Origin of the sequence: Pseudomonas sp. LAIL14HWK12:I1 (assembly GCF_003202095.1) — a bacterium.
Lineage (GTDB): Bacteria > Pseudomonadota > Gammaproteobacteria > Pseudomonadales > Pseudomonadaceae > Aquipseudomonas > Aquipseudomonas monteilii.
In genome coordinates this window covers 115,344-172,502 of the sequence record NZ_QJKG01000011.1, presented here as the reverse complement: position 1 = coordinate 172,502, position 57,159 = coordinate 115,344, and the positions used below count along the sequence as shown (strand labels likewise).

Annotated in this window: 51 protein-coding genes and 1 pseudogene (2 of these 52 running past the window's edge); 32 read left to right on the top strand and 20 right to left on the bottom strand. The window is 63.1% G+C overall.

From position 1 onward, the window contains the following. From D906_RS23575 to D906_RS23565, 3 genes are all read left to right on the top strand, one after another. Positions 1-120, top strand: partial view of an LLM class flavin-dependent oxidoreductase gene (locus tag D906_RS23575; RefSeq protein WP_025752544.1) — the final stretch only. Its footprint begins 1,272 nt before the window's first position; the window shows 120 of its 1,392 coding nt (coding positions 1,273-1,392); its start codon lies beyond the left edge, outside the window; it ends in the stop codon at positions 118-120. A gap of 106 nt (positions 121-226) precedes the next feature. Beyond that, complete coding sequence (locus D906_RS23570; protein WP_013972924.1) at positions 227-1,063, top strand: bifunctional allantoicase/(S)-ureidoglycine aminohydrolase; 837 nt, start codon at positions 227-229, stop codon at positions 1,061-1,063. A gap of 89 nt (positions 1,064-1,152) precedes the next feature. Continuing rightward, positions 1,153-1,752 (top strand): START domain-containing protein, encoded by a 600-nt coding sequence (locus D906_RS23565; protein ID WP_019096309.1) that lies wholly within the window; start codon positions 1,153-1,155, stop codon positions 1,750-1,752. A 445-nt stretch (positions 1,753-2,197) separates the two neighbouring features. Here D906_RS23565 and D906_RS23560 read toward each other — a convergent pair whose 3' ends face one another. Next, complete coding sequence (locus D906_RS23560) at positions 2,198-2,620, bottom strand: Lrp/AsnC family transcriptional regulator (RefSeq protein WP_025752550.1); 423 nt, start codon at positions 2,618-2,620, stop codon at positions 2,198-2,200. 184 nt (positions 2,621-2,804) lie between these two features. Between D906_RS23560 and D906_RS23555 the strand changes: the two genes are divergently transcribed. After that, the gene (locus tag D906_RS23555; protein ID WP_019096311.1) at positions 2,805-3,857 is read left to right on the top strand and encodes an ornithine cyclodeaminase; all 1,053 of its coding nucleotides are present in this window, start codon (positions 2,805-2,807) and stop codon (positions 3,855-3,857) included. A gap of 244 nt (positions 3,858-4,101) precedes the next feature. Here the strand turns inward: D906_RS23555 and D906_RS23545 are convergent, their stop codons facing one another. The 3 genes from D906_RS23545 to pobA all read right to left on the bottom strand — a co-directional run bounded on the left by D906_RS23545 (position 4,102) and on the right by pobA (position 8,067). Further along, positions 4,102-4,983: a LysR substrate-binding domain-containing protein gene (locus D906_RS23545; protein WP_025752552.1), complete on the bottom strand. Its 882-nt coding sequence runs from the start codon at positions 4,981-4,983 to the stop codon at positions 4,102-4,104. Positions 4,984-5,027: 44 nt separating this feature from the next. Then, positions 5,028-6,818, bottom strand: coding sequence for a gamma-glutamyltransferase (ggt, locus tag D906_RS23540; RefSeq protein WP_027614939.1), 1,791 nt, complete (start codon positions 6,816-6,818; stop codon positions 5,028-5,030). A 61-nt stretch (positions 6,819-6,879) separates the two neighbouring features. Continuing rightward, positions 6,880-8,067, bottom strand: a complete 1,188-nt coding sequence (gene pobA / locus D906_RS23535; RefSeq protein WP_027614940.1) for a 4-hydroxybenzoate 3-monooxygenase — start codon at positions 8,065-8,067, stop codon at positions 6,880-6,882. A 172-nt stretch (positions 8,068-8,239) separates the two neighbouring features. On the opposite strand from pobA, the gene D906_RS23530 reads away from it, so the two are divergent. The 7 genes from D906_RS23530 to D906_RS23500 all read left to right on the top strand — a co-directional run bounded on the left by D906_RS23530 (position 8,240) and on the right by D906_RS23500 (position 16,558). Next, positions 8,240-9,118, top strand: coding sequence for a helix-turn-helix domain-containing protein (locus tag D906_RS23530; RefSeq protein WP_016713902.1), 879 nt, complete (start codon positions 8,240-8,242; stop codon positions 9,116-9,118). 72 nt (positions 9,119-9,190) lie between these two features. After that, positions 9,191-9,589 (top strand): MerR family DNA-binding transcriptional regulator, encoded by a 399-nt coding sequence (locus D906_RS23525; protein ID WP_019099730.1) that lies wholly within the window; start codon positions 9,191-9,193, stop codon positions 9,587-9,589. A 19-nt stretch (positions 9,590-9,608) separates the two neighbouring features. Beyond that, complete coding sequence (locus D906_RS23520) at positions 9,609-10,508, top strand: hydroxymethylglutaryl-CoA lyase (RefSeq protein WP_025752559.1); 900 nt, start codon at positions 9,609-9,611, stop codon at positions 10,506-10,508. Positions 10,509-11,144: 636 nt separating this feature from the next. Continuing rightward, positions 11,145-11,384: a DUF3203 family protein gene (locus tag D906_RS23515; protein ID WP_016713899.1), complete on the top strand. Its 240-nt coding sequence runs from the start codon at positions 11,145-11,147 to the stop codon at positions 11,382-11,384. A 121-nt stretch (positions 11,385-11,505) separates the two neighbouring features. Continuing rightward, positions 11,506-12,909 (top strand): cytochrome c oxidase accessory protein CcoG, encoded by a 1,404-nt coding sequence (gene ccoG / locus D906_RS23510; protein ID WP_019099732.1) that lies wholly within the window; start codon positions 11,506-11,508, stop codon positions 12,907-12,909. A gap of 50 nt (positions 12,910-12,959) precedes the next feature. Beyond that, entirely contained in the window at positions 12,960-14,369 is a 1,410-nt protein-coding gene (mapR, locus tag D906_RS23505; protein ID WP_025752563.1) for a GntR family transcriptional regulator MpaR, read from the top strand. A 122-nt stretch (positions 14,370-14,491) separates the two neighbouring features. Continuing rightward, complete coding sequence (locus D906_RS23500; RefSeq protein ID WP_025752564.1) at positions 14,492-16,558, top strand: PAS domain-containing sensor histidine kinase; 2,067 nt, start codon at positions 14,492-14,494, stop codon at positions 16,556-16,558. A 9-nt stretch (positions 16,559-16,567) separates the two neighbouring features. Here D906_RS23500 and D906_RS23495 read toward each other — a convergent pair whose 3' ends face one another. Then, complete coding sequence (locus tag D906_RS23495) at positions 16,568-17,314, bottom strand: SDR family oxidoreductase (protein ID WP_019099734.1); 747 nt, start codon at positions 17,312-17,314, stop codon at positions 16,568-16,570. 118 nt (positions 17,315-17,432) lie between these two features. Beyond that, complete coding sequence (locus tag D906_RS23490; RefSeq protein ID WP_016713894.1) at positions 17,433-18,350, bottom strand: LysR substrate-binding domain-containing protein; 918 nt, start codon at positions 18,348-18,350, stop codon at positions 17,433-17,435. 194 nt (positions 18,351-18,544) lie between these two features. Here D906_RS23490 and D906_RS23485 point away from each other — a divergent pair, with 194 nt between their 5' ends. The 4 genes from D906_RS23485 to D906_RS23470 all read left to right on the top strand — a co-directional run bounded on the left by D906_RS23485 (position 18,545) and on the right by D906_RS23470 (position 22,564). Further along, positions 18,545-19,294, top strand: a complete 750-nt coding sequence (locus D906_RS23485; protein ID WP_016713893.1) for an SDR family NAD(P)-dependent oxidoreductase — start codon at positions 18,545-18,547, stop codon at positions 19,292-19,294. Between the two features lie 99 nt (positions 19,295-19,393). Further along, complete coding sequence (locus D906_RS23480) at positions 19,394-20,692, top strand: MFS transporter (RefSeq protein WP_016713892.1); 1,299 nt, start codon at positions 19,394-19,396, stop codon at positions 20,690-20,692. Between the two features lie 19 nt (positions 20,693-20,711). Then, a complete protein-coding gene (locus tag D906_RS23475; RefSeq protein ID WP_016713891.1) occupies positions 20,712-21,560 on the top strand; it encodes a transketolase in 849 nt (282 codons plus the stop codon). Next, positions 21,557-22,564, top strand: coding sequence for a transketolase family protein (locus tag D906_RS23470; RefSeq protein WP_016713890.1), 1,008 nt, complete (start codon positions 21,557-21,559; stop codon positions 22,562-22,564). Before D906_RS23475 ends, D906_RS23470 begins: the two co-directional genes overlap by 4 nt. Before the next feature lie 64 nt (positions 22,565-22,628). Here D906_RS23470 and D906_RS23465 read toward each other — a convergent pair whose 3' ends face one another. The 5 genes from D906_RS23465 to D906_RS23445 form a co-directional block, all read right to left on the bottom strand. Beyond that, a complete protein-coding gene (locus tag D906_RS23465; protein ID WP_016713889.1) occupies positions 22,629-24,164 on the bottom strand; it encodes a DHA2 family efflux MFS transporter permease subunit in 1,536 nt (511 codons plus the stop codon). Beyond that, a complete protein-coding gene (locus D906_RS23460) occupies positions 24,161-25,354 on the bottom strand; it encodes an HlyD family efflux transporter periplasmic adaptor subunit (protein WP_025752571.1) in 1,194 nt (397 codons plus the stop codon). Before D906_RS23460 ends, D906_RS23465 begins: the two co-directional genes overlap by 4 nt. A gap of 30 nt (positions 25,355-25,384) precedes the next feature. Next, entirely contained in the window at positions 25,385-25,858 is a 474-nt protein-coding gene (locus tag D906_RS23455; RefSeq protein WP_016713887.1) for a MarR family winged helix-turn-helix transcriptional regulator, read from the bottom strand. Between the two features lie 133 nt (positions 25,859-25,991). After that, complete coding sequence (locus D906_RS23450) at positions 25,992-26,621, bottom strand: response regulator transcription factor (protein ID WP_019096661.1); 630 nt, start codon at positions 26,619-26,621, stop codon at positions 25,992-25,994. Positions 26,622-26,634: 13 nt separating this feature from the next. Further along, on the bottom strand, positions 26,635-28,041 hold the full coding sequence (locus D906_RS23445; protein WP_019096662.1) for a sensor histidine kinase: 1,407 nt from the start codon (positions 28,039-28,041) through the stop codon (positions 26,635-26,637). 195 nt (positions 28,042-28,236) lie between these two features. Here D906_RS23445 and D906_RS23440 point away from each other — a divergent pair, with 195 nt between their 5' ends. The 3 genes from D906_RS23440 (at position 28,237) to D906_RS23430 (ending at position 32,925) form a co-directional block, all read left to right on the top strand. Further along, positions 28,237-29,859, top strand: a complete 1,623-nt coding sequence (locus D906_RS23440; protein ID WP_019096663.1) for an acyl-CoA synthetase — start codon at positions 28,237-28,239, stop codon at positions 29,857-29,859. A gap of 72 nt (positions 29,860-29,931) precedes the next feature. Beyond that, entirely contained in the window at positions 29,932-31,701 is a 1,770-nt protein-coding gene (locus D906_RS23435) for an acyl-CoA dehydrogenase C-terminal domain-containing protein (protein ID WP_027614941.1), read from the top strand. 216 nt (positions 31,702-31,917) lie between these two features. After that, the gene (locus tag D906_RS23430; RefSeq protein ID WP_025752573.1) at positions 31,918-32,925 is read left to right on the top strand and encodes a FecR family protein; all 1,008 of its coding nucleotides are present in this window, start codon (positions 31,918-31,920) and stop codon (positions 32,923-32,925) included. Positions 32,926-32,938: 13 nt separating this feature from the next. On the opposite strand, the gene D906_RS23425 is transcribed toward D906_RS23430, so the two are convergent. After that, on the bottom strand, positions 32,939-34,258 hold the full coding sequence (locus D906_RS23425; protein WP_016713881.1) for a Na+/H+ antiporter family protein: 1,320 nt from the start codon (positions 34,256-34,258) through the stop codon (positions 32,939-32,941). Between the two features lie 224 nt (positions 34,259-34,482). On the opposite strand from D906_RS23425, the pseudogene D906_RS27145 reads away from it, so the two are divergent. The 8 genes and pseudogenes from D906_RS27145 to D906_RS23385 form a co-directional block, all read left to right on the top strand. Further along, positions 34,483-35,769: pseudogene (locus D906_RS27145) on the top strand (HAMP domain-containing protein); the annotation flags it as partial. Positions 35,770-35,871: 102 nt separating this feature from the next. Further along, positions 35,872-36,627, top strand: coding sequence for a methyl-accepting chemotaxis protein (locus tag D906_RS27140; RefSeq protein ID WP_371104846.1), 756 nt, complete (start codon positions 35,872-35,874; stop codon positions 36,625-36,627). A 95-nt stretch (positions 36,628-36,722) separates the two neighbouring features. Beyond that, the gene (locus tag D906_RS23410) at positions 36,723-37,739 is read left to right on the top strand and encodes an ABC transporter substrate-binding protein (RefSeq protein WP_027614943.1); all 1,017 of its coding nucleotides are present in this window, start codon (positions 36,723-36,725) and stop codon (positions 37,737-37,739) included. Beyond that, complete coding sequence (locus tag D906_RS23405; RefSeq protein ID WP_019096668.1) at positions 37,736-38,584, top strand: proline/glycine betaine ABC transporter permease; 849 nt, start codon at positions 37,736-37,738, stop codon at positions 38,582-38,584. The genes D906_RS23410 and D906_RS23405 overlap by 4 nt, the downstream gene beginning before the upstream one ends. Before the next feature lie 70 nt (positions 38,585-38,654). Continuing rightward, a complete protein-coding gene (locus D906_RS23400) occupies positions 38,655-39,518 on the top strand; it encodes a LysR family transcriptional regulator (RefSeq protein WP_016713877.1) in 864 nt (287 codons plus the stop codon). Between the two features lie 124 nt (positions 39,519-39,642). Then, positions 39,643-40,560 (top strand): AEC family transporter, encoded by a 918-nt coding sequence (locus D906_RS23395; protein ID WP_019096669.1) that lies wholly within the window; start codon positions 39,643-39,645, stop codon positions 40,558-40,560. Between the two features lie 33 nt (positions 40,561-40,593). Beyond that, a complete protein-coding gene (locus D906_RS23390) occupies positions 40,594-41,205 on the top strand; it encodes a cell wall hydrolase (protein WP_019096670.1) in 612 nt (203 codons plus the stop codon). Positions 41,206-41,500: 295 nt separating this feature from the next. Then, positions 41,501-42,352 carry a CAP domain-containing protein gene (locus D906_RS23385; RefSeq protein WP_025752580.1) on the top strand — a complete coding sequence of 284 codons (852 nt, stop codon included), beginning with the start codon at positions 41,501-41,503 and terminating at the stop codon, positions 42,350-42,352. 28 nt (positions 42,353-42,380) lie between these two features. Here D906_RS23385 and D906_RS23380 read toward each other — a convergent pair whose 3' ends face one another. Continuing rightward, positions 42,381-43,355, bottom strand: a complete 975-nt coding sequence (locus D906_RS23380) for a GlxA family transcriptional regulator (RefSeq protein WP_019098099.1) — start codon at positions 43,353-43,355, stop codon at positions 42,381-42,383. Positions 43,356-43,460: 105 nt separating this feature from the next. On the opposite strand from D906_RS23380, the gene D906_RS23375 reads away from it, so the two are divergent. Continuing rightward, positions 43,461-44,072, top strand: coding sequence for a LysE family translocator (locus D906_RS23375; protein ID WP_016713873.1), 612 nt, complete (start codon positions 43,461-43,463; stop codon positions 44,070-44,072). 9 nt (positions 44,073-44,081) lie between these two features. On the opposite strand, the gene D906_RS23370 is transcribed toward D906_RS23375, so the two are convergent. Both D906_RS23370 and D906_RS23365 read right to left on the bottom strand, forming a co-directional pair. Continuing rightward, positions 44,082-45,281: an MFS transporter gene (locus D906_RS23370; protein WP_016713872.1), complete on the bottom strand. Its 1,200-nt coding sequence runs from the start codon at positions 45,279-45,281 to the stop codon at positions 44,082-44,084. 111 nt (positions 45,282-45,392) lie between these two features. Continuing rightward, on the bottom strand, positions 45,393-46,292 hold the full coding sequence (locus D906_RS23365) for a LysR family transcriptional regulator (protein WP_025752583.1): 900 nt from the start codon (positions 46,290-46,292) through the stop codon (positions 45,393-45,395). A gap of 117 nt (positions 46,293-46,409) precedes the next feature. On the opposite strand from D906_RS23365, the gene D906_RS23360 reads away from it, so the two are divergent. The 3 genes from D906_RS23360 to D906_RS23350 all read left to right on the top strand — a co-directional run bounded on the left by D906_RS23360 (position 46,410) and on the right by D906_RS23350 (position 50,791). Then, positions 46,410-46,760, top strand: coding sequence for a cupin domain-containing protein (locus D906_RS23360; RefSeq protein WP_019098375.1), 351 nt, complete (start codon positions 46,410-46,412; stop codon positions 46,758-46,760). Positions 46,761-46,979: 219 nt separating this feature from the next. After that, positions 46,980-49,397, top strand: a complete 2,418-nt coding sequence (locus tag D906_RS23355) for a glucose/quinate/shikimate family membrane-bound PQQ-dependent dehydrogenase (protein ID WP_027608914.1) — start codon at positions 46,980-46,982, stop codon at positions 49,395-49,397. A gap of 125 nt (positions 49,398-49,522) precedes the next feature. Continuing rightward, entirely contained in the window at positions 49,523-50,791 is a 1,269-nt protein-coding gene (locus D906_RS23350; protein WP_016713868.1) for a carbohydrate porin, read from the top strand. Between the two features lie 33 nt (positions 50,792-50,824). Here D906_RS23350 and argE read toward each other — a convergent pair whose 3' ends face one another. Beyond that, on the bottom strand, positions 50,825-51,985 hold the full coding sequence (gene argE / locus D906_RS23345) for an acetylornithine deacetylase (protein WP_019098374.1): 1,161 nt from the start codon (positions 51,983-51,985) through the stop codon (positions 50,825-50,827). Further along, a complete protein-coding gene (locus tag D906_RS23340) occupies positions 51,978-52,655 on the bottom strand; it encodes a DUF1028 domain-containing protein (protein WP_016713866.1) in 678 nt (225 codons plus the stop codon). Before D906_RS23340 ends, argE begins: the two co-directional genes overlap by 8 nt. 339 nt (positions 52,656-52,994) lie before the next feature. Here D906_RS23340 and D906_RS23335 point away from each other — a divergent pair, with 339 nt between their 5' ends. Further along, entirely contained in the window at positions 52,995-54,323 is a 1,329-nt protein-coding gene (locus D906_RS23335) for an NAD(P)/FAD-dependent oxidoreductase (RefSeq protein WP_019098372.1), read from the top strand. Beyond that, positions 54,323-54,739 (top strand): RidA family protein, encoded by a 417-nt coding sequence (locus tag D906_RS23330; protein ID WP_016713864.1) that lies wholly within the window; start codon positions 54,323-54,325, stop codon positions 54,737-54,739. Before D906_RS23335 ends, D906_RS23330 begins: the two co-directional genes overlap by 1 nt. On the opposite strand, the gene D906_RS23325 is transcribed toward D906_RS23330, so the two are convergent. The 3 genes in view from D906_RS23325 to D906_RS23315 are tightly spaced (each overlapping or abutting the next) and all read right to left on the bottom strand, a layout consistent with a single transcriptional unit that may run on beyond the window. Next, the gene (locus D906_RS23325; RefSeq protein ID WP_027608912.1) at positions 54,730-55,557 is read right to left on the bottom strand and encodes a sugar phosphate isomerase/epimerase; all 828 of its coding nucleotides are present in this window, start codon (positions 55,555-55,557) and stop codon (positions 54,730-54,732) included. The genes D906_RS23330 and D906_RS23325 overlap by 10 nt on opposite strands. Continuing rightward, positions 55,554-56,294 (bottom strand): SDR family NAD(P)-dependent oxidoreductase, encoded by a 741-nt coding sequence (locus D906_RS23320; RefSeq protein WP_016713862.1) that lies wholly within the window; start codon positions 56,292-56,294, stop codon positions 55,554-55,556. Before D906_RS23320 ends, D906_RS23325 begins: the two co-directional genes overlap by 4 nt. Further along, positions 56,291-57,159, bottom strand: partial view of an MFS transporter gene (locus tag D906_RS23315; protein ID WP_019098369.1) — the 3' portion only. Its footprint extends 481 nt past the window's final position; only the last 869 of its 1,350 coding nucleotides appear in the window; the start codon falls outside the window, past its right edge; its stop codon occupies positions 56,291-56,293. The genes D906_RS23320 and D906_RS23315 overlap by 4 nt, the downstream gene beginning before the upstream one ends.

The following is a 57,159-nucleotide window of genomic DNA, read 5'->3' as shown; positions in this document are numbered from 1 at the left end:
CGCTACACCGAGGGCACCCTGCGCCACAAGCTGTTCGGCCAAGGCGACCAGTTGCCGGCACAGCACATTGGGCGTCAGGTTGACATTCAGCGATCAAATACCGGGTATTCCAACATTTAATTTGTGGATGCCACGCGCTCGACCCTATTCTGTCGCCACATCCCCTGCGCCGCACCGGCCGGTGCGGTTCACGGCATGGGGAGAGAACAACAAGTCGAGACCGTCCATGTCGAACCATTCGTACTTCGCCCCCCACGGTGGGCACCCGGCTCAAACCGAGCTGCTGACTGACCGTGCCATGTTCACCGAAGCCTATGCCGTTATCCCTAAAGGCGTGATGCGTGACATCGTCACCAGCCACCTGCCGTTCTGGGACAAGATGCGCATGTGGGTCATTGCCCGCCCACTGACCGGTTTTGCCGAGACCTTCTCCCAGTACATCGTCGAAGTGGCCCCGGAAGGCGGCAGCGAGCGCCCAGAGCTGGACCCGAACGCCGAAGCCGTGGTGTTTATCGTCGAAGGCGAGCTGGACATCACCGTCGAAGGCAAGCATCACACCTTGGTACCGGGCGGCTACGCCTTCCTGGCCCCGGGCGCCGAGTGGAGCCTGCGCAACAACAGCAAGTCCAACGTCACCTTCCACTGGCTGCGCAAGCACTACCAGAAGGTTGAAGGCCTGGACGTACCTGAGTCGTTCGTTACCCACCGCGACAACGCCACCGTCATCGAAATGCCGGGCACCGAAGGCCGCTGGGTCACCACCCGCTTCGTCGACATGGCCGACATGCGCCACGACATGCACGTGAACATCGTCACCTTCCAGCCGGGCGGCGTCATCCCGTTCGCGGAAACCCACGTGATGGAACACGGCCTGTACGTGCTGGAAGGCAAGGCAGTGTACCGCCTGAACCAGGACTGGGTCGAAGTGGAAGCCGGCGACTTCATGTGGCTGCGCGCCTTCTGCCCGCAAGCCTGCTACGCCGGCGGCCCAGGCAAGTTCAGCTACCTGCTGTACAAGGACGTGAACCGTCATGTGCATTTGACGCTGAACCCTAAGCGCTAAGCTCAGGCTGATGCTCTAAGCCCGCCAATCTGGCGGGCTTTCTGTTTGCCGCGCATACTGAAACACCCATCCCCCGCACGGTACCGGCCATGCCCCGCTGCCTGCTGCTTACCCTCCTGTTGCTCTGCACCCCTGCCCTGGCCGCCGATGCCTGGACCCTCGCCTACGACCGCGAGGGCATCCGCGTGTACCTCAGTGGCGTGCCCGACTCGCCCTACCAGCAGTTTCGTGGTGTGAGCACCATGAAAGCCAGCGTGCGCACGCTCACCGACCTGCAGGAGAACCTGCGGGTGGCCTGCAAGTGGCTGTATGCCTGTGACCAGATGCGCCTGCTGGATGTGGACGGTGCCAATACCTGGGTGTACCTGACCACCAACCTGCCCTGGCCGACCATGCCACGGGACATTGTGTTGAAGGTGAGCAGCGAACGCCTGGATGACGGTACGCTTTTGCGGCACCTGAGCGCTGAGCCCGACAGGATTCCCAAGGTTGACGGGTTGATCCGTGTGCAGCGCCTGAGTGGTGAGTGGCGAATGAAACCGTTGGGTGATCGGTTGACCGAAGTGACGTACCAGTTGCAAGCCGACCCGGCCGGAGATGTGCCGGGCTGGCTTGCCAATCGGTTCGTGGTGGATGCGCCGTTGGTGACGTTGCGTACGTTGCGGGCTGTTGCCGAGCGCCAGCCCTGAGATGTCACCGAGCCTGAGCGAGCCCTTGTAGGAGCGCGTTAACGCTTGAGCACTCGGCCCTCTTCCGGCGCAGTGCTTTACGCGTTGCACGTTTGATGCATCGTCAACCTCTTATTCTTTTTTTCTGTAAAACTTCCACGCCCCACAGCGCACCAACAAGTGGGTGCCAAGGTGCAGGTTTCATGTCATTTAAATGATGAGAGCGCAGGCAGTAACAAAAAATCAAACTAACGCCCGATGCAACTTCGCAGCGGACTTTCTTAGTGTTTGAACGCACCTTCAGAACGTGCGCCTGAAACCGTCCCGCGAAAGCCATTTCATTCTGCCAGCGGCCCAGGTCAAGCGGAACGCTACAGAATGCACACCGGCAAAGGGATTTTTTGCAGAGTGAAAAGCTTGGGTGACAGTTTGCGCAATGCGCCTGTCAAAAGGCCTGACCCAGCGGTCACATCTTGTAGGTCGAGAGCAGGATGCTGGTCTCGGTATTCTCGATGTGCGGGATTGACCGAATGGTGTTGAGCGCCCGGTCGAAGGCTTCGAGGGTGTCGGCGCGCAGCTCTGCCATCAGGTCCCAGCGGCCATTGGTGGTATGGATGGCCACCACGTTGGGATGCCCGCGCAGCGCGTGCTTGACCTCTGCAGCGTGGTGGCCACTGATGCCGATGCTGGTGATTGCCCGCACGCCCTGCTCCAGCGCGTCGGAGCGCAGGCGTACTGTGTAGCCAATGATCACGCCCTGCTCTTCGAGCCGGGTAATGCGGTTTTGCACGGTTGCCCTGGCCACCTTGAGCTTCTTCGCCAGGGTCAACACAGGGGTACGTGAATTGTCCCGCAACAGCGCAATCAGTTCCCGATCGATCGTATCCATAACGCCTGCCAATAATCAGATTGCTACTTGGGGATGGCAGATTGTCTAGAAAGCTGATGAAACTGGCAACCTGCATTCTTCCGATTGACGCAACCTTTCATCAAAATGTTCATGCCACTCCAACAATCTTAAGCGTGCCGCCTGCCGTGACCAGGGCGACCGCGCAATAACAAGGTGCAAGAGCATGACGTATTTCATTGATGTTCCAACCATGTCGGACTTGGTACATGACATTGGCGTAGCGCCGTTCATAGGCGAACTGGCTGAGGCCATCCGCGAAGACTTCAAACGCTGGCAGGAGTTTGACAAGTCTGCGCGTGTTGCCAGCCATTCGGAAGTGGGTGTTATCGAATTGATGCCAGTTGCCGACAACAGCCGCTATGCCTTCAAATACGTTAACGGCCACCCGGCCAATACTGCCCGTGACCTGCATACGGTAATGGCCTTCGGCGTGCTGGCCGATGTCGACACCGGCTACCCGGTGTTGCTGTCCGAACTGACCATCGCCACCGCCTTGCGCACCGCCGCCACCTCGTTGATGGCCGCGCAGGCCCTGGCTCGGCCGAACGCGCGCAAGATGGCGCTGATCGGCAACGGCGCACAAAGCGAATTCCAGGCGCTGGCCTTCCATAAGCACCTGGGCATCGAAGAAATCGTTGCGTACGACACCGACCCGCTGGCCACCGCCAAGCTGATTGCCAACCTCAAGGAATACAGCGGCCTCACGATCCGCCGGGCCGGCTCGGTAGCCGAAGCCGTGAAAGGCGCGGATATCATCACCACTGTTACCGCCGACAAGGCCTACGCGACCATTATCACCCCCGACATGCTCGAACCCGGCATGCACCTGAATGCCGTGGGTGGCGACTGCCCGGGCAAGACCGAGCTGCACGCTGATGTACTGCGCAAGGCCCGCGTGTTCGTCGAGTACGAACCACAAACCCGTGTTGAAGGCGACATCCAGCAACTGCCGGCGGACTTCCCTGTCGTCGACCTGTGGCGTGTACTGCGCGGCGAAACCGAGGGGCGCCAGAGTGACAGCCAGGTCACCGTATTCGATTCGGTGGGCTTCGCCCTGGAGGATTACACCGTACTACGGTACGTACTACAGCAAGCTGAAAAACGCGGCATGGGCTCGAAGATCGACCTGGTGCCGTGGGTGGAAGACGACCCGAAAGACCTGTTCAGCCACACCCGTGGCCGCGCCGGCAAAAACCGCATCCGACGCGTTGCCTAACCCAGACTCGGTATTCCCCAACAACGGGTTCTCCACCCACCCGGGGGGGGCACATCGTGATTTACTCAGCAGATCTGTCAGTTTGCCGGTAACGCCATCGAGCTGGCCGGGCGTGACGGGCGTATTGTGGCGCTATCACGCAAGGCCGTCGACAGGATGATCGCGGGCATTCACCTGTCGCCGAGAATGGCTGCGGCCTGACCACTGACGCGGTCGGTGTAGGAGCGCCATGTCGTCAGACACGCTATATCCCACCGCCCGCCAGCAGTTGCGTCATCACCTCGGCCAACGCCTTGACCATCACATCCGCCGTCGGCCGATGCACGATGACGATTTCATAACTGTCGACCTCCGGCAGCCCCTGCCCCAACCCCAGCACCCGATGCTCGCCAGTGGCCGCCCTTGGCGGTAGCAGGCTGACGCCCATGCCATCGGCCACTGCCGCCTGGATACCACTGAGACTGGAACTGGTGAAACTGATGCGCCAGCGCCGCCCCATGCCTTCGATGGCGTTGATCATGTCCTCGCGGTACAGCCCACGCGGCGGGAAGGTCACCAAAGGGATCGGGTCCAGCTCGAAGGCGGGGGTGCGCGCACTGTCGATCCATTGCAGGCGCTCGGGCCAGCAGGCCACGCCCTCGCGGGTGTTGCGCCGCTGCTTGAGCAACACCAGGTCGAGCTCACCGTTGTCGTAGGCCTGGCTGAGGTCGCGGCACAGACCACTGGTCACTTCCAGCTTCACCTGCGGGTGCAGGCGGCTGAAGGCCGACAGCGCATTGGTGGTGCGCCCGCCAACGAAGTCCTCGGGCACACCAAGGCGCACGGTGGTGCCCACCATCGCCCCGGCCAGGGCTTCGAGCATCTGGTCGTTCAAGGCCAGCATGTGCCGGGCGTAGCCGAGCAAGGTTTGTCCGGCATCGGTGGGCAGCACATCGCGGTTGCCCCGCACCAGCAAACGGTGGCCGACCATGTCTTCCAGGCGGCGTACCTTCTGGCTGATGGTCGACTGTGTCGAGTGCAGGCGAGCGGCAGCGGTGGTGAAGCTGCCGCAATCGGCCACCACCACAATGGCGCGTAGCAGGTCGAGGTCGAACAGCGCCCTATTCGATTTCACGCTAATGGACATCTGGGTATTCAACTACTGAATGGCAAGACTGCGTTCTATCACGGCTAGTCGCCAAGGGCCACACCTTCACGCCGTGGGTCAGCCCCGCCCGACCAACCCTCGCCACTGCGCTGGATGATCTGCATACCGCTGGTCATGGTCATGGGCGTTACCTCGTGCCCCCAGGCTGCCAACTGCCGGATCAGCGCCGGGCTGCTCAGCCCCGCTTCCACCTCGGTGCCAGCATTGCGGCTGCCAAAGTTGGGCAAGCCTGCGGCCTGTTGCGGATCGAGCTGCCAATCCAGCAAGCCAACCAACGCCTTGTTCACATAGCCGATGATCTGCGAGCCGCCCGGTGACCCCAGGCTGGCCACCAGATCGCCCGATGCTCGCGAGAACACCAGCGTTGGTGCCATGGCCGACAGCGGCCGCTTGCCCGGCTGTACCCGGTTGGCCACGGGTTTGCCGTGCTCCTGCGCAATGAACGAGAAGTCAGTGAGGTGGTTGTTGAGCAGGAAGCCCTTGACCATCAGGTGCGAGCCGAACGCCGCCTCCACCGAGGTGGTCATGGCCAGGGCCTGGCCGCTGTCATCCACCGCGCTGAGGTGCGAGGTGGAAATGCGCAATGGCGAGCGATCCGGGGCCAGGGCCAAGTCGGCGCCCTGGGGTTGGCCCGGGCGAGCCCGCTTCATGCTGTGTTCGCCAATCTGCGCTGCACGGCTGGCCAGGTAGTTGGCGTCGGTAAGCGCCTTGACCGGGACCGGCACGTAATCGCTGTCGGCCAGGTACTGTGCGCGGTCGGCATAGGCCAAACGCTCAGCCTCGGCGATCAGGTGCACGGCCAGCGGTGATGCCTCCAGGCCAGCCGGGGATGCATTCGCAAGCGGGCGCAACACTGCCAGATCGCGCTGCGGCGTGGCGCGTTGTACGGCTTCGAGAATGCCCAGGGTCTGCAACACCGTCACCCCGCCCGAGGACGGCGGCGGCATGCCGCAGATGCGCCAGACCTTATAGGAGCCGCACACGGGCTCGCGCTCTTTCGCCTGGTACTGCTGCAAGTCCTGCAACGAGAGGTAACCGGCATTGGCATGGCTGCGCACCGTGGCCACGATGGCTTCGGCAATCTCGCCGGTATAGAACGCGTCAGGGCCTTGCGCGGCAATCTGATCGAAGGCCTGCGCAAGCTCGGGGTTGCGCAGGATCGCTCCCACCGCCAGCGGCCTGCCCTGCTCATCCAAGAAGTAGCGGGCCATGGACGGTGACCGGGCAATGAACGGGTCAGCGGACAACAAGGTGTGAAGGCGCTCGGACACCGGGAAACCGTTGCGTGCCAGCGCGATGGCCGGCGCGAACAGATCGCGCCAGGGCAGCTTGCCGTGCTGATCGTGTGCCAGTTTCAAAGCACGCAGAACACCCGGCACGCCCACCGAGCGCCCGCCAATCTGCGCCGCCCTGAATGGCATCGGTGTGCCGTCGGCTTGCAGGAACAACGTTTGCGTCACAGCCGCCGGTGCGGCCTCGCGGCCATCGAACGCCTGCACGCGCTTCCCGTCCCAATAGAGGATGAATGCCCCGCCGCCAATACCGCTGGATTGCGGCTCGACCAAGGTCAGCACCATCTGCATCGCAATGGCCGCATCGATGGCGCTGCCACCGGCACGCAACATTGCCCGCCCCGCTTCGCTGGCCAACGGGTTGGCTGCAGCAACCATATGGCGGCTGGCCTGCACGGGCTGCAAGCCTGTGCGGTAGCCAGAGGCCAGCTCGGGAGGTGCGGGCAGCACCTGGTCGGCACAGGCCAGGCCACTGGCGGCTACCAGGCAAAGGGCGCTGATCAGGGGTGGAAAGAAGTACATCGGCATGCTTCCTGCGAACTTCAAAAGCCCCGAAGATACCCTGTCGTACCCCTGAAAAAAACTAAGCCACTTCCTCGAACGGCAAGCCCACGTAGTTCTCGGCAATGTTCACCAGCCCGGCTGGCGACGTCAGGAAGTACTCGCGGTCGGCCTCTTGCATCTTCTGGTCCCAGGCGTCTTTGTGGCTGCCGAAGTCGTGCAACAACTGGGTCATGAACCAGCTGAAGCGCTCGCCTTTCCACACCCGGCGCAGGGCCAGCGGGGAGTATTGCTGCAGCAGGTCGGTGCGCCCTTCGCGGTAAACCTTGACCAGAATGCGATACAGGTAATTCACGTCCGACGCTGCCAGGTTCAGGCCCTTGGCACCGGTAGGCGGGACGATGTGCGCCGCGTCACCTACCAGGAACAGGTGACCATACTGCATCGGTTCTACCACCAGGCTGCGCAGCGGGGCGATGCTTTTTTCCAAAGCCGGGCCTGTGACCAGGTCAGCCGCTACGTCGGCGGGCAAACGGGCTTTCAGCTCGTTCCAGAAACGCTCGTCCGACCACGCTTCGACCCGGTCCTGCAAAGGTACCTGCAGGTAGTAGCGGCTGCGTGTTTGCGAGCGCTGGCTACACAACGCGAAACCACGCTCGTGGTGGGCATAGATCAACTCGTGATTGACCGGCGGCGTGTCCGAAAGCAGGCCCAGCCAGCCAAACGGATAGACCCGCTCGTACTGCTTCAACACACCTTCGGGAATGCTCTGGCGCGATACACCGTGGAAGCCGTCACACCCGGCGATGTAGTCGCAATCCACCCGGTGCAACTGGCCGTCCTTCTCAAACGTGAGGTAGGGCTTTTCGCCCTTCAGCTCATGTGGCTGGACATTGCTGGCGGAATAGATGATCGGCGCGCCACTGGCTTCACGGGCCTGCATCAAGTCACGGGTGACTTCGGTCTGGCCGTATACCATGACGGTCTTGCCGCCGGTCAGGGCTTTCAGGTCCAGGCGTTGGCGGCGCCCGCCGACCAGCAACTCGACCCCTTCGTGCACCAGGCCCTCACGGTCCATGCGCTCGGCCACACCGGCTTCGCGCAGCAGGTCGACAGTGCCTTGCTCCAACACCCCGGCACGGATGCGGCCAAGTACGTATTCAGGCGTCTGGCGCTCGACGATGACGTTATCGATGCCGGCCTTGTGCAGCAGTTGGCCCAGCAGCAGGCCAGACGGACCTGCACCAATAATTGCAACCTGAGTTTTCATTGTTGTTGTCTCTGTTCGGACGATGCCGGCCCTGGACTGGCAGTGGGGCGGCATCTGCTGTTAGGGTTTGCCCCTGCATTTTTACTGGCAAAAATGCTACCGAAGTGTGCTATTCCATCTAAAACCTGCACTTTTTATAAAAAACGTTCGATTAACGGACAGGCTACCCCTGATGAAATCCACCCTCCCCGGCGTTCCGTTGTTCAAGCTGTATGGCGAAAACCAGGCCTGGCCCGGCACCGACCTGCTGCACTGCGAATCGATCCCTGCGCGCAGCCGCCTGCACCACTGGGAGATCAAGCCACACCAGCATGCCGAGCTGTTCCAGTTGCTGTATGTACAGCGCGGCCAGGCCCAGGTGGAGATCGAAGGGTTGCGCAGCGCCATCGGCGAAGCGGCGATCCAGGTGGTGCCGCCGATGACCGTGCATGGCTTTCGCTTCAGCGCCGATATCCAGGGCTATGTGCTCACCTTCGGCACCGCGCTGGTGGCGAACCTGGAACAGCGCCTGGGCATGCCGCTGGCGGTGCTGGCGCAACCTGCGTGCTACCCGCTTGGGCATGACCGTGTGCACCTGCGCAGCCTGATCGACACCTTGCAGCAGGAGTACCAGGGCAATGCCCCGGCGCGTGCGGCCATGCTTGAAGCGCTGGTGACCGCGCTGATGGTGTGGATCAACCGCCGCCAGCAACTGGGGCAGGCACCGCGTAACCGCGACGAACGCGACCGGCAGTTACTGGGGCAGTACCTGCGGCTGGTCGAGGCGCATTACCGCGAGCATCTGTCAGTAGAGGCCTTTGCCGCACGGTTGAACGTTCCAAGCCTGCAACTGAACCAGCTGTGCAGGGCTTTGAGCGGGCAGACTGCGTTGCAGGTGGTGCACCAACGGTTGCTGCTGGAGGCGCGGCGTAACCTGATTTATACGCGGATGAGTATCGGGCAGTTGTCGGATAGCCTGGGATTCACCGACCCGACGTACTTTGCCCGGTGGTTCAAGCGGTTGACCGGGGAGACCCCTAACGGGTACCGACGCGCGGCGCAGCCAGACTGATTGCGGCAGGCTGCTTGACGTATACGTCAACCTGCCCTCAGGATACCCGCATACCCCACGCCGAGCCCCAGCATGAGCACCCAGACCTACAGCATCTCCGACCTGTCCCGCGAGCTGGACATCACCACCCGGGCCATCCGCTTCTATGAAGAGCAGGGCCTGTTGAGCCCCGAACGCCGTGGCCTGGAGAGAATCTATTCGGCCCGCGACAAGGTCAGCCTCAAGCTCATCCTGCGCGGCAAGCGCATCGGCTTTTCACTGGCCGAGTGCCGCGAGCTGATCGAGCTGTACGACCCCACCAGCGGCAACCTCAAGCAGCTCAACAGCATGCTGGCAAAAATCGCCGAGCGCCGCGCCCAGCTGGAGCAGCAGATGCTCGATATCCACCAGATGCAACTGGAACTGGACACCGCCCAGGAGCGTTGCGAACAAGCCCTGGCCGCCACCCTGAACAACAAAGACAACCGCTGAACCCCACAGGAAACCCGCCATGTCCTTGCCCCAACACGTCCGCCTGGTCGAAGTCGGCCCCCGCGACGGCCTGCAGAACGAAGCCCAGCCCATCAGCGTTGCCGACAAGGTGCGCCTGGTCAACGACCTTACCGAAGCGGGCCTTGCCTATATAGAAGTGGGCAGCTTCGTCTCGCCCAAGTGGGTGCCGCAAATGGCCGGCTCTGCCGAGGTGTTCGCCGGTATCGACCAGCGCCCCGGTGTTACTTATGCAGCGCTGGCACCCAACCTGCGCGGTTTCGAGGACGCGCTGGCTGCCGGGGTGAAGGAAGTGGCAGTGTTCGCGGCCGCCTCCGAAGCGTTTTCGCAGCGCAACATCAACTGCTCTATCAGCGACAGCCTCAAGCGCTTCGAGCCGATCATGGAAGCTGCGCGCAACCACGGTGTACGCGTGCGTGGCTATGTGTCATGCGTACTCGGCTGCCCTTATGAAGGCAAGGTCAGCGCTGAACAGGTGGCCCCGGTGGCCCGCGCACTGCACGACATGGGCTGCTACGAAGTATCGCTGGGTGACACCATCGGCACCGGCACTGCCGGCGATACCCGGCGCCTGTTCGAGGTGGTCTCTGCCCAGGTGCCGCGCGAGCAACTGGCCGGGCACTTCCACGACACCTATGGCCAGGCCCTGGCCAACGTCTATGCCAGCCTGCTCGAAGGCATCAGCGTATTCGACAGCTCGGTGGCCGGGCTGGGCGGCTGCCCTTACGCCAAAGGGGCTACCGGCAACATCGCCAGCGAAGATGTGGTGTACCTGCTGCAAGGGCTGGGCATTGAAACCGGCATCGACCTCGACCGGCTGATCGCCGCCGGCCAACGCATCAGTAGCGTGCTGGGCCGCGGCAATGGGTCGCGGGTAGCGCGGGCGCGCAGCGCGCAGTAAGTCATACGGGTGTCACACAGGTGTGGGTGAAGTGTTACCGACCCCACATTTCACAGCAAAAAATCGGGTAACAGGGAAACAAATCGGCAGAATCTCAGGCCAAGCACTTTTGACGAAAACCGCTTAGCCACTGATTTTAAAAGACTTTCAAAAGTTGGCACGCACCCTGCTATATCTTTGGTACAAGAACAAAAAAAATGTGACACCCAATAAAAACAACAGGTAACGGCTCTGACATAACAAGAACAACACGGCAGAGGCGTAGCAAGCAGATTTTTTTGGAGTAGACACGCTTTTCAGGGGTACGCCCCGCGGTCTGGCACAGAACAATAAAACTACCTCAAGGTAGCGGCAGCCAGGTTCGGATCAGCCATGATGAAAGCAGGTCAGCGCTCAAAAAAATACGTTTGCTCTTGACCCCGCATGGGGGTCGCCCGCAACACCAGGACAGGCTGACAAAAACAACAAAAGGCCGGTCCCAATAATAAAAAAAGAGCAAGCAACAACGCTTTGAGGGGAGCTTCGGCTCCCCTCAGTGCTTCCCGCCCTCCTCCTTTCTTCTCCTTTCAGCCCCCTGATGCAGCAACCCGCCTTGCATTGTGGTCCACCCTGTAACCCTACAAGGAGGACAACGCCATGCCCGTTGAAATCGACGAAACCACCCGCCGCTGCACCCTGATCGGCGAGAACCTGCGCATCGAAGGCGATGGCCCTGCTATCGAAATCGTCACCGACGAACACCTGCGCATGTCAGTGGCACTGCTGGCAGGCCAGCGCGTCCCCATTACCGAAGCCGAGGCCGATGCGTTGACCGTAGCGGGTGCGGTGGATAGCCGCAGGCATCTGAAGGCCAGCGTGCCAGGCTCGGTAATTTAAGGCCTGGCGGTCGAAGCCGGGTAATCTGATATGGTTTTTATCGCAAAATCTGAGCCTGTGCTGATAACAGCCTCAGGGCCATAGTGCTCATGCCTGATCGAGGCCTGATGAGCACCGAGCCATGAACAATAGAATCCCTTTCACAGAGATCGCCCCCACCCCAGCCAGCCCCCGACCGCGACACACCGACAGCGGCATTCACACCCGCAGCTTCAGCGGGCTGTACCGCAACCTGCGCATCGGCTTTGCCGGTGCCCTGTTCGTGCTGTTCTTCGGCACCGCCTGGCTGAACTGGAACGGACGCCAGGCCGTGTTGTGGGACCTGGCCAACAGCAAATTCCACATCTTTGGCGCGACCTTCTGGCCACAGGACTTCATCCTGTTGTCAGCGCTGCTGATCATTTGCGCCTTCGGCCTGTTCGCCATCACCGTGTACGCCGGCCGCGTGTGGTGTGGCTACAGCTGCCCGCAGAGCACCTGGACGTGGCTGTTCATGTGGTGCGAAAAGGTCACCGAAGGTGACCGCAACCAGCGCATCAAACTGGCCGCCGCGCCCTGGAGCCTGAACAAACTGGGGCGCCGCACCCTGAAACACAGCCTGTGGCTGGTCATCGGTCTCCTCACTGGGCTGACCTTCGTCGGCTATTTCACACCGATTCGCCCTCTGGCCGCAGAACTGTTCACCTTGCAACTGGGCGGCGTGGCGCTGTTCTGGGTGCTGTTCTTCACCGCCGCCACTTACATCAATGCCGGCCTGCTGCGTGAAGCGGTGTGCCTGCACATGTGCCCGTATGCGCGCTTCCAGAGTGTGATGTTCGACAAGGACACCCTGGCCGTCGCCTATGACCCACGGCGCGGTGAGGCCCGTGGCCCGCGCAAGAAGGGCAGCGACGTCCAGGCCCAAGGCCTGGGCGACTGCATCGACTGCACGCTGTGTGTGCAGGTGTGCCCCACCGGCATTGATATCCGCGATGGCTTGCAAATGGCCTGCATCGGTTGCGCAGCGTGCATCGACGCCTGCGACGGGGTGATGGACAAGATGGGTTACGCTCGCGGGCTGATTGGCTACAAGTCCGAACACAGCCTGCAGGGCGGTACTACTCACTGGCTGCGCCCACGCCTGCTCGGCTATGCCGCTGCGCTGGTGGTGATGATCGCGGCGCTGGTGGTGGCCTTGCAACTGCGCCCGATGGTGTCGCTGGATGTGATCAAGGACCGTGGCCTGTTCCGTGAAAATGCCTTGGGCCAGATCGAGAACATCTACCTGCTCAAGGTCATCAACAAGACCGAGCGCACCCAGCACTATGCGTTGCGCCTGCTGGACGCCGACGGCTTCACCTTGCAGGGCAACACCGCGTTGGTCATCCCGGCGGGCGAAATGAGTGAACTGCCGGTGTCGGTGGCGATGCTCGCCGAGCGGCCGACCAGCAGCTCGCAAACACTCAGCTTCGAAATCAGCGAGCGTGACGACCCCGCCATCCGCAGCGTGGCCCACAGCCGCTTCGTCGCCCCCATGAACCGTTGATCCCTTACACTGACGCCACCTTGCCTGCCAGGCTTCGACAGAAGGCCAGAATGAAACGCTACGAACGCTTTGCCGACGACATTGCCGAACTGATCCGCTCCGGGGTACTGGGCCCCGGCCAGCGCGTGCCCTCGGTGCGCTACGCCAGCCAGACCCACGGGGTCAGCCCTTCTACCGTTTTCCAGGCCTATTACCTGCTGGAGCGGCGCGGGCTGATCCGCGCCCGGCCGCGCTCGGGGTATTTTGTCAACGCCCACGCCCCACGCCAGTTCAGCGAACCTCAAGCGCTGCAGCCGGTCAGCGAGTCTACCGATGTCGACGTCAGCGCCTTGGTGTTTTCGATCCTCGACTCGATCAAGGACCCCAACACCATACCGTTCGGTTCGGCCTTCCCCAGCCCCGAACTGTTCCCGCTGCAACGCCTGTCGCGCTCGCTGGCCAGCGCCAGCCGCAGCATGGACCCGCGCATGGTAGTCACCGACCTGTCGCCCGGCAACCCGCAACTACGCCGGCAGATTGCCCTGCGCTACATGGTTGGCGGGCTGATGCTGCCCATGGAAGAACTGCTGATCACCAACGGCGCACTGGAGGCCCTGAACCTGTGCCTGCAGGCAGTGACTCAGCCCGGCGACCTGGTAGCCATCGAGGCCCCGGCCTTCTATGCCTGCCTGCAGGTACTGGAGCGGCTCAAGCTCAAGGCGGTGGAAATCCCGGTGCACCCGCGCGAAGGCATGGACCTGAGCGTGCTGGCACAAACCCTGGAGAAGCACCCGGTCAAGGCCGTGTGGTGCATGACCAACTTCCAGAACCCGGTGGGCGCCAGCATGCCGGAAGCCAAAAAACAGGCCCTGGTGGAGTTGCTGGCGCGCCATGAGGTGCCGTTGATCGAAGACGACGTGTACGCCGAGCTGTACTACTCGCAACAGGCGCCCAAACCGGCCAAGGCCTTCGACACCCAGGGCCTGGTGATGCACTGCGGCTCGTTCGCCAAAAGCCTGGCACCGGGCTACCGCATCGGCTGGGTCGCCGCCGGGCGCTTTGCGCAGAAGATCGAACGGCTGAAACTGATGACCTCGCTGTGTGCCTCGATGCCGGCCCAGGCGGCAATTGCCGACTACCTGCAGCACGGCGGCTACGACCGCCACCTGCGCAAGCTGCGTTACGCGCTGGAAGGCCAGCAGGCCAACATGCTGGCGGCCATCGCTCGCCACTTTCCGGCGCAGACGCGGGTCAGCCAGCCTTCCGGTGGCTACTTCCTGTGGCTGGAACTGCCCGAACAAATGGACGCCCTCAAGCTGTTCCATATGGCCTTGGCGCAAGGCATCAGCATCGCCCCCGGGCCGATCTTCTCGCCCACCCGGCGCTTCGGCAATTGCATCCGCCTGAACTACGGAAGCCCTTGGCATGACGGCGCCGAACGGGCCATGGAAACCCTCGGGCGGATCATCCGCTCCTTCTGACCATCGAACACCCGGCGGCCGAACGACGGCTGCCGGGCATCGCCCGCCAACTGTACTGACCCGCTATTCGCATGCAGATGAACACGCTAAAGTCAGAGCCTCCCCTTTTGTCGGACGTCGGCATGCCCTCCCGCGACCTGCGCTCACTGCGCCAACACGTCGAAGCCCTTCAGCGGCAGAACGCGCAACTGGAATCCCAGCTTGCCAGCCTCCAGGACCACGATCAGAACTTCTACCGTTCGTTGTTCGACACCATGGACGAAGGCTTCTGCATCATCGAGTTCTTCGACGGCCCGCACGGCCCGCTCAGTGATTACGTGCATGTACTGGCCAACGCGGCCTACGCCAAGCACGCCGGCATCCCCAACGTGGTCGGGCAAAAGCTGCGCGAGATGGTGCCCGATGAAGCCGATGACTGGGTAGCCCGCTATGGCGCAGTGCTGCGCACTGGCGAGCCCCTGCATTTCGAGCAGGAACTGGTCGCTACCGGCCGTGTGCTGTCTGTTACCACCTTCCGCGTGGAGCCTGCCGAGAAACGCCAGGTAGCGGTGTTGTTCAAGGACGTTACCGAACGCCGTCGGGCAGAGCAGGCCCTGCAACGCCTGAACGAAGAACTGGAGCAACGGGTAAGCGCTGCACTGGCAGAGCGACGACTGTTCGCCGAGCTGGTCGACCACAGCGTGGTCAATGTGCATGTGGTCGACAAAGACATGCGTTGGCTGGCCATCAATCGCCAGGCGAAACATGACTTTCAACGGTTGTTCGGGCGTACGCCTGAAACTGGCGATTACTTGCCAGACCTGATCGACGATGAGCCAAACGTTCGGACATTGAGCTTGTCCATGTGGCAGCGTGCCTTGGCAGGCGAGCAATTCGTCGAGATCGGGACATTCGGCAAGGCGCCCGAGCAATACCATTACGAACTGCGTTTCAATGCCTTGCGCGACCAGGATGGCGAAATACAAGGCGCTTTTCTGTTCGCCTATGACATCAGCGAGCGCGTACAGGAGCAGAAGCGCCTGGCCAAAGCCGAGGAAGCCCTGCGCCAGGCGCAGAAGATGGAAGCCGTGGGCCAGCTCAGTGGTGGCATCGCCCACGATTTCAACAACCTGCTGGGCGGTATTCTGGGCGCGCAAGAGCTGATGCGCCAACGCCTGAACCAGTCACGCTTCGACGCCATCGAGCCATTGCTGGAGCTCTCCAGCGGCTCGGCTCAACGGGCTTCTTCGCTGGTGCACCGTTTGCTGGCGTTCTCACGCCAGCAGACCCTGCAGCCCTGCTCAACGCAAGTGGCAACATTGGTGGCTGGCATGGAAGAGCTGTTACGCCGCACCATTGGCCCGGCCATCACCCTGAGCAGCCGGTTTGCCTGCGAGCTATGGCCAACGTTCATCGACCCACCCCAACTGGAAAGCGCCCTGCTCAACGTGTGCATCAACGCGCGCGACGCCATGCCAGGGGGCGGCGTTATCGATATCGTCGGCGACAACCTGCTGCTTGACGCGGTACAGGCCCAGGCGCTGGAACTGCCCGCCGGCGAATACGTGCGACTGAGCATCATCGACAACGGCAAGGGCATGTCGGCGGAGGTGGCCAAGCGTGCCGTAGACCCCTTCTTCACCACCAAGCCCATGGGCCAGGGCACTGGCCTGGGTTTGTCGATGACTTACGGGTTCGTGCGCCAATCGGGTGGGCAACTGCGCGTACTTTCGACGCTGGGTGAAGGCACGCGCATCGAGCTGCTTTTGCCCCGCCACTATGAGCACCCCAAGCCGCCTGCCCCCAAACCGCAGCGCAAGGTACTGGAAAAAGAGAGTGCAGTGGCGCGGCGTATCCTGTTGATCGAAGATCAGACGGCCTTGCGCCTGGTGGTTTGCGAAGTGCTGGAAGAGCTGGGTTACCGGGTTGATGCATTCGAGGACGGCCCAACTGCCTTGGCCTACCTGCAAAACGGCGAACGGCCAGACCTGTTACTGAGCGATATCGGCTTGCCCGGCGGCCTGAATGGCCGCCAGGTGGCTGAGCGCTGCCGCGAGCGCTACCCGGACCTCAAGGTGCTGTTCATCACCGGCTACGATGAAAGCGCGGCGCTCAGTGACGGCCAGTTGCTACAAGGCACGCTGGTGCTGACCAAGCCGTTTGAACTGGAGGTGCTGGCCGAGCGGGTCCGCACCCTGCTTCAGGATTGACGGGCGCGCTCAGCGCCCGCCACCCAGGTCGATGAAGCTGCCCGTGGAGTAGGATGCCTTGTCAGACAGCAACCAGAGAATGGCTTCGGCCACTTCTTCAGGGCGCCCGCCCCGGCCCATGGGCAAGCCGGGTTCCAGCTTGCTGACGCGGTCCGGATCACCGGACAGCGCATGGAAGCCGGTGTGAATGTAGCCCGGGCGAACGCCATTGACCCGCACGCCCTCGCCAGCCACCTCTTTGGACAGACCAATGGTGAAGGTATCGAGTGCGCCCTTGGAGGCGGCATAGTCGACATATTCGTTGGGCGAACCCAGGCGTGCAGCCACCGATGACACGTTGACGATGGCCCCGCCCTGCCCGCCATGCCGACGTGCCATGCGCAGCAGGGCGTGCTTGGCGCAGAGCATGGGGCCGACGACATTGGTTTTCATGACCTTGAGCAGGCGAAACTCGGACATATTTTCCACCCGGCTTTGCTGGCCGATGGTGCCGGCGTTGTTGACCAATGCGGTGACCGGGCCGAGTTCATCATCAACGCGCTGGAACAGCTGGATGATTTCATCCTCGACGCTGACGTCGGCGCGCACGGCAATGGCCTCGGCGCCCAAGGCGCGGACCTGGCCCAGGATATCTTCGGCGGCCTGCTCGTCGGTGTGGTAGTTGATGCAGATGCGGTAGCCCTGACGGGCGGCCAGCAACGCCGTGGCGGCGCCGATGCCACGGCTGCCGCCGGTGATGACGATGACTTTTTCCATGGATCTGCCATTCGTTCCGGGGAGGGAGAGCCGACAATAGGCGAAATAGCTGTGCGTGGGAATGACCAAGGTCAGGTCAACCCACTCCTATGTTCGCAGCCGTCTTCGGCACCAAGCACTAGAAAGCGAAGCCCTGTCCCAACTCGCTCTCCATCCACTCCAGAAACCGCCGCACTCGCGGGAAGCTGGAATGAGCCCTTGGGAAAACGAGATGGTGCGCTGCCACAGGGACTCGCAACGCATCGGGTGCGACTTCGACCAGCGCGCCAGAGAGAAGATACTTGTGAGCGAGAATTGAACTTTCGAGCGCGAAACCAAGGCCGTGGCTCGCGGCCTCCAAGGTCATGTAAGAGCGGTCAAAACTCAATGCATAAGGTTTCTCAGGGCGCTCCAACCCATGTTGAGCGAACCATTGTGGCCATTTGAGCAGGGTGGCCTCGGACAGAATAAGGTCTTGGCTCAGCAGGTCGCGTGGATGTGAGACAGCACGCTTGGCAAGCAGGCCCGGTGACGCCAGAACAGTGAACGTCTCATCGCGTATCGTGCGGACTTCATAACTTGGCCAGTTCGGTGTGCCGTGGCGGATATCAACATCAATCTTGTCCCGGCTGAAGTGCAAGGACTCGTACGAACAGGAGAGGTTGATCTGGATATCAGGATGCGCCAGTCGAAACGCCTCCAGCCTCGGCATGATCCACAAAAGACCAAAACTGGGTGACGAGTGCAGCCGCAGGCAATCAAGGCTGACGTCGCTCGCTGCACGCTCGGTGGCAATTGCCAGGCTATGGAGCACACCCGAAATTTCTTTCAAGTACTGCTCGCCTACCGGTGTAAGCCTCACACCGCGAGCCTCTCGAATGAACAACTGGCGACCGATCATTCCCTCTAGATTGGCGAGTTGATGGCTGACAGCTGAAGGCGTCAAGTCAAGTGTCTCGGCAGCGCGCGCTACATTGCCGAAACGTGCGGTCTGTTCAAAGCACTGAATTGCCCTCAACGGTGGAATGACGGGTATCGCATCGGCAGTGACTTTCATGCATCGGCTTCCGCTGTAGATATTGACCTTGCTTGGAAGACGCATTCAATCATTGGCCATCGCGCAATGCGAGCCATGAATTTTCTTCAGCAACGAGTGATTTTTACCTTATTGCTCGGCCTGCACCTGAAGAACAAGCTGCGCCTATCGATTCAGGTGAATCGAACCCATAAAAATAATCAGAGGTTTCACTCATGCTTCTTCAAGGAAAAGTCGCCATCATCACAGGCGCAGCATCGGCACGTGGTATCGGACGAGCCACTGCCACCACGTTCGCACAACAGGGTGCCCGCGTGGTTATCCTGGACCTGGATGAATCCGCCGCTCGCGACGCTGCCGCCGCGCTTGGCGAAGGGCATCTGGGGCTCGCTGCCAACGTCGCCGACGAAGCTCAAGTGCAGCATGCCGTAGCGCAAATCATTGAGCACTTCGGCCGTATCGACGTGCTGGTCAACAACGCAGGCATCACTCAACCGTTGAAGATTCTGGACATCAAGCACAGCGACTATGACAAAGTGCTGGACGTAAGCCTGCGCGGCACATTGCTGATGTCGCAGGCAGTGATCCCGCACATGCGCCAACAGCAATCCGGCAGCATCATTTGCATGTCGTCGGTATCGGCGCAGCGCGGCGGTGGCATCTTCGGTGGCCCACACTACAGCGCAGCGAAAGCCGGCGTGCTGGGGCTGGGTAAAGCCATGGCCCGTGAGCTGGGCCCTGACAACGTGCGGGTAAACTCGATTGCACCCGGCCTGATCCACACCGACATCACAGGCGGCCTGATGCAGGACGAGCGCCGCCACGCGATCATCGATGGCATCCCGCTGGGTCGCCTGGGTGAAGCACAGGACGTTGCCAACGCTGCGCTGTTTCTGGCCAGCGACCTGTCCTCCTACCTGACAGGCATTACCCTGGATGTGAACGGCGGCATGTTGATCCACTGATGACCGGCCGGATGTAGTTGCGCTGGCCTGTCGGCTGGCGCTGTTCTGAATCGACGTTACAGCCGTTAGCTGTCAATAAAAACAAGAGATCAGACCATCATGACAACCCTGTCTCTGGAGGCGGTCGTCAGCGTCCGCGCCAACGCGTATCGCAAAACTGCCTGGCGATTGATGCCGTTCCTGATGCTGTGCTACCTGTGTGCTTATCTGGACCGCGTCAACGTTGGCTTCGCCAAGCTGCAAATGATGAACGACCTGTCATTGAGCGAGGCCGTCTACGGCCTTGGTGCGGGCATGTTCTTCCTGGGTTATTTTCTCTGCGAGGTGCCCAGCAACCTGATCCTGCATCGGGTTGGCGCTCGGCGTTGGATCGCTCGTATCATGATTTCCTGGGGCATCATCTCTGCCCTGTTCGCCTTCGTCGAAACGGCCTGGCAGTTCTATGCGTTGCGCTTTTTGCTCGGCATTGCCGAAGCGGGCTTGGCACCAGGGCTGTTGCTGTACCTGACCTACTGGTTTCCCTCCTACCGCCGCGCAAGAATGACGGTGCTGTGGTTCGTGGCGATCCCCCTGTCGGGCATGGTTGGGGGGCCGATCTCCGGCTGGATCATGAACAGCTTTGCAGGCTTCCATGGCTGGGCCGGCTGGCAGTGGATGTTCGTTCTCGAAGCCATTCCGACTGTCATCGTTGGCCTGTTGGTGCTGGCCTACCTGAAGGACGGCGTGCATCAGGCAACCTGGCTCACGGATGATGAAAAGGCGCTGGTCAACAAAGAGTTGGCCGAAGACAACAGCTGCAAGGTCACCCACGCCTCACCTCGTGAGTTCATCCGGGATCGCCGCTTGTGGCTGCTGGCGTGCATCTACTTCTGTGTCGTGATGGGCCAGTACGCTATCACCTTCTGGCTGCCGACACTGGTGCGCAACGCAGGCGTATCCGACCCCTTGCACATCGGCCTTCTGACCAGCCTGCCGTACATCTGTGCAATTGCTGCCATGTTGCTCATGGGCCGCAGTGGCGACAAACACCGCGAGCGCCGCTGGCACCTCGTCGTACCGATGATCGCCGGTGCAATCGGCCTGACGCTGGCAACACTGATGGGCGGCAACCTGTTGCTTTCGATACTGAGCCTGTGCCTGGCGGCTTCAGGCGTGCTGTCGGCTTCCTCGCTGTTCTGGATGCTGCCCACCACGCTGCTGGGCGGCGTGTCGGCGGCGGCCGGTATTGCCGGAATCAACAGCTTCGCCAACCTCGCCGGGTTCTGCTCGCCTTACCTGATCGGCTGGATTACGACCACAACCGGGTCCAGTGCCATCGGCATGTACCTCATCACCGCCGTACTGCTGGTAGGTGCCTGCCTGGTGTTGCGCATCCCTGCCGCTTCGGTCAATCGCTGAGTTAATTGGAGTTTCCCGAATGACTGCTCAACCCTCACCCACCACACTGGCGGCGCTGACAGAGCGCGCCTACAACATTCGTCACCATGCCCTGCGCATGGGCCAGGTTCAGGGCCAGGGCTATGTCGGCCAGGCGCTAGGCGCGGCCGATCTGCTTGCGGTGTCTTACTTTCACGCACTGCGCTACCAGCCTCATAACCCGGAATGGGAACAGCGTGATCGCTTCTATCTATCCATTGGTCACTACGCGATAGCCTTGTACGCGGCGTTGATCGAAGCCGAAGTTATCCCGCTCGAAGAGCTGGAAACCTACGGCTCCGACGACAGCCGCTTGCCGATGTCGGGCATGGCGGCCTACACACCGGGAATGGAAATCACCGGCGGCTCTTTGGGCCACGGGCTGGGCATCGCGGTCGGCGCTTGCCTGGGCCTCAAGCGCAAGAAGTCGGATTCATTCGTCTACAACCTGTTGTCCGACGGAGAGTTGAACGAGGGTTCGACCTGGGAGGCAGCGATGTCGGCCTCGCACTGGAAGCTCGACAACCTGATCGCAATCATCGACGTCAACAACCAACAGGCTGACGGCCACTCAAGCGAAGTACTGGCTTTTGAACCCATCGTGGATCGCTGGCAGGCCTTCGGCTGGTTCACGCAGCGTGTAGACGGCAATGATCTGCAAGCGCTGGTCACCGCATTCGACGCTGCCCGACAACACCAAGGGGAGCAACCAAGAGTGATCATCTGCGACACCAAGATGGGCAAGGGCGTGGACTTCCTGGAGGGTCGCGAGAAAACTCACTTCATCCGCGTTGATGAACACGAATGGGATCTGGCGCTTGAAAACCTTCAGCTCGGGAGCAGCAAATGAGTAGTGTAAATAACCCGGCAACGGGCAAAAAACGTTTGACCACTTCGGCGATGATTGCCTCGATCGCTTCTGAAGGTCAGACGACACGCCCTGCGCCGTTTGGGCATGCACTGGCGACACTGGCCGAGCAACGTCAGGACATCGTCGGGCTGTCTGCAGACCTCTCGAAGTACACAGACCTGCACATCTTCGCCAAGGCCCACCCGGATCGTTTCTATCAGATGGGCATGGCCGAACAGTTGCTGATGAGCGCAGCTGCCGGTATGGCCCGGGAAGGCTTCACGCCGTTCGCGACCACCTATGCGGTATTCGCCTCACGCCGCGCGTACGACTTCATCTGCATGGCGATTGCAGAGGAAAACCTCAACGTCAAGATCGTATGCGGCCTGCCAGGGCTGACTACCGGCTACGGCCCGAGCCACCAGGCGACGGACGACCTTGCGATCTTCCGCGCCATGCCAAATCTGATGATCGTAGACCCCTGCGATGCGCTGGAAATCGAACAAGCCGTTCCAGCGATTGCAGCGCACCAAGGGCCAGTGTACATGCGCCTGCTCCGGGGCAATGTGCCAGTAGTGCTTGACGAATACGGCTACAAGTTTGAAATCGGCAAAGCCAAGAACCTGCGCACGGGCAACGATGTACTGATCATTTCCACAGGCCTGATGACCATGCGCGCCCTCGAAGCTGCCGAGAAACTGAAGGCGGATGGTGTCGACGTTGCGGTGCTGCACGTACCGACCGTCAAGCCGCTGGACGAGCAAACGATTCTGGCTGAAGCGCGCAAACCCGGACGCCTGGTGGTCACGGCAGAAAACGCTTCGATCATTGGCGGCTTGGGTGAAGCTGTGGCCGGGTTGTTGATGCGCAATAGCGTAACGCCGACATTCCGCCAGATCGCGCTGCCAGATGCCTTCCTGGATGCCGGCGCTTTGCCGACTTTGCACGACCGCTATGGCATCTCAACGCAAGCCGTCAGCGCTCAAATCAAGGCTTGGCTTTAAAAGTAGGCCTGACACGGCCACAGCACTGGGGGTAACCCAGGGTTGTGGCCGTGATACTGCGGCTTCAATGCCCTGCCGAAGCCGGTCCCGCCTTGGCGATGAACGGTGGCTTGGCAAACCACACCAGCAAGATCAACCCGGCAAACACCCAGGTCATCAAGGTGAAGTAATCCACCGTCGACATCATGTACGCCTGCCCGTTGAGTATCTGCTCCAGCTGCGCATAGCTTTGCGGGTTGGCCCCGCCCAACTGCTCAAGCGTATGACGCGTTGCCGGGTCGAACTGGCTGATATTCTCGCTCAGGTAAGCATGGTGCTGATCCGCCCGACGAATCCAGATCCAGGTCGTCAACGACGCGGCAAAACTCCCCCCCAGCGTACGCAGGAAGGTCGCCAGCCCCGACCCGTCAGCGATCTGGTGCGGCGGCAGATCAGACAGCAGGATGCTCAAGGTCGGCATGAAGAACAGCGCCACACCAATACCCATGAACAACTGCACCAGGGCCACATGCTGGAAGTCCACCTCACTGGTGAAGCCCGCACGCATATAGCAGCTGGTACCGATCGCCAGGAACGCCAGCCCCGCCAGCACCCGCAGGTCGAACCGGTGCGCATACTTGCCCACGAACGGCGACATGATCACCGGCAGCAAGCCGATTGGCGCCACCGCCAGGCCCGCCCAAGTCGCGGTGTAGCCCATCTGCGTCTGCAACCATTGCGGCAGGATCAGGTTGATGCCGAAGAACCCCGCATACCCCCCGACCAGCACAAGGGTGCCAACCCGGAAGTTGCGGTGCACGAACAGGCGCAAGTTCACCACAGGGTGGCGGTCGGTCAGTTCCCAGATCACGAACACGGCCAGAAACACCACCGAAATCAGGCTGCCGACGATGATGAACGAAGACTCGAACCAATCCAGGTCATTGCCTTTGTCCAGCACCACCTGCAACGCGCCGACACCGATGATCAACGTGAGCAAACCGATGTAATCCATCGGCTGGCGGCTGGTGACCACAGGCCGCGAACGCATCTGCTGACGCACGACGGCGGCGGCGAACAGGCCGATGGGCACGTTGATGAAGAAGATCCATGGCCAACTGTAGCTGTCGGTAATCCAGCCCCCCAGAATCGGCCCGGCAATCGGCGCCACCACCGTGACCATCGCCAGCAGCGCCAACGCCATCCCCCGCTTGGCCGGGGGGTACACGGCAATCAGCAAGGTCTGGGTCATCGGGTACAATGGCCCGGCAACCACCCCTTGCAACACGCGAAAGCCGACCAGCTCCGGCATCGACTGGGCGATACCGCACAGGAACGAGGCCAGCACGAACAGCAGCGTGGCCCAGATGAACAGTTTCACTTCACCAAACCGCCGGCTCAGCCAGCCGGTCAGCGGCAAGGCGATGGCGTTGCTCACCGCGAACGACGTGATGACCCAGGTGCCCTGCTCGTAACTCACCCCCAGGTTGCCGGAAATGGTCGGCAACGCCACGTTGGCGATGGTGGTGTCGAGCACCTGCATGAACGTCGCCAGCGACAGGCCGATGGTGGTCAGCAGCAGGCTCGGCGGCGTGAACTGGGCAGCGGCGTTGTTGCTCATCGCTGGGCCGTCTTGCCGGTTGCGCTGTTTTCGTGAATCAGCCGGGCAATCAGGTCGTCTGCCTCGACCAGTTGGCGGTCGTACACCTGGGTGGTGTAGCTGGCCTGCTGCGGCGGCTGCTGGGCCAGGGCCGGGCCACTCTGGTCGTGCAGGTCGACTTCCACCACCGTGGACAGGCCGATGCGCAACGGGTGGTCCTTGAGCTGGTCAGGGCTGAGGTGAATACGCACCGGCACCCGCTGCACGATCTTGATCCAGTTGCCAGTGGCGTTTTGTGCAGGCAACAGCGCGAATGCGCTACCGGTACCGGCCCCCAGGCTGTCCACCGTGCCGCTGTACTTGACCTCGCTGCCGTACAGGTCGGCGCTGATCTGCACCGGCTGGCCGATGCGCATGTCACGCAGCTGGGTTTCCTTGAAGTTGGCATCGATCCACACCTGGTCCAGCGGGATCACCGCCATGGTCGCAGTGCCCGGTTGCAGGCGCTGGCCCAATTGCACGGTGCGCTTGGCAACGTAGCCGGTTACCGGTGCCACCAAGGTGGTACGGGCATGATCGAGGTAGGCCTGACGCAGGTCGGCAGCAGCAGCCATCACCTCGGGATGCGAAGACACCACGGTGTCATCGACCAGCGCGCTGCTGGTGCTGAGTTGCTGGCGGGCACTGTTGACAGCAGCCTGTGCCACACTCAGGTCGTCGCGGGCATGAGACAGCTCTTCTGCGGCAATGGCACCGCTGTCGGCGAGCACCTTGCGCCGGTTGAAGTCCTGCTGTGCCTTGCGCAATTCGGCCTGGCGGGTTTCCAGCTGAGCCTTGAGCGAGTCGACGTTGCTGTACAGCCCGCGTACCTGCCGCACACTGCGCGCCAGCTTGGCCTCGGCGGACTGCAAGGCCACCTCGCTGTCGGCCGGGTCGAATTGCAGCAACACCTGGCCGGCGTGGACCAGGTCGCCGTCATCGGCACCAATGCTGGTGACGGTGCCGGTGACCAGCGGGGTGATCTCCACCACGTTGCCGTTGACGTAGGCATCGTCGGTGCTTTCGTGCCAGCGCCCGACCAGGCTGTACCAGGCCCAGGTGCCGATACCGGTAAGGATCAGCAACAACACCAGGCCAAGCAGCCAGGCCTTGCGCTTGCGCGACGGCTCGGGCGCGGCGGAGGGAGTCGGGGTGTCTGCGGGAGTGGCCATGACAATACCTTGAATAATTCGTGACAGGGTTCAACGGTCGCCAAAACGGCGGATCGTCAACGGGTCGCCAGCACTGAGCAGCACCTTGGCCAGCAGGCCTTCCAGGGCCTTGAGCTCGTCAGGTGCCAGCACGCCGCACAACTCGTTCATGGCGGCGGCGCCAATTTCCGGCAGGCGGTCGGCCAGGCGCTGGCCGTCGGCGGTGAGCGCCAGGCGCACCTGGCGGCGGTCGTCGGCGCAGCGGTTGCGCACGATCAGGTCCTTCTGTTCGAGGCGGTCGAGCATGCGGGTCATCGAACCGCTGTCCAGGCCCAGGTAGCGGCAAAGCTCGGCCGGGGTGTCTACCTGGTACTGGGTGACGATGATCAGCACCTTGAACTGCGCGGCGGTGACGCCCTCTGATTCAAGGTGCCAGTCGAGAATGCGATCCTTCAGGATCGCTGCGCGGCCGAGCAACATGCCGATGGCGCAGGTCTGGAAGTTTTCGGGGGAAAAATGGGCCATCGGGGGATTGCTCGGGTAATTGTGTGAAAATATTACTGCCTAGGCAGTGAATATCAAAGCCTTGATTAGGTAGCTATGCAAAATTTCATATTTCTGGCTGAAATGCCGCTTCTGTTGGGGGGCGCCAAGGCGGCTAGCGCGCTCGCAAGCCCAATGCCTCCACAGCCCCGCAGGCAATCGCCATGCCCACCAGTTCTGCCAGGCTGCCCGCCTGCAAACGCTTCATCACCCGCCCCCGGTACAGGTCCACGGTCTTTACGCTGATGCCCAGTTGCTCGGCAATCTCTCGGTTGTTCAACCCCTGGGCCAGCGGCACGAACACATCACGCTCACGCGGCGTCAGGCCGTCGATACGCACCTGCACCTGAGCCAATGCCTGATCGCCCTGCCGCGCACGCGTGGCATGCTCCAGCGCGGCCTGCACGCTGTCGAGCAGCAACTGGTCGTTGTAAGGCTTTTCGATGAAGTCGCAGGCGCCAGCCTTGAACGCGCGCACCACGATCGGCACATCGGCATGGCCACTGACGAAGATCACCGGCAGCGCCAGGCCGCGCTCGCGCATCGCCTGCTGTACCGCAAGCCCGCCCAGCCCCGGCATGCGCACATCCAGCAGCACACAGGCAGGCCCATCGTCGACGCAGGCATCGAGAAATGCCTGCCCACTGGCAAACGGCAACGCCTGCAAACCCACCGACTCCAGCAGCCACACCGTCGAGTCGCGCATCCCTTGGTCGTCATCGACCACATACACCTTCGCTTGCACCCTCAACTCCCCCTTATCCCCTGCTGACCGCCAGGCGGCAGCACAATACCAGACCGCCGTTGTCACCCGCCCGCGCCCACAGGCTGCCACCAAAGCCTTCGATCAGGCTGCGGCTCATGCTCAAACCCAGTCCCAGGCCGTCGGCCTTGCTGGTGGTGAACGGCGTGAATATTTCGTCCAGGCGCTCGGGGTCCACACCCGGGCCCTGGTCAGCCACCTCCACCAGCACGCCGTCGCCATCACGCACAGCGCCGAGCAGGATACGTGACGGCCGCTCGCCCTGCTGCTCGCGGTTGGCATCGATGGCATTGCGCAACAGGTTGAGCAGGACCTGTTCCAGCAACACCCGGTCGGCGTACACCAAGGGCAGTTGCGTACTCATGCGCAGCTCCACCGTCACTTGGTCGCGCGCGGCCTCCCAAGCGCACAAGCGCATGGCCTCCTCGGCGACCTCGGTCACGTCCAGCGCCTGCAGGTTTCGTGGCCCCTTGCGCAGGAAAGCGCGCAAGCGGCGGATCACTTCAGCGGCGTGGGTGGCCTGTTCGCTGATGCGTTGCAACCCCTGCCCTACACGCTCACGGGCCTGCGGGTCGCGCTCGATGCTCGACAGGTAGCGCAAGCTGGCGTTGGCGTAATTGACCACCGCAGCCAACGGCTGATTGATCTCGTGGGCAATGCCCGAGGCCAGTTCGCCGAGGGTGGCCAGCCGGGCACTGTGCGCCAGGCTTTCCTGGGCTTCGATGCGCAAGGTGATGTCGCGGGACACGCTGACCACCTCCACCACCGTGCCGGTGTAGGTTTCGCGGATGGCCCGGCTGGCGATTTCGAACCAACGGTAACCGCCCGCAGCCTGGCGTACCCGGCAGGTCATGGTGTGGTAGCCATCCTGGTCCAGCGCCGCTGCCGCCTGGCGCAGCACCTGGCGCCGCTCGCGCGGGTGCAGCAGGCTGTGCACGGGCATGCCGCGTAGTTGCTCGGGCCACAACCCGAGCAGGCGGAATGCGGCCGGAGAAGCATCGAGAAAGCGGCCATCGGGGCTGTGCCGGGAGATCAGGTCGGTGGTGTTCTCGATGATCAGCCGATACAAGCGCCGTGCGCGGCTGGCCTCTCGCGCCCCCTGGCGCTCTTCGCTGGCGTCACGGCAGCGCCCTAGCACCTGCTGCCCCTGGTCATCAGGAATGAACGTCCACAGCACGATGCGCTCACCCACCTGCACCTCGACATCGGCAATCGCCCGATGCTGGCGCAGGCAGGCACGTACCAGCGCGGCGCAGTTGGCCGGCAGCCAGCTGGCCAACCCCGGGCCTGCATCTACCCAGGCTTGCAGCGCGGGGTTGAGCGCCAGCGGCCTGGCGTCATCGGCCAGCAGCAGGCTGGGTTGAGGGTCCTTGGCGAGCAAGGGATAAGCGGTCTTGTCCACGGTAGGCGGCTCGTTGTTATAGTAGTTTTACTATATTGCTATAGTCGATATTCCTACTACCATAGCGGTTCGCGTAAAACTGCGACAGAGGAAGGCGGCCTACCGTACGCCTCCCCGCACCCTGAACAGAGCTAACAATCAGCCACCGGGGGCCAAGCGCACAGGCTGCGTATGCCTCCCTTACAGGATTACCGCATGTCGATCTATGCCCAGGGCCTGATGCCCGCTGCCGTCAACCATGTCGCCCTCACCCCGCTGAGTTTCATCGAACGCACCGCTGCGGTATACGGCCAGTATCCAGCCGTGATTCACGGCGCCATCCGCCGTAACTGGCAAGACACCTACCAACGCTGCCGCCGCCTGGCCAGTGCCCTGGTGGGCCGCGGCATCGGCCGTGGCGACACCGTGGCAGTGATGCTGCCCAACACCCCGGCCATGCTCGAAGCCCACTTTGGCGTGCCCATGACCGGTGCCGTGCTCAATACCCTGAACGTACGCCTGGACGCCGAGGCCATCGCCTTCATGCTGCAACACGGCGAGGCCAAGGTGCTGATTACCGACCGCGAGTTCCATGCGGTGATTGAAGCCGCCCTGGCGCTGCTCGAACATCCGCCATTGGTAGTGGACGTGGATGACCCCGAGTACGGTGAAGGCCGTGCGGTCAGCGAACTGGACTACGAGGCCCTGCTCGCCGAGGGCGACCCGGAATATGCCTGGGAGTGGCCGGATGACGAGTGGCAGGCCATTTCGCTCAACTACACCTCCGGCACCACCGGCAACCCAAAGGGCGTGGTCTACCATCACCGCGGCGCCTACCTGAACGCCTTGGGTAACCAGATGACCTGGGCCATGGGGCATCGCCCGGTGTACCTGTGGACCTTGCCGATGTTCCACTGCAACGGCTGGTGCTACCCCTGGACCATCACCGCCCTGGCCGGCACGCATGTTTTCCTGCGCCGGGTCGACCCGCAGAAGATTCTTAACCTTATCCGCGAACACCGGGTCAGCCACCTGTGCGGCGCACCGATCGTGCTCAACGCCTTGGTCAACATGCCGGAAGCCGCCAAGGCCGCCATCGAGCACCCGGTACAGGCCATGGTGGCCGGCGCCGCACCACCGGCCAAGGTGATCGGTGCCGTGGAAGAAATGGGTATTCAGGTCACCCACACCTACGGCCTGACCGAAGTCTACGGCCCGGTGACCGTGTGTGCCTGGCATGACGCGTGGGACGAACTGACGCTGGAAGAACGCGCGCGCATCAAGTCACGCCAAGGTGTGCGTTACCCGACCCTCGACGGCCTGATGGTCGCCGACCCGCAAACCCTCGAGCCGGTGCCGCGCGATGGCAACACGCTGGGCGAGATTTTCATGCGCGGCAACACGGTGATGAAGGGCTACCTGAAAAACCCCGAGGCCACCGCCGAAGCCTTCCGTGGCGGCTGGTTCCACACCGGCGACCTGGCCGTGTGGCATGCGGACGGTTATGTGGAGATCAAGGACCGGCTCAAGGACATCATCATTTCCGGTGGCGAGAACATTTCCACCATCGAGGTCGAGGACGCCCTGTACAAACACCCGGCGGTGCTCGAGGCCGCCGTGGTGGCGCGCCCGGATGAAAAATGGGGAGAAACCCCATGCGCCTTCGTAGCCCTGAAGCCTGGCAGGGAAGACACCCGCGAAGCCGACATCACCAGCTGGTGCCGCGAGCACCTGGCCGGGTTCAAGGTGCCCAAGACCGTGGTGTTTGGCGAGCTGCCCAAAACCTCCACCGGCAAGATCCAGAAGTACGTGCTGCGCGACCGGGCCAAAGCCCTCTGATCCCGTAGCGGCCTATTCGCGGGCATGCCCGCGAAGAGGCCGCACCTGATTTCTCCCCTTCAAGAGCCAACGATGACTACCTATTCAGCCCCACTGCGCGACATGCGCTTCGTCCTGCATGACGTATTCAACGCCCCGGCCCTGTGGGCCCGCCTGCCCGCCCTGGCCGAGCGCATCGACGCCGACACCGCCGACGCCATCCTCGAAGAAGCCGCCAAAGTCACCGGCCAGCTGATCGCTCCGCTCAGCCGCAACGGCGACGAACAAGGCGTGCACTTCGAAGCAGGCCAGGTCACCACACCAGACGGTTTCCGCGAAGCCTGGCACACCTACCGCGAAGGCGGCTGGGTCGGCTTGGGCGGCAACCCGGCGTATGGCGGCATGGGCATGCCGAAAATGCTGGGCGTGCTGTTCGAAGAAATGCTCTACGCCGCCGATTGCAGCTTCAGCCTGTATTCGGCCTTGAGTGCTGGCAGCTGCCTGGCCATCGATGCCCACGCCAGCGAAACGCTCAAGGCCACTTACTTGCCGCCCCTGTACGAAGGCCGCTGGGCGGGCACCATGTGCCTCACCGAACCCCATGCCGGCACCGATCTGGGGCTGATCCGCACGCGTGCCGAACCCCAGGCCGATGGCAGCTATCACATCAGTGGCAGCAAGATTTTCATTACCGGTGGCGAGCAGGACCTGACCGAGAACATCGTCCACCTGGTCCTGGCCAAGCTGCCGGATGCACCTGCTGGCGCCAAAGCCATCTCGCTGTTTCTGGTGCCCAAGTACCTGGTCGAGGCCGACGGCAGCCTGGGCGCACGCAACGCCGCCCATTGCGGCTCGATCGAGCACAAGATGGGCATCAAGGCATCGGCCACCTGTGTGATGAACTTCGATGGCGCCATCGGTTACCTGGTGGGCGAGCCGAACAAGGGCCTGGCAGCCATGTTCACCATGATGAACTACGAGCGCCTGTCCATCGGTATCCAGGGCATCGGCTGCGCCGAAGCCTCTTACCAAAGCGCCGCCCGTTACGCCAACGAGCGCCTGCAAAGCCGCGCCGCCAGCGGCCCGCAGGCGCAGGACAAGGCGGCCGACCCCATCATCCACCACGGCGATGTACGGCGCATGCTGCTGACCATGCGCACCCTCACCGAAGGTGGCCGGGCGTTTGCCGCCTACGTGGGCCAGCAGCTGGACCTGGCCCGTTACGCTGAAGACACCGGCGAACGCGAACATGCCCAGCGCCTGGTGGCACTGTTGACGCCAGTGGCCAAGGCGTTCTTCACCGACAACGGTCTGGAAAGCTGCGTGCTTGGCCAGCAGGTGTATGGCGGCCATGGTTATATCCGCGAGTGGGGGCAAGAGCAGCGGGTGCGTGACGTACGCATTGCGCAGATTTATGAAGGTACCAACGGTATTCAGGCCCTGGACCTGCTCGGCCGCAAGGTACTGGCCGACGGCGGCCAGGCGCTGGCCAGCTTTGCCGCCGAAGTGCGGAGTTTCAGCGTGGATGCCCCGTTGCACCGCGAAGCCCTGCAGGCAAGCCTGGCGCGGTTGGAGGCGACCAGTGGGTGGCTGCGGGCACGTGTCGGCGAGGATGCCAATCTGGTCAGCTCGGTGGCGGTAGAGTACCTGCAGCTGTTCGGGCTGACGGCATATGCCTACATGTGGGCGCGGATGGCTGCGGCGGCGTTGGCCAGGCAGGACGAGGACGCTGACTTTTACGGTGCCAAGCTGGCGTGTGCGGCGTTCTTCTTCCAACGTATTTTGCCGCGCGGGTTGGGGCTTGAGGCCAGTATTCGGGCCGGTAGTGACAGCCTTTATGGGCTGGAGGCGGCGCAATTCTGATAGGACGTTGGGGGCGCTTTGCGCCCCTTGTGTCGCGATGGGCTGCGCAGCAGCCCCAAGGATCTCAGCCTGCATTTACTTGCGCGAAGGGTTCTCAAACGCTGAAAAACCGTTGCAAATCCGACGAAAAAACGGCACAACTGATAGTCATTCGCCATTACATCGGTTCTCGGGAGCCCTCTGGCAAGGGTAGAATGCGCAAAACCCGGAGCCGCAATGAACCACGACCGCCTCAATCCCAGCCCAGACGATGCCATCACCGACGCTGCCGCGCATTGGTGCATGCGCCTGCACGCCGAAGACTGCACGGCTGGCGAGCGCGAGGCTTTTGCCCGCTGGCTGGCGGCAGATCCGCGGCATGCCGAGGAATACGAGGCAATGCTGGAAATCTGGCAAACCGCCGACCTGTTGCCACGCACTGCCACTGTCGTCGAGTTCAACCCGCCAGCCCCACATGCCGCGCGTTCACGCAGCTGGCGCCCGCTGGCGTCTGCCGCAGCCATCGCCCTGGCGGTACTGCCGCTGGCCGGTTGGGTGGGCTGGGAACAAGGTTGGCTGCCCAACCACTACCAGCACTTCGAAGCCAGTGACCGCATGCAGACCGTGGAGCTGAGCGACGGCAGCACGGTGCAGCTCAACCTCAATACCGAGCTCACCTACCTCAACTACAAGGACCAGCGCCAGGTCACGCTCAAGCGCGGCGAGGCATTCTTCAAGGTTCAGCACGACAGCAACCACCCGTTCATCGTGCACGCCGGTCGCGGCCAGACACGGGTCACCGGCACCCAGTTCAACGTGTGGAAGTACCAGGACCAGGTCAAGGTCACGCTGGTGGAAGGCTCGGTACTGGTGTCCAGCGATGGCAGCACCGGCGGCTATCGCCTTGGGCCTGGCATGCAGGCCAGCTACCACCAGGGCGATTTCGAGCCCCAACTGGAGCAGAGCGACGACTACGGCAACAGCCTGGCCTGGCGCAGCGGCAAGCTGGTGCTCGACAACCTGAGCCTGGAACAGGCGCTGCCGGTGATCAACCGCTACCTCGACGCGCCCCTGCTGCTGGCCGATGCCAGCACCGGTCGCATCCGCATCAGCGGCATTTACAACACCCGTGAAGTGGGCCGCCTGGTCAACAACCTGCCCAAGGTGCTGCCGGTCTACCTGACCCGCAGCAAGGACGGCAGCACCGTGCTCAACCGCATCTCGCCGCCGCCCGACAAGGGCTGACGCCCTCCCCGCCTTACAAGGTCATCGCAGCCAACCAGCCGAACGCCAGCAGCGGCAGGTTGTAGTGGATGAAGGTCGGCACCACGGTGTCCCAGATATGGTGATGCTGGCCGTCGACGTTCAGGCCCGAGGTTGGGCCCAGGGTCGAGTCCGAAGCCGGCGAGCCCGCATCTCCCAAGGCACCGGCAGTACCAACGATGCACACCGTGGCTACCGGGTCGAAGCCCAGTTGCACGCACAGCGGCACGAAGATCGCGGCCAGGATCGGCACAGTGGAGAACGACGAGCCGATACCCATGGTCACCAGCAGGCCCACCAGCAGCATCAGCAAGGCGCCGATGCCTTTGCTGTGGTCGATCCACTGGGCCGAGGTTTCCACCAGGCTTTTAACCTCACCGGTAGCCTTCATCACATCGGCAAACCCCGAGGCGGCAATCATGATGAAGCCGATCATGGCCATCATCTTCATACCCTCGGTGAACAGGTCATCGGTGTCCTTCCATTTGACGATGCCCGACAGCGAGAAAATCAGGAAGCCGACCATGGCCCCGATGATCATCGAATCCAGCAACAACTGGACGATGAACGCTGCGGCAATTGCCAGCCCGGCCACCAGCAGTGTCAGCGGGTTGTACTGCACGCTCACCTGTTCCACCTGCTCGATGCGGGCCAGGTCGTAGTCACGCTTCTTTCGGTAGCTGATGAAGACCGCCAGCAACAGGCCTGCGAGCATGCCTGCCGCCGGGATGGCCATGGCCTGGGTCACATTGACGCCACTCACATCGACACCGGCACGGGCAACGTTGGCCAGCAGGATTTCGTTGAGGAAGATGTTGCCAAACCCCACCGGCAGGAACATGTACGGGGTAATCAGACCGAAGGTGATGACGCAGGCGATCAGCCGACGGTCGATGCGCAAACGGGTCAGCACATACAAAAGCGGCGGCACCAGCAGCGGGATGAAGGCAATGTGGATGGGCAGGATATTCTGCGACGACACCGCCACCACCAGCATCAGGCCAATCATCAGCCATTTGACCTTGCCGCCATTGGCGTGGCCCTGGCGATCGATCATGGCCAGTGCACGGTCAGCCAAGGCATGGGCCAGGCCGGACTTGGCGATGGCCACGGCAAAAGCGCCCAACAGTGCATAGGACAAGGCCACCGTGGCACCCCCGCCCAGGCCGCCGTTGAAGGCCTTGAGCGTGCCTTCGACGCCCAGGCCGCCCACCAGCCCACCGACCAGGGCGCCAATGATCAGGGCGATGACCACGTGCACGCGGGACAGGCTGAGTATCAGCATGATGCCGACCGCGGCGATCACTGCATTCATGGTTGGCTTACCTCATTACGACAGAAAAAAGCGCGAACTCTGAAGCAGTGGGCGGCAGATGTCAAAAGCGCCATGTTGCGGCGCATTAGCAACTCCTAAAGGATCACGCTCCCACAGGGGATCGCAAGCGACCTCAACAATTAAATTGAACGTTTGAATAAAGAAAAAACGGCGCCCGCCGACACAGTCGCTAGCCACACTCTTATTACAAGGGATCCGACCCCATGCCTTTGCGACAACTTTCCATCCAGTGGAAAATCACCCTGCTCGCCGGTCTCTGCCTGGCCGGCATCGTCACCTTGCTCGTTGGCCTGTCGCTGTACCGCATGGACCACAGCTCGGACCTGGTCAAGGCCAGCAGCATGCAGATGCTGACCGAGGCGGCGCAATCGCGCATCGAGTCGCAGGGTGAGGTGCAAGCCCTGAATATCCGCCGCCAGTTCATGGACGCCTACCAGTACGGTGCCGGCTTCGCCCGCCAGGTGCTGTTCCTGCGTGAGCAGGCGGAAAAACGCTATCTAGATGCCTTCGACCTGCGCGAGGACATGACCCGCCAAGTGCGCGCCGCGCTGCAGGCCAACCCCGACCTGCTTGGCCTCTCGCTGGTGTTCGAACCCAACGCACTGGACAACAAGGACAGCCTGTTTGCCGGCAAGGCGGAGCTGGGCAGCAACGAAACCGGGCGTTTTGCCCTGTACTGGTCGCAACCGCGCGCCGGCCAGCTGACCGCCATGGCGCTGCCCGAGCATGACATGGCCAACACCGAGATCGGCCCCAGCGGCCAGCCGGCCAACACCTGGTGGGTGTGCCCGCGCACCACCGGCAAGGTGTGCGTCGTGGAGCCTTACTTTTACGACATCAATGGCCAGCAGGTGCTGATGACCAGCATCGTCTTCCCGCTGGCGGTCAACGGCAAGATCATTGCCACCCTGTCCATCGACATCAACCTCAACAGCCTCCAGGCCCTCAGCCAGGACGCCAGCCGCAGCCTGTACGAAGGCCGCACCACGGTCGGCATCCTCAGCCCGGTCGGCCTGCTGGCCGGCTACAGCGCCGATGCCAGCAAGCTGGCCCAGCGCTTCGATCAGGTGGACCCGACCAACGGCGCCGAACTGGTGCGCAAGCTGGCCGATGGCAAGATGACCATCCTGCACGACCAACAGCGCCTGAAAGTGCTGGCCGCGTTCCGACCGATCCCCGACGCCCAACCTTGGGGCGTGCTGCTGGATGTACCGGAAAACGCCCTGACAGGGCCAGCCGAAAAACTGAAGCAGGAACTGGACACGCTGAATACCAGCGGCACCTTGCTTGAGCTGGGCCTGGGTTTGGCTGCAGCCATTGCCGGCCTGCTGATGGTGTGGCTGATGGCCCGTGGCGTTACCCGGCCCATCCTTGGCGTGGCCGCCATGCTCAAGGACATTGCCAGTGGTGAGGGCGACCTGACCGGGCGCCTGGCCTACCAGAAACAGGACGAACTGGGCGAACTGGCCGGCTGGTTCAACCGCTTCCTCGACAAGCTGCAGCCGACCATCGCAGAGGTCAAACGCTCGGTGCAGGCCGCCCGAGGTACCGCCGACCAGTCCTCGGCCATTGCCAGTGAAACCAGCGCGGGCATGGAACAGCAGTACCGCCAGGTCGACCAGGTGGCCACCGCCTCGCACGAAATGAGCGCCACCGCCCAGGACGTGGCCCGCAGCGCGGCCCAGGCCGCGCAGGCTGCCCGTGATGCCGACCAGGCCACCCGTGAAGGCCTGGCGGTGATCGACCACACCACCACCAGCATCGATGCCCTGGCCGCCAACATGAGCGACGCCATGGCCGAGGTCCAGGGCCTGGCGCAAAACAGCGAGAAGATCGGCTCGGTGCTGGAGGTGATCCGCTCGATTGCCGAGCAGACCAACCTGCTGGCCCTCAACGCGGCCATCGAGGCTGCCCGCGCCGGTGAAGCCGGCCGTGGCTTTGCCGTGGTGGCCGATGAAGTGCGCAACCTGGCCCGGCGTACCCAGGAGTCGGTGGAAGAAACCCGCCAGGTGATCGAAGCCTTGCAGGCAGGCACCCGCGAAGTGGTCGACGCCATGGACAACAGCCATCGCCAGGCCCAGGGCGGCGTCGAGCAGGTTGGCCAGGCCGTGACGGCATTGCAGCGTATCGGCCAGGCGGTGACCGTGATTACCGACATGAACCTGCAGATCGCCTCGGCCGCCGAAGAGCAAAGCGCGGTGGCTGAAGAAATCAACAGCAATGTGGCGACGATCCGCGACGTTACGGAGTCGCTGTCGGGCCAGGCCAACGAGTCGGCGCGGGTCAGCCAGTCGCTGAACAGCCTGGCCAACCAGCAGCAGGCGCTGATGGACCAGTTCCGCGTCTGAGGCAGATAGGGCCGCCTCGTGCGGCCCTGAATACCGCTCAAACCTCGTCGTCTACACTTGCCTGCACCCAAGGCGCGGCAAACGACGAGGTCTGGATGAAGAAGCTTTCAACACTGCTGGCCGGCCTGCTGCTGGCCGTAGGCCTGGCAAGTACTGACAGTGCCGCTTCGGCAGAACAACGCCCACCCATCCATTTTGGTGCCATCGGCTGGGAAAGCGGCGCCCTCACTACCGAAATCCTGCGGCTGATCGTGGAGCGCGGTTATGGCTACCCTACAGACACCCTGCCCGGCAGCACGGTCAGCATGGAGGTGGCCCTGGCCCGCAACGACCTGCAAGTGATCGCCGAAGAGTGGGCCGGACGCAGCCCGGCGTGGGTCAAAGCCGAGCAGGCAGGCCAGGTATTCGCACTGGGTGATACGGTGAAGAACGCCGAAGAAGGCTGGTGGGTGCCTGCGTATGTGATCGAGGGCGACGCCGCTCGCAAACTGAAGCCCATGGCGCCCGAATTGCGCCATGTCGACGACCTCAAGCGTTACCCGCAGGTATTTCGTGACCCCGAGTCGCCCGACAAAGGTCGCTTCCTGAACAGCCCCACTGGCTGGACATCGGAAACGGTCAACAGCCAGAAGCTCAAGGCATACGGCCTGGACAACCTGTACACCAACTTCCGCAGTGGCTCCGGTGCTGCGATGGATGCCGAAATCGGCTCAGCCATCCGCCGTGGCCAGCCGGTGTTGTTCTACTACTGGAACCCGACCCCATTGATGGGGCGCTACAAGCTCATACGGCTTGAAGAACCACCGTTCGATGCCCAGGCCTGGGCCACCCTCACCGATGCCAGCAACCCCAACCCGCAGGGCAGCCGTTCGCTGCCGGCAAAGTTGTCGATTGGTGTGTCCAAAGCCTTCCGTGAAGGCTACCCGGACCTGGTGACGGTGTTCGAACAGGTCGACTTGCCGATCGACCGGCTCAACAAGGCGCTGGCCGACATGAGCGAAAAACGCACGCCGCCGCGCGATGCCGCCCTCGCCTTCCTGCGTGACAACCTTGACGTCTGGAAGGCCTGGCTACCCAGTGAAGTCGCCGCCAGGGTCGAGGGCAGCCTGTGAGCAACGGCTTCCCGCAAGCCTTGCAGTTTTCCTTTGCCGACAGCGTCAACCGGTTGGTCGATTGGCTGGTGCTGAACTACGGCGATCATTTGCGTAGTGTTTCCGACCAGTTGCTGCAACTGCTGGTAGGCCTGGAAAACCTGCTGCGCCTGTTGCCGTGGTGGCTGTTGTTGCTGCTGGTAGGCGTGCTTGCCTGGCACGCCAGCCGAAGCCTGCTGCGCAGTGCGGTACTGGTGTCGCTGCTGGCCCTGATCGGCATGCTCGGGCTGTGGGACAAACTGCTGCAAACCTTGGCCTTGGTGCTGGTGAGTACCGGCCTGTGCGTGCTGGTGGGCGTGCCGCTGGGCATTCTGCTGGCTGCCCGGCCACTGGCGAAGCGGCTGTTGTTGCCGGTGCTGGATGTGATGCAGACGCTGCCTGCTTTCGTTTACCTGATCCCGGTGCTGATGCTGTTCGGCCTGGGCAAGGTGCCCGCCGTGTTTGCCACACTGATCTACGCCCTGCCGCCGTTGGTGCGATTGACCGAACTGGGCCTGAGCCAGATCGACCCCTCGCTGCTACAGGCCGCGCACGGTCTGGGGGCCAGCCGCTGGCAACGCTTGCGGCGCATTGCCCTTCCGCTGGCGCTGCCGAGCATCATGGCCGGGCTGAACCAGTCGGTAATGATGGCCCTGTCAATGGTGGTGATGGCTTCGATGATCGGCGCCCGCGGGTTGGGTGAGGATGTACTGATGGGGATCCAGACGCTGAATGTGGGGCAAGGTGTGGAGGCCGGGCTGGCAATTGTCGCGTTGGCCATGGTGATTGACCGGATCAGCCAGGCGTACGGGCGCAACGGGCACTGAACAGTGTTGCCGGCGATAGGGCCGGGCCTGACAATGCAGCTCTGTCAGCTTGAAACCGGACCTCATCCGCATGTCCCTCAAAGCCCTGCGCACCCTGGTAACCATCGCCCGACATGGCACCTTTGCCCGCGCCGCCGACCTGCTCAGCCTCACACCTTCGGCAGTGAGCCTGCACATCAAAACCCTTGAAGACGAATTGCAGGTGACCTTGTTCGACCGCAGCCGTCGGCAGGTGGTACTGACCGAGGCCGGCCAGTTGGCCGTGGCGCGTGCCGAAACCATCCTGGGCGCCTATGACGAACTGGCCGACGCCTTGGCCAGTGGCCCTGGCCTGCGTGGCCGCCTGCGCCTGGGGGCCATCCACACGGTGCTGGCGCGGCGCCTGCCCAAGGCGCTGGTCTGGATCAAGACCCACCATCCGCAATTGCATATCAGCGTGGCGTCGGGGATGTCGGCGGAACTGGCGCGGCGCGTGGAGGACGGCGAACTCGATGCAGCGATCACCACCGAGCCGGTCAGCCCCTACCCGCAAAGCCTGGACTTCACACCGTTGTTCGAGGACCGCTTCTGGGCCATCGCCAGCCCGGAACTGGCCGGGCACGGTGTAGCCGAGTTGCTGGCCAGCCAACCGTTCCTGCGCTTCGACAAACGCGCCTGGGCCGGGCGGCAGATCGAGCAGGAACTGCGCCGCCAGCATCTGCAGGTGAGCGAGCAAATGGAGCTGGACAGCCAGGAGGCCCTGGCGCGCATGGCCGTGATGGGCCTGGGCGTGGCGATCATCCCCATGGCGGATGACGACCTGCAACGCCTGCCGCCCGCCACCTGCCTGCCGTTTGGCGAACCGCAACTGACCCGGCGGGTGGTGTTGCTGGAGCATGAGAAAAGCCAGCGGCGGCATTTAAGTGCGGTGCTGAAGACGGCCTTGGAAGCGTGAGCGCCAACGGGCGCCGTCGCCTCAACAATGCATTTTTTCTCAACAGTCAGTGCAGAAAACAACGTTTTTACAAACCCTTTCTCACCCGTAGTCTGTGCGCGTACCCGACCACGGAACGTCGAACATGCTCCCGTTGCTGCTGACCACCCTGCTACCGATCATCCTGCTGATTGCCCTGGGCACCTTCCTGCGCCTTCGCGGCTTTTTGGCCGAAAGCTTCTGGCCGGGTGCCGAACGCCTGAGCTACTACGTATTGCTTCCCTCGTTGTTCCTGCACGGCCTGGCCACGGCCAACCTCGACGGCGTGCCAGTGCTGGGGATGGTCGGTGTGCTGATGCTGTCGACCCTGGCCGGGGCGCTGCTACTGGTGCTGTACCAAGGCGCTGTGAGCCACGATGGCGCCGATTTCACGTCGGTCTTCCAGGGCGGTATCCGCTTCAACAACTACATTGGCGCCACACTGGCCGCCGGCATCTACGGCAGCGCCGGCATCGCCCTGGCCGCAGTGGCCAATGCCGCCATCGTGCCCTTGGTCAACCTGCTGTGCGTGCTGGTGTTTGCCCGCTTCAGCGCCCGCCACAGTTCACCGGCCACGGTGCTGAGGGCGATTTTCGCCAACCCGTTGATCGTCGGTTGCGCGGGCGGCTTACTGCTGCGGGTGACGGGGCTGGGCCTGCCGCCCGGCATCGAACCCACGGTCAAGGCGCTGGGCCAGGCCGCCCTGCCGATGGGCCTGCTGTGCGTTGGCGCGGCACTGGGTGGCGCCAGCCTGGGCCAGCAGGTGCGACCGTTGATGGCCGCCTCGGCGTTCAAGTTCCTGGTCATGCCGCTGACCACCTGGGGCTTGTGCCGCCTGGTTGGCCTGAGTGGCCAGGCAGCGGTCGTGGCGGTGCTGTTCCAGGCCCTGCCTACCGCCTCTTCGTCCTACGTGATGGCCCGGCAAATGGGTGGCAACGCCCCGCTGATGGCCACCATCATTGCCCTGCAGACAGTGGCCGCCGCAGCCACCCTGCCTTTGGTACTAATGCTTACGCTTGGCTAGACTGGTATCAGCCCCTCTTTCGGAAGCTTGCCCATGCGCCTTGCCTGGATCCTGATCGGCTTGACCTCGGCCCTGCTCGCAGGCCCCTTGCACGCAGCCGACACCGCCATGGCCGCAGTGGCTGAAGACAAGGCCGAAGTGCTTGAAGAAAAGGTGGTGGAAGACGCCCCTCCTCCCAAGAAAGCAGAAAAACTGACCCCAGGTGAAGCCCAGGCGGTCGATCCCGCCGGCCAGGCACCGCTGGACGACAGCATCACCTGCCTGGCCCGCACCATCTACTGGGAAGCCAAGGGCGCCGACGCCGAAGACATGTCGGCTGTGGCCAGTGTGGTGCTCAACCGCCTGGGCCACGATGGCTTCCCCGATACCATCTGCGGCGTGGTCAAACAGGGCGTGGAAACCAAGGCGTGCCAGTTTTCCTGGTGGTGCGACGGGCGCCCGGACCAGGTCGAGGAAGCGCAACGCTACGGTGTGGCCAAGGAAATCGCGCGCAAGGCGCTTAACCAACAGTTGAAAGACCCCACCGGCGGCGCCCTGTACTTCCACGACCGCACCGTGCATCCCGACTGGGCCAAGACCTACCGCAAGACGGCGCAGACCACGCATTTCCTGTTCTATAAGCCGAATCAGGCGTTGGCCCGTTGATGCGGTACCGAGCAATCAGAAACCGATGCTACCTGAAAACTTGACCAGCCGTGGGTCACCCTGGGCTACCTGGGAGGTTGGGAACAGTTGGCGTTTGAGGATTGTTTCTAGCCAATGTTACGAATGATTACCAAGTAATCGCACTTTTGTGCCGACCAGTGGTCTACTCCCTCTTTTGCCGCCCGCAACGATTGCCGGCGTTTCATTGCTTTGCACCCGCCAGGGGCCAAAAGCCCCGGGCTTGTGTAGGATGAGCAGCGCATACCACGACGCTGCCAGTCATAGGGAGATCCACATGCGCGTCCTGTCATCCGTTGCCGCCTTGTCGCTGGGCCTTGTCGTATCGACCGGGGCACTGGCTGTCACCGGCGAAGAGGCGCAACTGATCGATTCGATCAATGTCTACCGCAGCCAGGCCCAGCCCTGCGGTGGCGAGGCGTCGCTGGAGCTGCCGCCGCTCAACAGCGACACCCGCCTGGCGCTGTCGCCAGAAGGCACCCGTGACCTGCAGCAGGCCATGACCCGCGCCGCCTACCCCATGGTCAACGTTCAGGCCATCAGCCTGTCGGGGCCACGCGATGCGCGCGCTGCCATGCACGCCATCGAAGAAAGCTTTTGCCAGGTGGTGCTCGACCCGCAGTTCGTCGATATCGGCGTCAGCCAGGAGGGCCGCGACTGGCGCATCGTACTGGCCCGCCCACTGCTCAGCGGCCGCCTGGGTGACTGGCAGGCCGAAGGGCAGAAGGTGCTGCAGGAAATCAACGCCGCGCGCAAGGTGCCGCGCCAATGCGGTGGCCACCCCTTCGCCGCCGCCCCCGCCCTGAGCTGGAGCACGGCACTGGCCGGCGTCGCCGCCAGCCACACACGGGCCATGGCCAACCAGAACTTCTTCGACCACATCGACAAGGAAGGCCGTACCCCGGGTGACCGGGCGGAACTGGCGGGTTACCTGTATCAGCAGATTGGAGAGAACATTGCGGCCGGGCGTGATACCGCGCACAAGGTAGTCGAAGGCTGGCTGCAGAGCCCTGGGCATTGCGCCACGCTGATGAACCCGGACTTCCGTGAATTGGGTGCGGCTTATGCGGTGGACCCTAAGAGTGATGCAGGGATCTACTGGACGGGTTTGTTCGGGACACCGCAGTAAGCGCTTCCACAAGGATGTGCACCGAGTTTCATCCTGGATGATTGCCTGCTCGCAACGCCAAGGCCGTACACCCAAATCGCCGCCGCACGCATTTACCCAGGTAACTGGCATCGCCCAGCCCTACTTCATCGGCAATCTGCGCCAGGCTGTGGCTGGAATTGAGCAAGCGCCAGCGCGCCTGCTGCAAGCGCATCTCCAGCCACCAGGCCTTGGCGCTCATGCCATGGCTGGCCTGAAACTGGCGGTCGAGCTGACGCCGGCTGATGCCCAGTTCAGCCGCCAGTTGCTCCAATGCCAGCGGCGTAGCCAGGTGATGGCGCATCAAAGCTTGTGCCCGCTGCACCTGCCGCCCCTGCCCGGCGGCCAGCTCAAGCGAGCGTAGCGCATGGCGGCTGTCGCGGGTTTCGTCCACCAGCATGTCGGCCAGCCCTTTGAGCGCCCGGGTTCGCCCGCAGGCCTGTGACAACAACGCCACCGCCAGGTCGATAGCCGCCGTACCACCTGCGCAGGTGATACGGCTGCCGTCGATGCAATACAGCTGCTCACGCAACACCTGCAACTGCGGGAATGCTGCACGAAACTCGGCTTCGTGGCGCCAGTGCACCACCACCTTGTGCCCTTGCAACAGCCCGCAGGCAGCCAGCAGGAAGGCGCCGTTGTCGACCCCTACCAGCTTGACCCCGGCTTTGCCGGCCCGCCTGAGCAAGGCCTGGTAGCGCGGCGCCAACGCGGCAGTGGCCATGGCATTGCGCCCGCCGAACACGACCAGATAGTCGAAACGGGTCAGATCGACCTGGCCGGCATCGGCCTCGACCTGCACCACCGCGCCACTGCTCGATGGCACCGGGTCGAGGCTGAGCCCTGCCACGGTCCAGCTGCAGTAGCGCTGCTGACTGTAGTCTTCGTCATCGGCGCTGAAGCGCAACTTGTCGAGAAAGGCGCCGAACGGCAACAGGGCAAAATCCGGTAACGGCAGGATCAGCAAACGGATATCAGGCAGCATGGTGTTGCGTCCAGAAACGACTGTTCAATGTCTAGATACTACCCTTCATGGGCGCAGTTCGCGCCATAAACTGGCCCCCTCCACACCAACAAGGCACTTGCGCAAATGGCACTCGACACCTGGCTCATTTACCTGCTGGCCAGCATTGGCCTGTCACTGACCCCAGGCCCCAACAGCTTGCTGGCCCTGACCCATGGTGCCCTGTACGGCGCCCGGCGAACGTTGTTCACGATCGTTGGCGGGGTGTTCGGCTTCAGCGCCCTCATCGCCCTGGCGATGTTTGGCCTCAGTGCCTTGCTGCAAACCTCGGCCTCGGTGCTGAGTGTGTTGAAATGGGTGGGGGGTGCTTATCTGGTCTGGTTGGGTATCCAGCTGTGGCGCAGCCCGGGGCTGCACCTGGAACTGAACGAGCGCAGCGCTCGGCTTGGCAATGCCGGCCTGTTCCGCCAAGGCCTGTTGTCGGCCATGGCCAACCCCAAGGTGCTGCTGTTCTATGGGGCCTTTCTGCCGCAGTTCATCGACCCGCAACGCGGCTTGATGCTGCAGTTCGTGGTGATGGCAACGACCTTCGCCAGCGTCGAGTTCCTGGTCGAGTACCTGCTGGCGCGGTTGGCATTTCGTATTCGGCCTTGGCTGGCCAAGGGGGGGAAGGGTTTCAACCGTTGCTGCGGCAGCCTGTTTGCCCTGATCGGTGTGGCGCTGCCGCTTGGCCGATGACGCCCCTTGTCAGTTGCCCCGGGCCTTGAACAGGAACACCAGCAATGCGAGGCAGGGCAAGCCTGCGCCCACCAGTGCCACCCCCTGCCAGCCGAGCTGGCTGAACAGCGCACTGGCTACCGCCGAACCCAGTGCCCCGCCCAGGAAGATGCTGGTCATGTACACCGCGTTCAACCGCCCCCGGCTGGCCGGGTCCAGGGCATACACTTCGCGCTGGCCAATGACCATGTTCATCTGCACCGCAAAATCCAGCAGCACACCGGTAAGCCCCAGGCCAATCACGCTGTAACCCGGCGCCGTCAGCCCCAGCAACAAGGCCGCCGGTGCCAGCAGCAGGGCCAGCAGCGAGCCGGCCCGAGCGTGCCCGGCATCGGCCAGGCGGCCAGCCAAGGGCGCGGCAACGGCCCCCACCGCCCCCACCAGGGCAAACACGGCAATCTGGCTCTGCGACAGGCCATGCTCACCCGCCAACGCCATCGGCACGGCTGTCCAGTACAGGCTGAACGCTGCAAACATCAGTGCCTGGTACAACGAGCGTTGGCGCAGCAGCGGATAACGGCGCAGCAGGGTAAGCAGCGACAGCATCAGCCCGGCATAGCTGGCCTTGTGCGCAGGCCGACGCTGCGGCAGGGTCAGCGCCAGCAGCAGGATGATCGCCAGCATCACCCCGGCGGCGCCAATGAACACGGCGCGCCAGCCGAAGTGGTCGGCCACCAGGCTGGACAACGGCCGCGCCAGCAGGATACCCAGCAACAGGCCGCCCATGATGTTGCCCACTACCCGGCCACGCTGCGCCTCTGGCGCCAAGTGCGCTGCCAGTGGAATGAGCATCTGCACCGCCACTGAGCTGAACCCGATCAACAGCGCATAGCCCAGGAACAGCTGGCCCTGGCCGCTGCTGCTGGTGCCCGCCAACAGCAGGCTGACGCAAGCCAGCACAGCGGTGCCGACCATCAACCGGCGGTTTTCCAAGAGGTCGGCCAGCGGCACCAGCAACAGCAGGCCCAGGGCGTAACCCAACTGGGTGAGAGACACGATCAGGCTGGCATGTTCGGTGGACAGCCCAAGGTCCGGTGCGATCAAGCCGACAATGGGCTGGGCGTAATAGATGTTGGCAACGATTGCGCCACAGCAGAACGCCAGCAGCACGACCAGGGCCCGGCTCAGGCCGGTGGCTGCGGGCTGCGCGGCGGCAAGGGAGGGATTCATGCGAGGTTCCTCGGCAAGGAGTGGAGTATGCCGGCTACCTTACCCAGACGTCTCAGTGCAGAGAATCCGCTGCTGGCGCAACGCGGCTTTGCACACCGCGCAATGCCGCGCCTACCGCTCCATCAACGCTGCGCAAAAGTCGATGAACGCATTCACCCGCCGCGAGCCACGGTGGTTGGGCAGGTACAGGGCGTTGATGCTGTTGTTGGCCATGCCTGGGCTGACCTGCCAGTCGGGCAACACCCGCTGCAAACGCCCGGCCTGCACATCCTCGTGTACCAGCCAATCGGCCAGCAGTGCGATGCCGCTGCCCGCCAGCGCGGTTTCACGCAACATGTCGGCATTGGCGCTGCGCAACGGCCCGGTTACGTTCAGCTCCAGGCTGTCCTGCCCGCGCGCCAGGCGCCAGGGCCGTGCCTTTTGCCCATAACGGAAGCGCAGGCAGGCGTGCTCCAACAGTTGCCGGGGGTGATGCAGCGGGTCACGCCCGGCCAGGTATGCCGGGCTGGCCACCAGCCACCGCTCGAAGCGGCCAAGTTGGCGACACACCAGTTCGTCATTGGGCGAGGGGTCGCCCAGGCGAATCGACAGGTCATAACGGCCGTCCAGCAGGTCATCCAGCCGGTCGCTGAGGTCGATATCCAGCTCCAACGCCGGGTGCCGCGCCAGAAACGGCCCCAGGTGCGGGGCGATGACCCGCCTGCCGAACTCCACCGGCAGGCACAGCCTCAAGACACCGACAGGCTCCTCGCCACGGTCGGCAACACTGGCATCGGCCTCGTCCAGCGCCTCGAAAATGCTGCGGGCCCGCTCATAGTACCGGGCTCCGGCCTCGGTCAGGCTGACCTGGCGCGTCGAGCGATTGAGCAACGAAGCACCCACGGCCGTTTCCAGGGCATCAACCAGGCGGGTTACCGACGACGTCGCCAACCCAAGCCTGCGTGCAGCCGCAGAAAAGCCCTGAGCATCGACGGTAGCTACGAACATTTTCATCGCCAGGAGTTTGTCCATCTGCTGCACGTCTTCCAAAACTCAGAAAGTTCTTACAAACCGCAGGGCGGGTCAAGAAACGCGCTACGCGGCGATAGCGTCCATAGTGGAACAACTCCCATTCAAGCGAGGCTTCCCATGACACCCGGTAACCTGCTGACTGCCCTGCCACCGTGCGACCCTACCAGCGCCGAATGTATCGATGAACTGCTCAGCCGCCCAGGCCTGCGCGTGGAGCGTATCGTCTCCAGCGGCCAGGCCAGCCCGCCCGGGTTCTGGTACGACCAGGCCGAAGGCGAGTGGATCGTGCTGCTCAGTGGTGCTGCCGGCCTGCGTTTCGAACATGAGCAGCACACCCGCCTGCTGAAGCCGGGCGATTGCCTGGACATCCCGCCGCACTACCGCCACCGCGTGGAGTGGACTGCACCCGGAATGGCGACTGTCTGGCTCGCCGTTTTTTACAGCAGCAGCGTGCCTTGGCCGGTGTGACTATGGCCAAACGCCAACTCGACCAACGTATGAATACAAAATTATTAGCCAACCTGAACATATCGTTTAATGCATTTTTAAGCACATGTTCTAGAATTTTAGCCACATCTTCGCAAACTCAGCCCTGCGACAATCAGCCTCACAAAATTATGTACCAACTTGTTAATTAGCAAGCTAAGGGCTTAGACTGCGCACATTCCACCTGCTGAGATCCCTGGCATGAAAGAAACACCGCGCGCCTCTGGCGCCACAAACATCCTCCTGGTTGGCCTGGGCGTGATCATCGCCCTGCTCGGCCTCCTCCTTGCTGCTGGCGGCGTCAAGCTGGCCGGCCTGGGCGGTTCCTGGTACTTCCTGATCGGCGGCCTGGCCATGGCCATCGCCGGTGTGCTGATTGCCCGGCGCAAGCAGGCCGGTGCCTGGCTGTACGCGGCATTCCTGGTGGGTACCGCCGCCTGGGCGCTGATCGACGCCGGCCTGGTGTTCTGGCCGCTGTTCTCGCGCCTGTTCATGTTCGGCGCAATCGGCATGGTCGTAGCGTTGGTCTACCCGCTGCTGGCGCGTGCCAACGGCGCCAGCGCCGGCCGTGGTGCCTACGGCGTTGCCGGGGTGATGGCCGTGGTGCTGGTGATCGCCGCCGGCAACATGTTCGTTGCCCACCCAAGCGTTGCCCCCACTGGCAACGGCCCGGGCATGACCCCGGTCGAAGATGGCAAGCAGCAGAAAGACTGGGCCCACTACGGCAACACCGAAGGTGGCAGCCGCTTCGCCGCGCTGGACCAGATCAACCGCGACAACGTCAACAAGCTGAAAGTGGCCTGGACCTACCGCACCGGTGACGTGGCCATCAGTGACGGCAACGGTGCCGAAGACCAGCTGACCCCGCTGCAGATCGGCAACAAGGTGTTCATCTGCACCCCGCACAACAACCTGATCGCCCTGGATGCCGACACCGGCAAAGAGCTGTGGAAGAACGCAATCAACGCCCAGTCCAAGGTCTGGCAGCGTTGCCGTGGCATGGCATACTTCGATGCCACGGTCGCCATCGCCCAGCCGACCCAGCCGAACAGCTCGCCGATCACGGTGGCAAGCGTGCCGGCCGGTGCCAACTGCCAGCGTCGCCTGCTGACCAACACCATCGACGGCCGACTGATTGCTGTGGACGCCGACAACGGCGAGTTCTGCCAAGGCTTCGGCAACAACGGCCAGGTGGACCTGAAAGCGGGCCTGGGCAACGTACCGGACTCTTACTACCAGCTGTCCTCGGCACCGCTGATGGCCGGCACTACCGTGGTGGTCGGCGGCCGTGTAGCCGACAACGTCCAGACGGACATGCCAGGCGGCGTGATCCGTGGTTTCGACGTAATCACCGGTGAAATGCGCTGGGCCTTCGACCCGGGCAACCCGGAAGATCGCCAGGCCCCCCAGGGCGACAGCACCTACGTGCGCAGCACCCCGAACAGCTGGGCACCGATGTCCTACGACCCGGCGATGAACACTGTGTTCCTGCCGATGGGCTCGTCGTCCACCGACATCTATGGCGTTGAACGCAGCAAACTGGACCACACCTACGGCGCTTCGGTGCTGGCCCTGGACGCCACCACCGGCAACCAGAAGTGGGTATTCCAGACCGTTCACAACGACCTGTGGGACTTCGACCTGCCCATGCAGCCGAGCTTGATCGACTTCACCAAGGACGACGGCCAGTCGGTACCTGCGGTGGTGATCGGCACCAAGGCCGGGCAGATCTACGTGCTCGACCGCGCCACCGGCAAGCCGCTGACCCAGGTCGACGAAGTACCGGTCAAGCCAAGCAACATTCCGAACGAGCCGTACTCCCCGACCCAGCCAAAATCGGTGGGTATGCCGCAGATCGGCGCACAAACCCTGACCGAGTCGGACATGTGGGGCGCCACCCCGTATGACCAGCTGCTGTGCCGCATCGACTTCAAGAAAATGCGCTACGACGGCCTGTACACCGCGCCAGGCACCGACCTGTCGCTGAGTTTCCCGGGTTCGCTGGGTGGCATGAACTGGGGCAGCATCTCCACCGACCCGGTGCATGGCTTCATCTTCGTCAACGACATGCGCCTGGGCCTGTGGATCCAGATGATCCCGTCGCAGAACAAGGGTGGCGCGGCGTCCGGTGGCGAAGCACTGAACACTGGCATGGGCGCTGTACCGCTCAAGGGCACCCCGTATGCGGTGAACAAGAACCGCTTCCTGTCGGTCGCCGGCATTCCGTGCCAGGCCCCGCCGTTCGGCACCCTGACCGCTATCGACATGAAGACCCGTCAGGTGGCCTGGCAGGTTCCGGTGGGCACTGTTGAAGACACCGGCCCGCTCGGCATCCGCATGCACCTGCCGATCAAGATCGGCCTGCCAACCCTGGGCGGCACCCTGTCGACCCAAGGCGGCCTGGTGTTCATCGCCGGTACCCAGGACTTCTACCTACGCGCCTACGACAGCAGCAACGGTAACGAAATCTGGAAGGCCCGCCTGCCAGTGGGCAGCCAGGGCGGCCCGATGACCTACGTCTCGCCGAAGACCGGCAAGCAGTACGTGGTGATCACTGCTGGCGGTGCGCGCCAGTCGACTGACCGTGGCGACTACGTGATTTCTTACGCACTGCCGTAAGACCGCGTCGCCTGCATCGCCGGCAAGCCAGCTCCCACAGGATCGCGCCACCTGCAAATAGGGTGGGGACCTGTGGGAGCTGGCTTGCCGGCGATGAGGCCCTGAATAACAACCGAGATTTAGCAATGCCATCCGCAATCCGCATCACCCCCACCCTGCTGCTGGCCCTGGCCAGCACCACCGCCCTGGCCGACGGCGACCTCATGACCCGCAGCACCCTGACCGGTGACTGGGGTGGCCTGCGCCATCAGCTGGAAGACGACGGCGTCAAGTTCACCGGCGACTACAGCGGCGAAACCGCCTACAACGCTCACGGTGGCCTGCACCGCTCGGCGCGTTACTCGCAGAACCTGAAGCTGGGTGTGCAGTTTGACCTGTCCAAATTGTATGGCCTGGACAACGGTGGCAAGGTCCAGCTGACCATCAACGACCGTCGCGGCAACAGCGCCTCGGAAGACCTGGTCGGCAACCGCCTGCCAATCCAGGAAAACTTCGGTGGCCTGTATACCCGCCTGACCGAGCTGAGTTACGAGCGCACCCTGTTCACCCCGGCACTCAACGTCAAACTGGGCTACATGGCCATGGGTAACGACCTGGGCGGCCTGGACAGCGGTATCCTGTGCAACTTCATGAACGCCGGCTTCTGCGGCCACCCGCTGAACATGTCGGGTGGCAGTGGCTGGACCAACTACCCCAATGCCCACCTGGGCGTGCGGGTGAAGTATGACCTCTCGCCTGCCTGGCAACTGCGCGTGGCAGCGTTCAACGTCGACCCCGAGAGCAATGGCAACTCCAGCCGTGCCTGGCACCTTGGCCCCAAGCACACCACGGGCACCGTGGTGCCGGTGGAGCTGGTGTACAAGCTGCAGGGTGAACTGCCGGGCGAGTACAAGCTGGGCTACTACTACGACAGCTCCGATGTGAAGCGCATCGGCAGCGATGATGAAGTGTCCGGCCGTGGCGGCCATTACCTGCTGGTTGACCAGGCGGTGTGGAACGACCAAGGCTCGCCAGGGCGCAGCCTGCATGCCTTCGGCCAGTACTCGGCGTCGAGCAAGGCTGCCTCGCCGTTCACCAAGTGGTATGGCGCCGGCGTGGTGCTGTACAAGCCGTTCGAAGGCCGCCCGAAAGACACCCTGGCGCTGGGTTATGGCCGTGCCGTGCCCAACCCGCGCAGCCGCGATGTGCTGGAGGATGCCGCCTTCAATGCCGGCCAGCAGTTCCCCGACATCGACAGCGCCGAGCAACTGATCGAACTGAGCTACGGCTACCAGGCCACACCTTGGCTGAACCTGCGCCCGGATGTGCAATACATCATCGAGCCTGGGGCGTTTTCCGGGAAGGACATCGACAACGCGTTGGTGGTTGGCCTGCAGGTCAAGGCCAGTTTCTAACTTGAAAAGGGCCGCGTTGCGGCCCATTTTCGGTCAATGCTGCCTGAGGTAATCCACCAACCTCAGCAGCATGGCATCACAGCCCTGCAACTGCTCGACACTGACAAACTCATCCGGCTTGTGCCCCTGGTCCATGCTGCCAGGCCCGCACACCACGGTCGGGATACCTGCCTGGTTGAACAACCCGCCTTCGGTACCAAACGCCACCGTACCGAATTCATCGGTACCACTGAGCAACGCCACCAGCTGCGCCGCCTCACTGTCGGCAGGTGTCGCCAGCCCCGGATAGGCGCTCAGCGGCGCCAGGCGAATATCACTGGCCGCATTGACCTTGCGCATACGTGGCAGCAACTCGGCTTCTGCATAAGACTGCAACTGGTCGGCCACTGCCTGCGCCTCGAACCCCGGCAAGGCCCGCACTTCGAAGTCGAACTCGCACTCCGCCGGCACGATGTTCAGTGCCCTGCCCCCTTTGATCACCCCGGTCTGCACCGTCGAGAAAGGCGGGTCGAAGCGCTCGTCGTGATGCTGCGGCAAGGCCAGGGCGTCACCGATGTCAGCCAGTTTGCCAATCAGCTTCGCCGCATACTCGATGGCATTCACGCCATAGGGCGCATAGGCCGAGTGGCAGGCCGCGCCATGGACTTGGCAGCGCATCGCCAACTTGCCCTTGTGCCCCAGTACCGGCTTGAGCTCGGTGGGTTCGCCAATCAGGCACAGCCGTGGGGTGTGCGGGCGCTGCGCCAACGCGGCCAGCATCGAGCGCACCCCCAGGCAGCCCACTTCCTCGTCATAGGAGAATGCCAGGTGCACCGGCATGCGCAGAGGCTGGGCGAGGAACGCGGGCACGGCGGCCAGCACCGAAGCGATGAAGCCTTTCATGTCGGCCGTGCCACGGCCATACAGGCGCCCGTCACGTTCGCTCAGGGCAAACGGCTCGACGGTCCAGGCCTGCCCATCCACCGGTACCACATCGGTGTGCCCCGACAACACCACGCCGCCAACGTTTTGGGGGCCGATGGTGGCGAACAGGTTGGCCTTGGTGCCCTCCGGGTTGTGAAACAGCTCGCACTCCACCCCCAGCTCGGCCAGGTAATCGCGGATGAAGCCGATCAACTCAAGGTTGGAGTCCCGGCTGACCGTAGCAAAGCCGATCAGCCGGGCCAGTAGCGCGCGGCTGGCAAATTCACTCATCGCCCGGCACCCCATAGCTGGGTGCAGCGGTCGGGTTAAGGGCACGGGTGACGTAATCCTGCATCTGTGGGCGATAGGCCTGCCATAGGCCGTCGAGCACGCCGATCGGGTCGGTATCAGCCCAGTCCACGCGCAGGTCCACCAATGGCCAGGTCAACTCGCCGGCAATTTTCAACGCCGCCGAGTGCACCGGCCCGGCTTCACCACCCGCAGCCATCGCCGCGTGCATGGCTGCCAGCAAGCGGTCTGCCAGGTGGCCGCCAGCCTGCTCGAACGCCACGACCATTGCTTCGATCACCTGGGTCGAGGACAGCAGGTTACCCGCCGCCGCGCACTGTTCACCGGCAACGGCGTTGTACGTGCCCAATGCCTCTCGCCCGGTAAACAGCGCCACCTGCCCTTGGCTGTCGATCACGGTGACCTGGCGGTACTCGCTCCAGCCATTGGCGCTGAGCACCCGGTCCAGCGCGGCGGCGGGTGGCAACTGGCCCTGTTCAAGGGCATCGAGAATCTGCGGGCCCAGTGCCGGCAAGGTGATGTTCTGGGTGGAAACGGCGCCAACACCGGCACGCACCCAAGGGCAACGGGCACCCACGGCAATGCTCGACGAACTGATGGCGATGCCGACCTGGCCGGTTTCCTGGCAGCGGCCAATGATGGAGAAGGTCATGGTGATGCTCCTGTTGTCCTGTGCGATGCAGGGCATTCTGGGTGGAACCTTCCGGTAGGCGAAACCAACTTTTTCCGAGGGGTTAGGCAGGAAAAAACTTGGCTGAGGCAGAGATCGAGCGCCGCCCGCGCGGCGCATCGCGAGCTGCGCTCGCTCCTACGTTTGTTTCGGGCCAGTTTCTCCTGTGCGAGGCCACAGAACTCGGGGCCTTCGCCGTTTTATCGGCAAGCACCAGCTAAATACTATTTTCGCCATTTGCATCGCATCCCTAGTCTGGCCCCAGGCAACGGCGGTCCTCCAAACCGACCTGACAAAAACCGCCTGAACAAGGGCTCGGACATGACACTGAACAACCTCGAAATCGACACCCTCGTCGTCGGCGCCGGCCAGGCCGGCGTGGCCATGAGCGAACACCTGAACAAGCTTGGCGTGCCGCACCTGGTGCTGGAGCGTAACCGCATCGCCGAAGCGTGGCGCACTGGCCGCTGGGACTCGCTGGTCGCCAACGGCCCGGTCTGGCACGACCGCTTCCCGGGCCTTGAATTCAACCTCGACGCTGACGCCTTCGCCGGCAAGGACCAGGTGGCTGACTACTTCGAGCAGTACGTACGCAAGTACAACCTGCCTGTGCGCACCGGTATTGAAGTAAAGCGCGTGGTGCGCAACAGCGACCGCCCTGGCTTTACCATCGAAACCAATGAAGGCGTGATTCGCGCCAACCGTGTGGTTGCTGCAACCGGCCCGTTCCAGAAGCCGGTGATCCCCGCCATTGCGCCAAAGGACAGCAACCTGCACCAGATCCATTCCGCCGCCTACTACAACCCTCAGCAACTGCCAGAAGGCGCAGTGCTGGTGGTAGGGGCCGGCTCCTCTGGCGTGCAAATCGCCGAAGAGCTGATGCGTGCGGGCCGTCAGGTGTACCTGTCGGTCGGTGCCCACGACCGCCCACCGCGTGCCTACCGCAACCGCGACTTCTGCTGGTGGCTGGGCGTGCTGGGTGAGTGGGACGCAGAAATCGCCAAGCCCGGCCGCGAGCACGTGACCATTGCCGTCAGCGGCGCCCGTGGCGGCCACACCGTAGACTTCCGCGCCCTCGCCCATCAAGGCATGACCCTGGTCGGCCTGACCCAGTCGTTCGAAAACGGCGTGGCACGCTTCCAGGACAACCTGGTCGAGAACATCAACCGTGGCGACGAAAACTACCTGGCCCTGCTGGATGCCGCCGATGCCTACATCGAACGCAACGGCCTCGACCTGCCGCAAGAGCCCGAAGCCCGCCAGCGCCTGGCCGACCCGGAATGCATGGTCAACCCGCTGCAGCAGCTGGACCTGGCCAAGGCCGGTGTCAGCAGCATCATCTGGGCCACCGGTTACGGTGTGGATTTCAGCTGGCTGCAGGTAGACACCTTCGACGCCAACGGAAAACCCCAGCACCAGCGCGGCGTAGCCCGTGAGCCCGGCGTGTACTTCCTGGGCCTGCCGTGGCTGTCGCGCCGTGGCTCGTCGTTCATCTGGGGCGTGTGGCACGACGCCAAGCACGTCGCCGGCCACATCGCCACGCAACGCACCTACCTGGCCTACCGCGACCGCGAACAGCGCGACGCGGATGAGCAGCAAGACAACACCATCAGCAACGTCAGCAACGTCAGCACCCTCGGAGCCCACTGATGCCTACTCATACCCGCATCCGCATGTTCAACACCAAGGAAACCTACCCCAACCAGACCCTGGACAACGACCTGTGCCAGGCCGTGCGGGCCGGTAACACCATTTATGTGCGCGGCCAGGTCGGTACCGACTTCGAAGGCAAGCTGGTGGGCCTGGGCGACCCTCGGGCGCAGACCGAGCAGGCGATGAAAAACGTCAAGCAACTGCTTGAAGAAGCCGGCTCGGACCTGTCGCATATCGTCAAGACCACCACTTACATCACCGACCCGCGCTTCCGCGAGCCGGTGTACAAGGAAGTGGGCAAGTGGCTCAAGGGGGTGTTCCCGATTTCCACCGGGCTGGTGGTGGCCGGGTTGGCCCAGGCCGAGTGGCTGATGGAAATCGATGTGATCGCCGTGGTGCCGGATCAGGCGTGACCGGCAACCTGCACGGCAGGTAACCCACGCCTGTCATGCAACCAGGCGTGGGTTACCTGTGCCGCCGTTTGCAGCCGCTGTGTTGCGGGCAAGCCGGCGGACGGCACCTCCACGCTGATACACAGGTCGCCGGGCAACGCCGCGAGCAACTGCGCCAGCGGCAGTTGCCCCTCCCCCGGCAACAGGCGGCCCTCACGCGCTTCCTGAATGATCAGATCGTCTGCAGGCGCCAGCAGCGGTGCATCGCACAATTGCAGCGCCCGCAGCAGGTGTGGGTTGACCCGCATGATGTCAGCCACCTGGCCACCCGAGCGGAACAGGTGCAAGGCATCGACCAGCACGCCTCCGTTGTCCTGCCCCGCCCCCATCACCACCGCGCACGCCTGTTGCAAGGTCGCCACCGGCCGCCAGCGCATGAACTCCAGGTCCACCCGCAGGCCGTGGTCACGTGCCAATTGGCACAGCGCTGCAAAGTTGCCGGTCAGGCGTGCAACATCCCGGTCGTCCCCCGACACCGTCAGGCTCGTCGCCCCCAGTTCGGCACCGGCGGCCAACAGCGCCTGGTAATCGGCAACCCGGGTTTGCGCCGTCAGCGAGACGAACTCGATGTCCGTCACACGCACGCCTTCCCCTGCCATCACTGCCCGCAGTTCACGCATGGCCTGGCTACCGGCCGCAACCGGATAAGCCTGCGCCCCCGGCATCACCGGGTGCAGGCGCAGGCCCACGGCACTGAAGCCAGCGCGCCGCGCCTCGCGCACCAAACTCACTGGCGCCAGCTCCAGCGCCGTCAGGTGCGCCACGCCCAGGCCATTCAATAGGTCGCCCTCCCACCACTGAGGTCGAACACGAAGCCGGTGGTAAAGCTGCATTCGGGGCCGGCGATCCAGCTGACCATGTTGGCAATCTCCTCCGCCTTGAGGAAGCGCCCCATGGGGATTTTGGCCTTGCTCGCGGCAATGTGCTCCGCTGTCATTTCGGCCATCAGTGGTGTCTCGACCATGGCCGGTGCCACACAGTTGAGCAGTACGCCGTCCTGCGCCAGCTCCTTGGCCGCCGCCTTGGTGAAGGCGATGACCCCGGCCTTGGCTGCCGAATAGGCCGAGATGTACTGCACGCCATCCTTCCCGGCCATGGAGGCAATGTTGACGATGCGTCCGTAGCGGTTTTCACGCATGTGCGCGATAGCGGTGCGGCAGCAATAGAACACGCCGTTCAGGTCGATGGCGATGACTTTGTCCCAGGCCTCTGGCGGGTACTCCCATGACGCCACCACCGGGCCGTTGATGCCGGCATTGTTGACCAGAATCTGCACCTGCCCCAAGCGTGCCAGCGTCTCGGCGAACGCTGCCTCTACCGAGGCCAGCGATGACACATCCACCGCCTGGCGCAGCACCGGCTCAAAGCCCTTTTCAAGGCTGTTCCAGCCATCGACAGCGAGGTCCCAGATCACCACCTGGGCGCCCGCTGCATGCAAGCGCTGGGCGATCGCCAGGCCGATGCCACGCATGCCGCCGGTGACGATTGCGGTCTGGCCTTGCAGGTACTGGCTCATTGTTTTGCTCCATTTTCGACAGTTGGAATATCCGGCAAGCGACGCAGGTCGCTGACCATGAACAGGTAGCACAGCGCCCCCAGCACGGTGATCGACGACACGAACGCCAAAGCCCAGACGAACGAGCCGGTGAGCGAAACGATGATGCCGATGGTCAGGGGCGTAACGATGCCCGCCGCGTTGGCGAACAAGTTGAACAAGCCACCACTGAGGCCCAGCAGGCCTTTCGGGGCGATATCGGAAACGATCATCCAGGCCAGCGCAGACATCCCTTGGGCGAAGTAGGCGATGCACAGAATGGTGATCACCAGTGCATCCGACTCGACGTAGTTGGCCAATACGATCACCGACGCGGTGAGCAGCCCGGCGATCACCGGCAGCTTGCGCGCCACATTCAGCGAATAGCCACGGCGCAGCAAGGCGTCGGACAGCCAGCCGCCGACCAGCGTGCCCAGCGAGGCAGCAATGAACGGCAGCACCGCTACCCAGCCGACCTTGAGCCAGGGCATGTGCCGCTCGGTCACCAGGTAAGTGGGGAACCAGGTGAGGAAAAACACGTTGGTGGAGTTGCAGGCGAACTGCCCCAGGCAGATGCCCAGCATGTTGCGGTGCTTGAGCAGCGCCGGAATCTGCGACCAGCGGAACACTGTGGCTTTCTGCCCGCCATCGACTACCCCGCCACCCGCGGCGATGTAGTCCAGCTCGGCCTGGTTGGCCGTGGTGGACTGGTGCGGCTCATGGTATTTGCGCCACCACACCAGGCCATAGAGGATGCCCATCAGGCCCACGGCCATCAGCAGAAAGCGCCAGCCATAGGCATGCAGCACCCAGAACAGCAACGGCGTCAGGAACGCCAGACCGGTGT

Excerpts from the sequence above, each read along its gene's own strand:
- D906_RS23570 (WP_013972924.1), top strand. The coding sequence starts at position 227 with ATGTCGAACCATTCGTACTTCGCCCCCCACGGTGGGCACCCGGCTCAA.
- D906_RS23565 (WP_019096309.1), top strand. The coding sequence starts at position 1,153 with ATGCCCCGCTGCCTGCTGCTTACCCTCCTGTTGCTCTGCACCCCTGCC.
- D906_RS23560 (WP_025752550.1), bottom strand. The coding sequence starts at position 2,620 with ATGGATACGATCGATCGGGAACTGATTGCGCTGTTGCGGGACAATTCA.
- D906_RS23555 (WP_019096311.1), top strand. The coding sequence starts at position 2,805 with ATGACGTATTTCATTGATGTTCCAACCATGTCGGACTTGGTACATGAC.
- D906_RS23545 (WP_025752552.1), bottom strand. The coding sequence starts at position 4,983 with ATGTCCATTAGCGTGAAATCGAATAGGGCGCTGTTCGACCTCGACCTG.
- ggt (WP_027614939.1), bottom strand. The coding sequence starts at position 6,818 with ATGTACTTCTTTCCACCCCTGATCAGCGCCCTTTGCCTGGTAGCCGCC.
- pobA (WP_027614940.1), bottom strand. The coding sequence starts at position 8,067 with ATGAAAACTCAGGTTGCAATTATTGGTGCAGGTCCGTCTGGCCTGCTG.
- D906_RS23530 (WP_016713902.1), top strand. The coding sequence starts at position 8,240 with ATGAAATCCACCCTCCCCGGCGTTCCGTTGTTCAAGCTGTATGGCGAA.
- D906_RS23525 (WP_019099730.1), top strand. The coding sequence starts at position 9,191 with ATGAGCACCCAGACCTACAGCATCTCCGACCTGTCCCGCGAGCTGGAC.
- D906_RS23520 (WP_025752559.1), top strand. The coding sequence starts at position 9,609 with ATGTCCTTGCCCCAACACGTCCGCCTGGTCGAAGTCGGCCCCCGCGAC.
- D906_RS23515 (WP_016713899.1), top strand. The coding sequence starts at position 11,145 with ATGCCCGTTGAAATCGACGAAACCACCCGCCGCTGCACCCTGATCGGC.
- ccoG (WP_019099732.1), top strand. The coding sequence starts at position 11,506 with ATGAACAATAGAATCCCTTTCACAGAGATCGCCCCCACCCCAGCCAGC.
- mapR (WP_025752563.1), top strand. The coding sequence starts at position 12,960 with ATGAAACGCTACGAACGCTTTGCCGACGACATTGCCGAACTGATCCGC.
- D906_RS23500 (WP_025752564.1), top strand. The coding sequence starts at position 14,492 with ATGCCCTCCCGCGACCTGCGCTCACTGCGCCAACACGTCGAAGCCCTT.
- D906_RS23495 (WP_019099734.1), bottom strand. The coding sequence starts at position 17,314 with ATGGAAAAAGTCATCGTCATCACCGGCGGCAGCCGTGGCATCGGCGCC.
- D906_RS23490 (WP_016713894.1), bottom strand. The coding sequence starts at position 18,350 with ATGAAAGTCACTGCCGATGCGATACCCGTCATTCCACCGTTGAGGGCA.
- D906_RS23485 (WP_016713893.1), top strand. The coding sequence starts at position 18,545 with ATGCTTCTTCAAGGAAAAGTCGCCATCATCACAGGCGCAGCATCGGCA.
- D906_RS23480 (WP_016713892.1), top strand. The coding sequence starts at position 19,394 with ATGACAACCCTGTCTCTGGAGGCGGTCGTCAGCGTCCGCGCCAACGCG.
- D906_RS23475 (WP_016713891.1), top strand. The coding sequence starts at position 20,712 with ATGACTGCTCAACCCTCACCCACCACACTGGCGGCGCTGACAGAGCGC.
- D906_RS23470 (WP_016713890.1), top strand. The coding sequence starts at position 21,557 with ATGAGTAGTGTAAATAACCCGGCAACGGGCAAAAAACGTTTGACCACT.
- D906_RS23465 (WP_016713889.1), bottom strand. The coding sequence starts at position 24,164 with ATGAGCAACAACGCCGCTGCCCAGTTCACGCCGCCGAGCCTGCTGCTG.
- D906_RS23460 (WP_025752571.1), bottom strand. The coding sequence starts at position 25,354 with ATGGCCACTCCCGCAGACACCCCGACTCCCTCCGCCGCGCCCGAGCCG.
- D906_RS23455 (WP_016713887.1), bottom strand. The coding sequence starts at position 25,858 with ATGGCCCATTTTTCCCCCGAAAACTTCCAGACCTGCGCCATCGGCATG.
- D906_RS23440 (WP_019096663.1), top strand. The coding sequence starts at position 28,237 with ATGTCGATCTATGCCCAGGGCCTGATGCCCGCTGCCGTCAACCATGTC.
- D906_RS23435 (WP_027614941.1), top strand. The coding sequence starts at position 29,932 with ATGACTACCTATTCAGCCCCACTGCGCGACATGCGCTTCGTCCTGCAT.
- D906_RS23430 (WP_025752573.1), top strand. The coding sequence starts at position 31,918 with ATGAACCACGACCGCCTCAATCCCAGCCCAGACGATGCCATCACCGAC.
- D906_RS23425 (WP_016713881.1), bottom strand. The coding sequence starts at position 34,258 with ATGAATGCAGTGATCGCCGCGGTCGGCATCATGCTGATACTCAGCCTG.
- D906_RS27140 (WP_371104846.1), top strand. The coding sequence starts at position 35,872 with ATGGAACAGCAGTACCGCCAGGTCGACCAGGTGGCCACCGCCTCGCAC.
- D906_RS23410 (WP_027614943.1), top strand. The coding sequence starts at position 36,723 with ATGAAGAAGCTTTCAACACTGCTGGCCGGCCTGCTGCTGGCCGTAGGC.
- D906_RS23400 (WP_016713877.1), top strand. The coding sequence starts at position 38,655 with ATGTCCCTCAAAGCCCTGCGCACCCTGGTAACCATCGCCCGACATGGC.
- D906_RS23395 (WP_019096669.1), top strand. The coding sequence starts at position 39,643 with ATGCTCCCGTTGCTGCTGACCACCCTGCTACCGATCATCCTGCTGATT.
- D906_RS23390 (WP_019096670.1), top strand. The coding sequence starts at position 40,594 with ATGCGCCTTGCCTGGATCCTGATCGGCTTGACCTCGGCCCTGCTCGCA.
- D906_RS23385 (WP_025752580.1), top strand. The coding sequence starts at position 41,501 with ATGCGCGTCCTGTCATCCGTTGCCGCCTTGTCGCTGGGCCTTGTCGTA.
- D906_RS23380 (WP_019098099.1), bottom strand. The coding sequence starts at position 43,355 with ATGCTGCCTGATATCCGTTTGCTGATCCTGCCGTTACCGGATTTTGCC.
- D906_RS23375 (WP_016713873.1), top strand. The coding sequence starts at position 43,461 with ATGGCACTCGACACCTGGCTCATTTACCTGCTGGCCAGCATTGGCCTG.
- D906_RS23370 (WP_016713872.1), bottom strand. The coding sequence starts at position 45,281 with ATGAATCCCTCCCTTGCCGCCGCGCAGCCCGCAGCCACCGGCCTGAGC.
- D906_RS23365 (WP_025752583.1), bottom strand. The coding sequence starts at position 46,292 with ATGGACAAACTCCTGGCGATGAAAATGTTCGTAGCTACCGTCGATGCT.
- D906_RS23360 (WP_019098375.1), top strand. The coding sequence starts at position 46,410 with ATGACACCCGGTAACCTGCTGACTGCCCTGCCACCGTGCGACCCTACC.
- D906_RS23355 (WP_027608914.1), top strand. The coding sequence starts at position 46,980 with ATGAAAGAAACACCGCGCGCCTCTGGCGCCACAAACATCCTCCTGGTT.
- D906_RS23350 (WP_016713868.1), top strand. The coding sequence starts at position 49,523 with ATGCCATCCGCAATCCGCATCACCCCCACCCTGCTGCTGGCCCTGGCC.
- argE (WP_019098374.1), bottom strand. The coding sequence starts at position 51,985 with ATGAGTGAATTTGCCAGCCGCGCGCTACTGGCCCGGCTGATCGGCTTT.
- D906_RS23340 (WP_016713866.1), bottom strand. The coding sequence starts at position 52,655 with ATGACCTTCTCCATCATTGGCCGCTGCCAGGAAACCGGCCAGGTCGGC.
- D906_RS23335 (WP_019098372.1), top strand. The coding sequence starts at position 52,995 with ATGACACTGAACAACCTCGAAATCGACACCCTCGTCGTCGGCGCCGGC.
- D906_RS23330 (WP_016713864.1), top strand. The coding sequence starts at position 54,323 with ATGCCTACTCATACCCGCATCCGCATGTTCAACACCAAGGAAACCTAC.
- D906_RS23320 (WP_016713862.1), bottom strand. The coding sequence starts at position 56,294 with ATGAGCCAGTACCTGCAAGGCCAGACCGCAATCGTCACCGGCGGCATG.